Consider the following 56,279-nt stretch of genomic DNA (forward strand, 5'->3'; position numbering starts at 1 on the left):
GTCGCTCATCGTAGCCGCCCCCAGCCGCCACCCCAGCCGCCACTCCAGCTGCTACTCCGCCGTCGGCCTCCCGGCCCGTGACCGCATCCCCCAGTCCCAGAGCCGTTCACTCGGCAGGGGCAGCACCATGAACCAGTGCTCCAGAAGCGCCAGGCTCAGCAGCATGGCCACGAAGCTGCAGGCCGTCACCTCAAAGGCTTCGACGCTCAGCGACACCGCCCCATGCCAGGCCGCCACTGACAGCCCGGTCACCCCAATGACGCTGACCGGAAACCACCGATTCCCCGGCCGCTGCCGAAAGTAGCTGTGCAGATACCGGAGATGCTCCGGCAGGAACTGCTCATTCAGGTTGCGCACGCCGAAGAACACATTGAGCTTGGCGGAGAGCCGCATCAGCCACAGCACCCCGAAGGTCCAGGTGGCCACCTGATTGGGCCGTCCCCAGGTCAGCGCCAGCACCGCCAGGCCCAGCACGATCAGCGCCAGCTCGTGATAGAGGATCGCCATCACCGCATGCCCCGCCCGGCGCCAGCCGGTGGCGTCCGGTGGACAGGCATCCCGTCGCGGGCCGGTCACATAGCCGAGCAGGAACCCGATCTCCTGCCAGCCCCAGACGATCAGCGCGGCGGTGAAGGCGAGATAGGCCCCGGTCACGCGGGTGTCCGCAGCGGTCACGCCCACGCCCAGCAGGGCGATGCCCAGCAGCACCGTCGCCGCGCCCATCGTCCAGGGATGCGTCGCGCGGGGCAGTCCGTTCAGGTAGAGGATGACCCCGGTGCTGAACCACCACAGCAGCAGAACGTAAAGCGCAGGCCAGCCGTGTTGCATGGTGGGAACCCGCTTTGCTTACCAGCTCGGCGCCACCCGCATCTCGCGCGGCAGCTCATGGGACTTCACCGGCAGCAGATAGAGCCGCGCAAAACACAGCGTCGCCTGCACGGCGCACCAGCCCTGCTTCAGCCGGCCCCACACGCCGCCCTGCGCCTGGGCCCGGTCATTCGCCGCGGCAATCTCGCATAGGCGTGTCATGCCGGTGCGGAAGGCCGGCCGGTCGGTGTCCAGGCTGAGCGGGAAGACCTGGCGGGAGATCTCGGTGGTGATGTCGAAAACCTTGTAGTCGTACTCGGTCGGGTCCATGCCCAGCGCTTCGCTCAGCCAGGGCCGGGTATGGTCCCGCACATACATCGTGGCGTAGACCGCCAGCAGGAAGAAGCGAATCCACAGCCGGTTGCCGCCTCGCAGCAGGTGCGGCTGGGCGCGCATCATCAGGGCAAAGGACTCGCCGTGGCGGAACTCGTCGTTGCACCAGCGCTCGAACCATTTGAAGATCGGATGGAAACGCCGGTCCGGGTGCTGCTCCAGCTGACGGTAGATGCTGATGTAGCGCGCATAGCCGATCTTCTCCGACAGGTAGGTGGCGTAGAAGATGTACTTGGGCTTGAAGTAGGTGTAGGCCTTGGTGCGCTTGAGGCCGACCAGATCGACCTGCAGGCCGAAGTCCTTCAACGACTGGTTGATAAAGTTGGCATGCCGCGATTCGTCGCGGGTGAGGTAGCGCATCAGCTGCCGGATGTCGGGGTTGCTGACGTTCTTCGCAATCTCGTTGTAGAGCACGCAGCCGGAGTATTCGCTGGTCAGGGAGCTGACGAGGAAGTCCTGGAAGTCCCGTCGCAGCTGCGGCGACCAGGTGGCCGACAGGGCCGCCACCTCCGCCGCGAATTCGGGCGTGCGCAGGAAGTGGTCGTGATTGTTGTCGCCTTCGTACTCCGCCATCATCGCGTCCCACTCGGCGCGGATGGGGTTCATGTCGAGCCGGTCCATCGCGGCGTAGTCGGTCTTGTAGAAACGCGGCGTGAGCATCGTCTCGGCCTTGGCCAGACGGGCCGCATCTTCCGGGGTCTGAAGTTCAGCGCTGGGCGACATGAGGGTCTCCTGGTGACGGATGGGGCAGCAGGCGGACAAACACTGCCGCATTGCTGGCCCCGAAGGATTCAAGATCGATGCGTCGCTGGGTGGCCGGGTCCACCAGCGTGAGGCGGCCATCGGCACGGCCGAGCAGTTCAAAGGGCAGCTCCGGGCCCAGTCCCTGGCGCTTGCGTTCGCGCACCAGCCCGCGCATGGCGCTGCGCAGGAAGCCGTTGGTGCCGGGCGCGACCGTGTCCAGCAGCACACCGGTGCGGGCGTCCCGCACGGCGATGCTGCCGTCCGCGCCGTCTTCAAAGCGCAGCGCACGGCTTTGCTGGGTGACCGCGTCCGGACGCTGCTGGGCGCTGACACCGGCCAGACGCACGGCGGCCACGCCCAGCACGCTCACAAGCACCAGTGCACCGAGGGCCGCCAGTGGCAGGGTGGGCAACTTGCTGTGGGCAGTGCTGTCCATGATTCAGGCCGGCACGGCGCCGATGGCGCCAGGGTCGCGGGACGCCGTCTCGGGAGGCGCGGGGTCCACCGGTGCCTCCTGCCGCGTCGGATCCACCACCACCGCTCGGGCTGGCAGTGCTCGGCGCGCCGCTTCCGCGTCCTTCAAGGCCTGCGCCAGCAGAGCCGCCACGGCAGGCGCCTCGCGCAAGGCCCGCAGCATCGGCTGGGTGCGGTTGAGGTGCCACGGCCGGGCATGGGGCCACAGATGCAGATAGGCGATCCGGTCTTTGCCTGCGAGGCTCAGCACGATGTCGCCGCCGCGGCCCCGGGGGCGCCAGCCCGCGGACAGCATCTGCGCAAAGGGCAGATTGAAGGTGATGCTCAGCACCACGCCCACCCGCATCACCACGCGGCGATTGGTGAGGGTGTAGACGGTGGTGCGCGCAATCAGCCAGGCCATGCCGGTCAGCAGGGCGCCGGCCAGCAGCATCAGCGGCAGCATGCCGGCCAGGGCACTGAGGATCTGGCCGAGGCTCTGGCCGTCCGCCCAGCTCGAGCCGGCGCGCCACACCAGCAGCAGCGCGAAATAGCCCGCCACCAGATCCAGATGCATGGCCTGCCTCAGCAGCAGACGGACGTCCGGGGCGCCCTGCCACAGCACCTGCTCGCCGTCCGGCAAGGCCTCCGGCAATCCCGGCGTGGCCTCAAACTCGTGCTCGTGCGCCGGGGCCAGCAGGTTGACGAGGGGGGCGGTGGCTCTCACAGCAGCGGCTCCTGACGCTGCGGGGTGGCATAGAGCGTCCCGGCGCCGTAATAGGCCATGATCTTTTCCTCTTCCCGCAGCGTCACCTGCTCTGGCTGCCGCAGGGCCGGCACGCGCGCAAACTGGTGGCCGAGGATGGCGCGCACGCGGATGTGGCGGTCGTGCACCTTCGCAAAATTCATCGGCAGTAGCACCCGGCCCGCGCCCGGCACGTCCATCTCCAGATAGCGGAACAGCATCTCGGAGCGGTCCACCCAGAGGTCCACCACGCGGCCGCCTTCCACGCCGTCGGCGCCCAGGACCGGCAGGCCGCGCGGATCGACATCCTGCGGCGCCACACCGAAGCCCGGCGCCACCCGCAGCGGCACGATCTTGATCACGCCTTCGTAGGTGAGGTCCGCCACATCGGCCCGGTTCGCCCAGGCGCCGGGACCGACGCCGGCCAGCAGCGGATCGCCATCCGGCTGCAGCGGCGAACCGCGATAAGCCCCTTCGTGCAGCGGCGGCTGGTTGTCTCGGCGGGCGTTGGGCGCCTCCACCGTGTCGCCGTTGGCCAGCCGGAATATCTTGGGCGACGGTACCGCCGGCCAGCCCTGCACCGTGATCGACCGCGAGCGGTCCGACTCCAGCGGATACCCCTCGCGTTTGTTCTCGCGATGGAGGTAGTAAATGAGCCCGGCGAAGAAGATCCAGAACGCGTAGAGCACGAGCTGGGCCACGTCGATATAGCCCGTGATGGCACCGGTTTGCATGGAGGCCTCCTAGCCTGGAAACTCGGCCAGCCCCATACGCTGGCGGGACGGTGGGGATGCGGCCGTGCGGCGCACCAGGGGACCGATGGCGATCAGCGTGCCAAACAGCAGCGCGATCTCCAGGTGATACACAACGCTGTAGGCCACTTGCGGTTCGGACATGGCCGGCCCCAGCCAGCCGTTCGCCGCCAGGGCTTCGAAGCCGTCACGCAGGGTGCCGCCCAGGGCCACGGCCAGGCCGCCAGCGGTGGCCTGCATGGCGCCCCAGGCGCCCAGGGCCAGTCCGGCGCCGCTGCTGCTCTCCAGCCCCATGGCCACCACCAGGGTGCTGACCGCAAACAGTCCGCCGCCCAGGCCGATGAGCAGGTTGCCCAGCCGGAACAGCCAGCCGGACGCCAGCGGCGCGGCGAAGATGACCGCCGAGAAGGCAGCAATGCCGATCAACAGCCCCAGGGCGGCCAGTCGATGTGCATCCACCCCGCGCGCCAGCAGCCGTGCCGCCAGCGCAAAGGCGATGACCGACCCGAGCGCCATGCCGGCCGTCAGCAGGCTGGTGGCGGCCACAGGCAGATGGAGAATCGCACCGCCGTAGGGCTCCAGCACGATGTCCTGCATGTTGAAGGCCGCCGTGCCGAGGGCCACCGCCACCAGGAAACGCCGGGTGTGCGGCTGGGCGGCGAAGCGACGCCAGACGTCGCGGAAGGTCGGCCTGGCGGCGTCGGCGTCGCCGTTGCCGTCGCCCTGCGCCGCCGCGCGCGGCACGCTGCCGCGGGCTTCCTGCTTCCACAGCGCGATGGTGTTGAGCACCATCGTCGTCAGCGCGGCGCCCTGCACCACCGCCACGAGCCGCGTCGGGGAGAAGCTCTGCAGCAACACACTGAAGCAGACGCTGGCCGCCACCATGCCCAGCAGCAGCATCACATACATCATCGCCACCACCCGCGGACGGGTGTCCGGCCGCGCCTGGTCGGTGGCCAGCGCCAGGCCTGCCGTCTGCGTCGTCTGCATGCCGGCACCGACCAGGACAAAAGCCAGCGCCGCGGCCAGCCGCCCGGCCAGCACGCCGCCGGGCTGGGCGCTGGCCTCCGCACCGGGCTGCAGCAGGATCAGCGCAAACGGCATGACGGACAGCCCGCCAAACTGCAGCAGCGTGCCGAACCAGAGGTAGGGCACCCGTCGCCAGCCCAGCGCCGAGAGATGGGTATCGGAGCGGTGCCCCACCAGGGCGCGCAGCGGCGCAACCAGCAAGGGAAGCGCCACCATCACCGACACCGCCCAGGCCGACACCCCCAGCTCCACGATCATGACCCGGTTGAGCGTCCCCACCAGCAGCGCATAGGCCATGCCCACCGACACCTGGAACAGGGCCAGCCGCATCAGGCGGGGCCATGGCAGCTCGGTGGTGGCCACATCGGCAAAAGGCAGGAAGCTCAGGCTCAGGCGCGTCCACTTCAGCGCCAGGCGCTGGTGAAGCGTCTGCGCCTGGCGCTGGTGAAGCGTCAGCGCCTGGCGCTGAGGGCCCGTCGCGGCGGAGGGGGGGCGGGGCAGGCTCATGGTCGCACCAGCTCCAGGGCCTGGGAGGTATAGAAGCCGCTGAACACCCGCTCGGTGCGGCGCTGGTCCCAGGCCAGCAGCCGCGGATGGCTGCCGATCAGCCGGTGCAGGCGATGCTCCGCCACCGGCACGATGGCCGGCGACCGGTTGCCCCGGGGAAAGAGCTTGCCCACCGCCTTCATCATCTGCAGCGCCGGATTGCTGGGGGCGAAGGTGAACAGTACCGAATGGCGGGTGCGCTCGGCCAGATCCGCCAGCACGGCCACGGCATCGGCCGGCTCATAGTGAATCAGCGAATCCATGCCGATCACATGATCGAACTGGCCCAGCGCCGGGTCCAGCATGTCGCCGGAACGGAAGTCGATGCAGCCCCCGCCGTCAAAGCGAGGCTGGCGCTCGCGGGCCAGGTCCACCAGTGTCGGCGAGAGGTCAATGGCCAGCACCTCGGCCCCGCGCCGCGCGGCTTCCACCGCCAGCGCACCGGTGCCGCAGCCGGCATCCAGCACGCGGCGGCCGCGCAGGTCCGTCGGCAGCCAGGACAGCAGCGTGCCCCGCATCCGGTCGCGGCCGGCACGCACGCTCGCCCGCACCCGGCCCACGGGCGCATCGGAGGTCAGCCGCGCCCAGGCGTCGGCCGCGGTCCGGTCGAAGTAGGCCTCGATCTGGCCGCGTCTCTCGAGGTAGTCGGAGTGGCTCATCAGTCGAATCCCAGCAGGTCGAAGAGGTCGCGGTCCTTCATCGGGACCGCTTCAAAGGGTTCGCCGCCGGTCCAGAGCGACGCGGCCAGGCGCAGGTATTCCTGCTGCACCTTCTCCAGCTCCGGCGACGGCTCCATCTCGAACAGGGTGGACTTCTTGAGACGGCTGCGGCGGATCACGTCCAGATCCGGGAACTGCGCCGACAGCTTCAGGCCGGTGCGTTCGGTGTAGCGGTCGATCTGGTCGGTGGCGGCGCTGCGGTTGGCAATGACACCGCCCAGCCGCACCTTGTAGTTCTTCGCCTTCGCGCCGATCGCCTGCACGATGCGGTTCATCGCGAAGATGGAATCGAAGTCGTTGGCGGTCACGATCATCGCCCGGTCCGCATGCTGCAGCGGTGCGGCAAAGCCGCCGCACACCACATCGCCGAGCACGTCGAAGATGACGACGTCGGTGTCTTCCAGCAGGTGATGCTCCTTGAGCAGCTTCACCGTCTGGCCCACCACGTAGCCGCCGCAGCCCGTACCCGCAGGCGGGCCGCCGGCTTCGACGCACATGACGCCGTTATAGCCCTCGTAGACGAAGTCCTCGACCCGCAGCTCCTCCGCGTGGAAGTTGACCGTCTCCAGCACGTCGATGACGGTGGGCAGCATGCGTTTGGTCAGGGTGAAGGTCGAATCGTGTTTGGGGTCGCAGCCGATCTGCAGCACCCGCTTGCCCAGCTTGGAGAAGGCGGCCGACAGGTTGCTGGACGTCGTGCTCTTGCCGATGCCGCCCTTGCCGTAAATGGCAAAACACTTGGCGGTGCCGATCTGCACGCCGGGATCCATCTGGACCTGCACGCTGCCAGCGCCATCGGGCCGTCGCTGGCCGATGTCGCTCAGGGGAACGGTGATGGTGCTCATGCGGCGGCCTTCTCGGTGTTGTCGATGACGCCTTCGAGGCGGTCTTCCAGTTCGTCGCCGGCCTGGCGCAGGGCCTCGAGCGTGGCGGCGTCGGGTTGCCAGTAGTCGCGGTCCACGGCTTCCAGCAGGCGATGGGCGACGCGCGTGGAGGCCGTCGGATTGAGCTGGGCCAGGCGCTCGCGCATGGCCGGGTCGAGGATGAAGGTGGCGCTGAGCTGCTCATACACCCAGGGGGCGACCTGCCCGGTGGTGGCGGACCAGCCCAGGGTGTTGGTCACATGCACTTCGATCTGACGCACGCCTTCGTAGCCGTGCTCCAGCATCGCCTCGAACCACTTCGGATTGAGCATGCGGGTGCGGGTTTCCAGAGCCACCTGCTCGCTGAGGGTGCGCACCGTGCCACCCCCCAGGCCGTCGCGCGTCTGGTCACCGATGTAGACGGGCGTCTGCGCCGCGCCACTGCCTTCGCGGGCGACCTTGGCCCGGCGGATGGCGCGGCTGACGCCACCCAGTGTGTCGAAATAGGTGTCCACGGTAGTCACGCCGAGCTCGACCGAATCCAGGTTCTGATAGGCCAGTTGCACGTCCGCCAGCACGCTTTGCAGCAGCGCCGCCTGCTGCACCGGACGCCCGGTGCGGCCATAAGCAAAGCCCTTGCGGCGGCTGTAGGTCTCGGCGAGTTCATCACCGTCCTGCCAGCGGCTGTTGTCGACCAGACTGTTGATGTTGGCGCCGTACGCGCCTTCGGCATTGCCGAACACCCGCAGCGACGCCGCTTCCAGGTCGCCGCCGTTCGTGCGCTGGTAGGCCAGGGCATGCTTGCGCAGGTAGTTCTGGTCCTCCGCCTCGTCGGCGCTCGCCGCCAGGAAGGCCGCCTCGGCCAGCAGCCGGATCTGCAGCGGCAACAGGTCGCGGAAGATGCCGGAGAGGGTGATCACCACATCGATGCGCGGCCGGCCCAGCTCGGCCAGCGGAATCAGCTCGGCACCGGCCAGCCGGCCGTAGCTGTCCTGCCGCGGCCGGGCGCCCATCAGCGCCAGCGCCTGGGCGATCGGGCCCCCTTCGCTCTTGAGGTTGTCCGTGCCCCACAGGACCATCGCGATCGATTCCGGCAGCGGGAAGCCGCCCGCCTGATGGCGCTCCAGCAGACGCTGCGCCTGACGGGCGCCATCCTTCACCGCATAGGCGCTGGGCAGGCGGAACGGGTCGAAGCCATGCAGGTTGCGGCCGGTCGGCAGGATGGCGGGCGTGCGCAGCAGGTCGCCGCCGGGCGCGGGACGCAGGAATCGACCGTCCAGGGCCTGGACGATGCCATCGAGTTCGTGGTCTTCGGACATCAGACGGTCCATCTCGACCAGGCGTTCGAGCAGGGCGCGGTCGGGCAGCGGGGCGGGACCCTCGACGGGGCGGGCGGAGGAGACCGAAGCGTCCGCCGGAACACCCTGGGCCACCAGCGCTTCGACCACGCTACGGTCCAGCTTCACACCTTCCGACGCATCGGCAAAGGACATCAGCAGGTCCACCCGCTCCGCCGGGCTGGGTGCACGGCCGACCACATGCAGGCCGTGGGGGATCAGCGTGTATTCCAGTTCCAGCACCGCGTCGCCCAGGCGTGCGATGGCAGCATCCGCGTTGTCGGGGGCACCAGGGGCCCCGGACCAGGTCGGTTCCGCCTCGGCGAGATCGAGCAGGGCCGCCTGCGCCTGCAGCATCACGGCCAGTTCCGCGCGTTCCTCGATCGCTTCCGGTTCCAGGCCACGATGCCGCTCCAGCATTTCCTTCAGCTCGACCAGACCCTTGTACAAGCCCGCTTCCGTCACCGGGGGCGTCATGTAGCTGATGAGCGTGGCGGCGGCGCGTCGCTTCGCGATACTGCCTTCGGACGGATTGTTGGCGGCGTAGAGATAGAAATTGGGCAGGTCGCCAATCATCCGGTCCGGCCAGCAACGGGCCGACATGCCGGCCTGCTTGCCGGGCATGAATTCCAAAGCGCCGTGGGTACCGAAGTGCAGCACCGCATGGGCGGCAAAGTCCTCCCGCAGCCAGCGGTAGAAGGCGGAGAACGCATGCGTCGGTGCGAAGCCCTGCTCGAACAGCAGCCGCATCGGATCGCCCTCATAGCCGAAGGCGGGCTGGATGCCGACAAACACATTGCCAAAGCGCTCGCCAAGGATGTGCAGATGGCTGCCATCGGTCTGCTGCTTGCCGGGCGACGGGCCCCATTGCGCCTCGATCTCCTTGAGATGCTTCTCCCGGCGCAGATGCTCGTTCGCTGGAATGCGGTGATGCACGTTGGCCATGGCCCCGAAGCGCTGCGCATTGCCGTGGATCAGTCGCTCGCGCAGCTCGTCGACCGAGCCCGGCACTTCCACCGTATAGCCTTCGCGCTGCAGGCGCAGCAGTGTGTTGTGCAGCGATTCGAAGACCGAGAGGAAGGCCGCCGTGCCGGTCGCGCCCGCATTGGGCGGGAAATTGAAGATGACGGCGGCAACGCGCCGGCCCGCCCGCTCACTGCGGCGCAGATCCACCAGCTTGCCCACCCGGCTGGCCAGTGCATCGGCTCGTTCGATGCAGCTGTGCATGTCGTGGGCATCCACCACATTGTCGAAGCGGCAGGCATGGCTGCAACCGGTGCAGGCGATGCGGGTACCGTTGGCCCGGCCCCCAAACACCATCGCGCCGGTGGCGCCGTCCAGCTCGGGAATGGCCACCATGATGGTCGATTCCACCGGCAGCAGGCCGCGCGCGGAGCCGCCCCACTGGTCCAGGGTCTGGAACTCCACCGGATGCACCGCCAGATAGGGCACGTCCAGCGCCGCGAGCACATCCTCGGCGGCTTTGGCGTCGTTGTAGGCCGGCCCGCCGACCAGCGAAAAGCCGGTGAGGGACACCAAGGCATCGATGCGGGCGTGTCCGTGGTCATCCTGGAAGTAGGCGCTGATGGCCGGGCGCTGATCGAGACCGGTGGCAAACGCCGGGATCACCCGCAGGCCGCGCGCCTCCAGCGCAGTGATGACGCCGTTGTAGTGGTCGGCATTGCCGGCCAGCAGATACGACCGCATCAGCAGCAGGCCCACCGTGCCGCGAGCGCCGGTGGTGGCCATCAGGGGCAGCGCCTCAAGCGACGTGGCCAGCAGGCCGGTGGCGCTGGGGTGGCGCATCTGCGGGTGGTAGAGCCCCACCTCCGGATAGCTGATCGGCTGCTGCGGCCGGGCCGTGGCCCGCAGCGCCTGGCGCGGGCCCTCGGCATACCGCTCCACCAGTAGCCGCACCATGTTGGCGATGTTGTCCTGCGAGCCGGCGAGCCAGTATTGCAGGGTCAGGAAATAGGCCCGCACATCCTGGGCGGTGCCGGGGATGAAGCGCAGGATTTTGGGCAGCATGCGCAGCGTCTTCATCTGCTGCGCGCCGGCGCTGGCGCCGCGTCCCTCCTTGCCGGGGGGCTTGCCACGCAGCCGCTTGAGGAAGGCCAGGGCACCGCTGGCCGGCGCACTCATGTCGAAGCCCCCCATGCGGGTCAGCCGGGTCACTTCGGTGGCGGACATGGCGCAGACCATCGCATCGCAGTGATCCCGGCGCGCCTGGAGGTCGGCCAGCACCGGCATGAAGTGATCTTCCAGGAACAGCATCGAGGCGATCACGATGTGCGCCGAAGCGATGTCCGCCTTGCAGCGCGCCAGCGCCTCCGGCTGGTCACCCCATTCCGCCGCGGCGTGCACCGTGAGCCGCAGACCGGGCAGACTTTGCGCCAGCACGGCATGCGCGCGCTCGGCCGCGCTGGCCAGATGGCTGTCCATGGTCACGATGACCACGTTCATGGCCGGGGCCAGGCGCTCAGCTGCTGAAGTGCGCCTTGGCGTCATAGAGCGTCTCCAGCGTGATGAGCGGAAGCTGACGGCTGCGGGCGTAGGCCTCGGTATTGCGACGGGCCTTGGCGCGGACGAAGAAGGGGATCTTGCGCAGTTCCTGCTCGGCGTCCGCGGCCCACGGGGCCGTCCGGGGGGTGACTTCGATGGTGCCCCTGGCGGAGGGGACGCCGGCGGGCACGGATGCAGACGGTGCCGTGGCCATGGGGACACCCTCGGCGCCTTGCGCTGCGATTGGCGTGGCCACGGGCACCGGTATCGGCCGCGCCGCGTGACCCAGATGGGACGGCATCGCGTCCGCGTGGAATTCGAAGTCGCCGCGGAACATGCCCAGCAGATGCTCCTCCAGCCCCATCATGAGCGGATGCACCCAGGTGTCGAACAGCACGTTGGCGCCTTCGAAGCCCATTTGCGGCGCATGCCGTGCAGGGAAGTCCTGCACATGGACCGGCGCAGAGATCACCGCACACGGCACGCCCAGCCGCTTGGCCATGTGGCGCTCCATCTGGGTGCCCAGCACCAGTTCCGGTGCGGCGGCCGTGAGGGCGGCTTCCACTTCCAGGTAGTCGTCGGTGATCAGTGCTTCCAGTCCGTACTGCGCTGCGGCGGCACGGAGCTCGCGGCCGAACTCGCGGCTGTAGCTGCCCAGGCCCACCAGCTCGAAGCCGAACTCCTGCGTGGCCACCCGCGCGGCAGCGATGGCGTGGGTCGCGTCGCCGAAGACGAAGACGCGCTTGCCGGTGAGGTAGTTGGCGTCCACCGAGCGGGCGTACCAGGGCGAGCGGGAAGCGGCGCGGACCGCATCGAGCTGAAGCAGGGGGGCCGCGCTTGCTGCTGCGGCTGCGTTTGCGTTTGCTTCGGCGTCGGCGCCTGCGTGCCCGCAAACGCCTGCCAACCCACAAACCTCTTGGATGAAGTCCTCGGTCGCACGTGCACCGATGGGAATGACCGTGGTGAACGGCTGCCCCAGCTGGCGGCTGAGCCAGGCGGCGGCCGTCTGCGCCACCTCGGGATACAGCACCACGTTGAAGTCCGCATCCGCCAGCCGGGCGAGATCGCCCGGCGTCGCCTGCCAGGGCGCCACGACATTGATCTCGATGCCGAGTTGCCCCAACAGCTGGGTGATCTCCCGCAGATCATCGCGATGACGAAAGCCCAGCGCCGTCGGCCCCAACACATTGCAGCGCGGCAGCGCGCCACGCTCGCGGCGGGTGCCTGGCTTCACCACCAGCGCACGCACCAGCTGATAGAAGGTCTCGGCCGCGCCCCAGTTTTCCTTGCGTTGATACGCGGGCAGTTCCAGCGGGACGACCGGCACGGGCAGGTCCAGCGCCGCGGCGAGCCCGCCCGGATCATCCTGAATCAACTCCGCGGTGCAGGAGGCGCCCACCAGCATGGCCTGCGGACGGAAGCGGTCGTAGGCCTGCTTCACCGCGTCCTTGAACAGTTGCGCCGTGTCGCCGCCGAGGTCGCGCGCCTGGAAGGTGGTGTAGGTCACCGGCGGACGTTCCTGGCGGCGCTCGATCATCGTGAACAGCAGGTCCGCATAGGTGTCGCCTTGCGGCGCATGCAGCACGTAGTGCACCTCGCGCATGGCCGTGGCCACGCGCATCGCGCCGACATGGGGCGGTCCTTCGTAGGTCCAGAGTGTGAGCTGCATGGCGGCGTCCTCAGGCGGCCAGCCGTTGCCGGCGCAGCAGCGGGCGGGTGAACAGGGCCGCGAGGTCTGCGGCCTGGTCGAACCCGTGGATGGGGGTGAACACCAGCTCGATGGACCACTTGGTCGTCAGTCCTTCGGCTTCGAGCGGGTTGGCCAGACCCAGGCCGCAGACGACCAGATCCGGACGCGCGGCCCGGCAGCGGTCCAGCTGACGCTCCACGTCCTGCCCTTCGGAGAGGGCGGTGCCGCTGGGCAGCAGTGCCAGTTCCTCGGCCAGGTGCGAGCGATGCAGATAGGGCGTGCCGACCTCCACCAGCTGCATCCCCAGTTCACGGGACAGGAATCGCGCCAGCGGAATCTCCAGCTGCGAGTCGGGGAAGAAAAACACGCGCTGGCCGGCAAGCCGCAGTCGATGCGTTTCCAGCGCACGGCCGGCGCGCTGGCGCCACGGCTCGATGACTTCGGCGGTGCGGTCCCGGTCCAGCCCCATGGCGGCCGCACCGGCCTGGAGCCAGGCGGCGCTGCCTTCGGCACCGAGCGGGAAGGGCGCGGGCACATGGCGCGCGCCGCGCGCTTCCAGCGCACGGGCGGTGTCGCCCAGGAAGGGCTGGGCCAGCAGGAAACGCGTCTGCGGACCGATGGCCGGCAGCGTCGTGGAGCTGCGGGCGGGGAAGAAGTCCACGCGCTGCAAGCCCATCGCGTCGAACTGGCGGCGGAACTGGTCTTCCACCACATCCGCCAGCGCGCCCACAACCAGCAGTTCGGGCGCATGCCCTGCGGCCTCGGGGGGCTGTGCTGGCAGGCTGGGCACCAGGGCGGCGAGGCAGGCATCCTCTCCCTGGGTGAAGGTCGTCTCGATGCCGCTGCCGGAATAGTTGAGGACACGCACCCGCGGCGCATGACGCTGGCTCAGGCGCGCTGCGGCGCGGGAGAGGTCCAGCTTGATCACCTCGGACGGGCAGGAGCCCACCAGGAACAGCATCCGGATGTCCGGCCGGCGCTCCAGCAGGCGCTGCACCACCCGGTCCAGTTCGTCCTGGGCATCGGCCAGGCCGGCAAGGTCGCGTTCATCCAGGATGGCGGTGGCAAAACGCGGCTCCGCAAAGATCATCACCCCGGCCGCCGACTGGATCAGATGGGCGCAGGTGCGTGAGCCCACCACCAGGAAGAAGGCATCCTGCATCTTGCGATGCAGCCAGATGATGCCGGTGAGGCCGCAGAACACTTCGCGCTGGCCGCGCTCGCGCAGCACCGGCGCCTCCTGGCAGCCGCGGTCTGTCTGGATCGGAATGACCGGATTCATGGCCGGGCTCCCTGCAGCCGCGCCTGGCGCAGCTTGACGATGAACTGCAGCGCATTGACCAGATAGGCGGCATAAGCCGCCAGGGCCAGCAGCATCAGCGGCCGTCCACGGAGCCAGCCGCCGGTCCAGGCCAGCAGATAGGCGGTGTGAAGCGCCAGCACCAGCATGCTGAAGACGTCTTCCCAGAAGAAGGCGGGCGCAAACAGCCAGCGGCCGAAGACCACCTTCTCCCAGATGCAGCCGGTGATCATGATGGTGTAGAGCAGCAGCGTCTTCACCAGCACGGAGGCGGCGGCCATCGTTTCTCCGTTGCCGCTCATCAGGTAGCGCACCACCAGGCCCAGGCTGATCAGGAACACCAGGAACTGCACCGGCGCGAGCACGCCCTGAACCAGCGTCCAGCGCGTTTCGTCACGGCGCGCGCGTTCCTCAGGGGTGTAAAGCGATGGCCGGGAAAGCGTCTGCGACCTCGCGTGAGCCCCCTCCGTCGTCCCCGACCGGGACGCAGGCACCGACGGAACGGGGGTGGAGGGCAGGGGCTGCAACATGGAGCCGAATCTAGGCCTGCCCCGTTCGCGTGTCAATCCAGATTGACGTAATAAAAAATGTACATAGCGGGCGAGGGGGGGAAATACAGCTTGACGGGAGCACCGGAGAGCGGGAAAGTGCACCAAGGCAGTTCGCACATCGCCCGGATTACGGCGGTGGCAGGGCTGCTCCCGAGAAGATTCAGAGCAGAAGACCTCACCGGTTTGCAGTGGCGATTTCTGACGCTGTCCAGCGCCGAGGGTGGAAACCAATGACCTTCCACCCCAAGGGAACCTCATGCTGCCGATCCACCCCAGAGGAGACGCGTGGTGGCTGGATGGACATCGAATCGGCAGGCCAGGCGGCCGCTGCAGCGGCGCCGTGCCGGGCTGGACCCAGAACCGCAGGGCGTGGCGTGTGGCTGCGTGGATGCGTTGACGATCAACACCTTGCTGGCCGCCCGGGATCCACCGCAGATCCTGCGGCCGCAGCCGGAGCCGGCCTCATCATCGGGGTCGCTGGACGAAGCAGCGGAAGACCAACTCACCCGCCTGGTCGAGGCGGAGATCATCCCGCGGCTGATGCTGATGCACCGGGTGGACCCTCCCAGTGCCGTCCGTCCTGCCCCGGCCTTCCTTCCCACGCAGGCCCATGTGCTGCGGCTCAGCGAGCTGGCCGTGCAGGGCGACGCCGAGGCCGCACCTGCCTATGTGCGCAGCCTGGTGGCGCAGGGCGCCACGCAGGCTCAGGTGTTTGTGGATCTGCTGGCCGCCAGTGCGCGCCACATGGGTCAGCAATGGGAGGAAGACCGCTACAGCTTCTCGGAAGTCACCATCGGCTTGTGGCGTCTGCAGCGGGTGTTGCATGAGTACGCCCAGCGCGACCTGCCGATGCTGGGCGTCCACGGTCCGTCGCGCCGCTGTCTGCTGGCGGCTGAGCCGGGCACCCAGCACAGCTTTGGCCTGAGCATCGTCGCCGAGTTCTTCAGTCGGGGCGGCTGGTCGGTCGATTGTGAACCTGGCGCCGGCTGGTCCGACCTGCGGCGCCAGCTCGCCCGTGACCGTTTCGATCTATTTGGGTTGTCAATCTCGTCCAGCGAACACCTTCCAGAGATAGCGTCTGCTATTCTTGACATGAGAAGAGCCTCCGCCAACGCCCGGCTCTTTGTGATGGTCGGCGGGCCAATGGCGGCCCTGATGCCGGATCTGGCGCAACGCTGCGGAGCGGATGCCGTGGCCAGTGATGCGCAGGCTGCTGTCAGCCTCGCGGACCACTGGCTCGCGTCCCTCGTCAGGCAGGCTTGACGGCACCGTCAGGCATGCCCGATGCCGCAGCGGGACCGATGCAGCATCCGGTGCGATGGCGCACTGGCCGCTACATCCACCGTCCGGCGGCAGGTCCCTCAGCGTGAATGAGGATCCAGCAAGAGATCCCCATCGTGATTGAATCGTTCGACCGATTGTTATGAGATGGTTTTCGGGGCTCATCCTTCGGGATGAGTAATCACAGGGAAATTGATGCAGACCCACGGTACAGCGGCCCCCCACCAGCGTTTTGAGGCGCCGGAGCGCCACTTCGCGGGAACGAATGCCGACTTTCTGGCCCGGATCGTCGCGGCCGCGTCCGACGTGGCGCTGGTGGTCGACAGCCAGGGCGTGATCCGCGACGTGTCCCTCGGCACCTCGGCGGCGGCAGAGCTGTCGGAGCTGCGCCAATGGGTGGGACGCCGCTGGGTGGAAACCGTCACCATCGAAAACCGCGGCAAGGTGCAGGCGATGCTGGCCGCTGGCGCCACGCAGCCGTCCGCCACCGGGCTGGGGCCGGCGCCCATGATGCCGGAGCGTCAGGTGACGCACGCCCTGTCCGGCGGCATCGATCTGCCGGTGAGCTACAGCATCGTCCCGCTGGACGCCCAGGGCGGCGTGCTGGCGCTCGGACGCGATCTGCGCGAAGTGGCGGCGGTGCAGCAGCGCCTGGTGGATGCCCAGCAGTCGATGGAGCGGGACTACCTGCGGCTGCGCCACACTGAAGCCCGGTACCGACTGCTGTTTGAAGCGGTGGATGACGCGGTGCTGGTGCTGGACGCCAGCTCCCTCGTCGTGTTTGAACACAATGCAGCCGCCACCCAGCTACTGGGTGACGCCAGCAAGCGGCTGATCGGCCGCAGTCTGCTGGAGCTGCTCCAGGCGGACAGCCAGTCCGACGCTCAAGCCGCGCTGGCCCAGGCCCGCAGCGGCGGACGCTGTGAAGACCTGCCGGTGCATCTGCCGGGACAGGTCGGGGACTGGCACCTGAGCGCATCCGCCTTCCGCCAGGACAGCACCACCTTGCTGCTGGCCCGTCTCTCGGCTCCGCAGGGCACGGCTCCCGCCAAGGGCGCCGCGGCGGCCGGCGAAAGCTCACCTTCGCTGCTGGACGTGGTCAACACCCTGCCGGATGCCTTTGTGCTGACCGACATGCAGGGGCGGATCCTCAGCGCCAACCAGGCCTTTGGCGACATGCTGCAGTTGCCCCCCAGCGAATCGGTGCTGGGCCAGCCGCTGGACCGCTGGCTGGGTCGTACCTCGGTGGACATGAGTGTGCTGATCGGCAACCTGCGTCAGCACGGCGTGCTGCGGCTCTTCCCCACGACGCTGCGCAGCGGCTTCGGTGAGGCGAGCCCGGTGGAAGTGTCGGCGGTGGCGGTGCCGGATGGCCGTCAGGCCTGCCTGGGCTTTGCGATTCGGGATGTGGCGCGACGGCTGCCGGCGGAGTCGCGTCCCTCGCGGCAATTGCCACGCTCGGTGGAGCAGTTGACCGGGCTGGTCGGCCGGCTGCCGCTCAAGGACATCGTCGGTGAGACCACCGACCTGATCGAAAAGCTCTGCATCGAAGCCGCGCTCGAACTGACCCGTGACCATCGCGCATCGGCTGCGGAAATGCTGGGGCTGTCCCGCCAAAGCCTGTATGTGAAGCTGCGCCGTTACGGCATTCTGGGGGACACGACCCAGGACGATCCGATGTCCTCCAACTAGCACCGCAGGTAGCGCTCATTGAGCTGACACTGCTCAATGTAAATCTATATTGACAACCCGCTGCATCGGCCCAGAATAGGCCGCATGCAGCGCCCCGCCCTGTCGGCCATTGCCGAACTGCTCAAGCCGATCACCTGGTTTCCGCCCATGTGGGCCTTTGCTTGTGGGGTGGTGGCGTCGGGCCTGACGGTGGAGGGCCGCTGGCCGGTGATCGTGGCCGGAGTGCTGCTGGCGGGGCCTTTTGTCTGCGCCACCAGCCAGGCGGTGAACGACTGGTTCGACCGGGAGGTCGATGCCATCAACGAACCCCAGCGTCCCATACCCTCTGGCCGCATGCCGGGTCACTGGGGGCTGTACATCGCAGTGATCTGGACCTTGCTGTCCTTGCTGCTGGCATGGCAGATCGGCGTGGTGGGGTTTCTTGCTGCCGGCCTGGGCCTGCTGCTGGCCTGGGCCTACAGCGCGCCGCCGCTGCGCCTCAAGCGCAATGGCTGGTGGGGCAATGCGGCCTGCGGGCTTTGTTATGAAGGCCTGGCCTGGGTGACCGGCGCCGCAGTGATGGCGATGGGGCAATGGCCGGACAGCCGTTCGCTGACGCTGGCCCTGCTCTACAGCCTTGGCGCCCACGGCATCATGACGCTGAACGACTTCAAGTCCATCCCGGGGGACCGGCAGATGGGCATCCGCTCGCTGCCGGTCATGCTGGGCGCAGGCCGTGCGGCGCAGGTGGCCTGTGCAGTGATGGCCGTGCCGCAGCTGGTGGTGATTGGCCTGCTGGTCTCCTGGGGCCAGCCAGGGCATGCGCTGGCGGTGGCTGGCCTGCTGGTGGCGCAGGGACTGCTGATGCATCGATTCCTGGCGGAGCCGCTGTCGCGCGCTCGTTGGTACAGCGGCTTTGGTGTGCCGCTGTTCGTGGCCGGCATGCTGGTCAGTGCCTTTGCCTTGCGAGGGGTGATGACATGAGCGGATTCATGGGATGGCCGGGCGTGATCCGTCTGGGGCTGGTGCAGTCGGCCCTCGGCGCCATCGTGGTGCTGACCACCTCCACCCTCAACCGGGTGATGGTGGTGGAAATGGCCTTGCCGGCGCTGCTGCCCGGCCTGCTGCTGGGCTGGCATTACGTGGTGCAGGTGGCGCGGCCGCGCATGGGGCATGGAGCCGATCAGGGCCGGCGTTGCACGCCGTGGATCCTTGGGGGCATGGTCACGCTGGCGGCGGGAGGCTGGCTGGCCGCACTGGCCACAGTGTTGATGGGCCTGCATCTGGCCGGCGGCATCGCACTCGCAGTGCTGGCCTATGGGCTGATCGGGCTGGGGGTGGCGGCCAGCGGCACCTCGCTGCTGACCCTGCTGGCCAAGCGGGTGGCGCCGGAGCGTCGGGCAGCCGCGGCCACGACCGTGTGGATGCTGATGATCGTCGGCTTTGTCGTGACGGCCGGTGTGTCCGGTCGGCTGCTCGATCCGTTCTCGCCGCATCGTCTGCTGATGGTGGCGGGCGGGGTGGCGCTGTCGGCGGTGGGCGTGGCCGCGCTGGCGCTCTATCGGCTGGAGGGCCGCGGCGCCGCCGGCATGCCGATGGCGCCTTCGGTTCCCGTCCCCTTTGGTCAGGCGCTGCGCGATGCCTGGGCGGATCCGCGGGCGCGCCGGTTCACGATCTTCGTCTTCGTCTCGATGCTGACTTACAGCATGCAGGACCTGATCCTGGAGCCGTTCGCCGGTCTGGTGTTCGGCCTGACCCCGGGCGCCACCACGCAGCTCTCCGGCACCCAGCATGGCGGCGCGCTGTTGGGCATGCTGCTCGCCGCCGGGGCGGGCAGCCGCTGGGCTGGCGGGCGATGGGGCAGCCTGCGGACATGGACGGTGTGGGGCTGTGTGGCCTCCGGCCTGGCGCTGGCAGGGCTCGTCGGTGCGGGCCTGGTCGGGTCGGGACGGGTCGCGTCCGGGATCGGCGGGCAGGGCTGGCCCCTCGCCGCCAATGTGTGGGTGCTGGGCATGTGCACGGGAGCGTTTTCCATCGCCGCCATCGGTTCGATGATGGGGTTGGCTGGCGCCCACGGCCCCGGACAGGAGGGCGTGCGCATGGGCCTGTGGGGCGCGGCGCAGGCCCAGGCTTTTGCGCTGGGCGGTCTGGTGGGTACGGCGGCCAGTGACCTCGCGCGATGGCTGCTGCATTCGACCGGGCCCGCCTATGCGCTCGTGTTTCTCGCCAATGCGCTGCTGTTTCTCGTGGCGGCCTGGCTGGCGGCGCATGTGGAAGCGCGGCCAGCGTCTGCAAGGCCCGTGTTCATCGGGCATCTCCGGAGGGCACCATGAGTACGCCAAACCCGGCTTTCCACCCGGCTGCCATCGCGCCGGCTGACACGCCGGCTGACACGCCTGCAGACACGCCTGCGGATACGGCTGCGGCCACCGCTGCCCACCCGGCGATGCAGCCGGCGATGGACGCGGTCATCATCGGCGGCGGCCCGGCCGGCGCGACCGCGGCGGATGACCTTGCGCGGCAGGGCCTTCGCGTCCTGCTGCTCGACCGCGCGGGCCGCATCAAGCCCTGCGGCGGTGCGATTCCTCCGCGCCTGATCCAGGACTTCGCCATCCCCGATGAGCTGCTGGTGGCGCGCGCCACCGCCGCGCGAATGGTGTCGCCGCAATCGGTCCGGGTGGATATTCCGATCGAAGGCGGCTTCGTCGGCATGGTGGATCGCGAGCACTTCGACGAATGGCTGCGCGCCCGCGCGGCCGCCCATGGTGCCATCCGACAGATCGGACGGTTCGACCGCATCAGCCGTGATGTCGATGGGTCGTGCATCGTCCACTTCCAGACCGAACAGGGACCGCAGCAGGTGCGCGCCCGAGCGGTGATCGGGGCCGATGGCGCGCGGTCCCGAGTGGCAGAGCAGGAAGTGCCCGGCGCGGACCGGGGACGCTTTGTTTTTGCCTATCACGAGATCATCGCTGTCCCTGAGACGAAGCCCCCCGGTTATGCACCCGGCCGCTGTGAGGTGCATTACCGCGGCGGTGTTTCTCCCGACTTCTACGGTTGGGTCTTCCCGCATGGCGCCAGTGTGAGCGTCGGCACCGGCAGTGCCGACAAGGGCTTCTCCCTGCGCCGCGGCGTCATGCAGTTGCGGGACACCGCCGGCCTCACCCACGCCCGCACGCTGCGCCGCGAGGGCGCGCCGATTCCGATGAAGCCGCTACCCCGATGGGACAACGGCCGTGATGTGGTGCTGGCCGGTGATGCCGCCGGCGTCGTCGCACCCGCGTCGGGGGAGGGCATCTACTACGCGATGCTCGGTGGCCGTCTCGCGGCCGATGCTGTCGCCGAGTTGCTGCGGACCGGCCAGCCGCGCGCCCTCGCCACCGCCCGCCGGCGCTTCATGCGTGAGCATGGCCGTGTCTTCTGGGTGCTGGGGATGATGCAGCACTTCTGGTATCGCAACGACCGGCGCCGCGAACGCTTCGTCAGCATCTGCCGGGACCGTGACGTGCAGCAGCTGACCTTCGACGCCTACATGCACAAGCGCCTCGTGCGCGCCAGACCGATGGCCCATGTGCGCATCTTCCTCAAGGACATGGCCCACCTGCTGGGCCTGGCGCGTGTGTCATGACCGATGACGCGCTTTTGTTGCGACTTTGTGAGGCGGTGCTCGCCACAAGCCTGATTGAACTGCTCTGGTTTTTGACCCGCGGCCGAGCAGGGCCACCGGGGCTGGTGCCCAATCTACTCGCCGGGATCAGCCTCGCCCTGGCCCTGCGGCTGGGCCTGGGCGGTGCCGGTGTCCTCTGGGTGGCTGCCTGCCTGGTGGCCGCCGGAGTGAATCACGTTCTCGACCTTCGGGCCCGCTGGCGCCGACCGGTCGCTTCTCCACCCTTGCGTCGCCAGCGATCATGAAAGGCTCACACCATGAACAGCCGTCGCCAGTTCATCCGTCTTGTCCCTCTGGCCGGAGCCGGACTCCTGGTCGGTCCCGCCTGGTCCCAGACCATGGTGGACGAGAAGGATCCAACGGCCGTGTCCCTCGGCTATCACGCCGATGCGTCCAAGATCGACAAGGCCAAGCAGCCCAAGTATGTGCCGGGCTCGGCCTGCGGCAATTGCTCGCTGTTCCAGGGCAAGGCCGGAGCGGCCTCCGGACCCTGCCCGATTTTTGCGGGCAAGCATGTCTCCGCCAAGGGGTGGTGCTCGGCCTATGTGAAGAAGGCCTGACCGAAGCGCGCCTGATCGAAACAGGCCGGTTGGAATCCGGTCGGTTGGCATCACGCCGAGCCGGGAGCGCGCCATGAGGCTGCTGCCGGCCGACCTCCCCGAGCGCGCTGCGCTCGCGATGGAGATCCACGCCCGCCCACCGGAGCCCTTGCTGGCGCCTGGGCGGGCGAGTTATATCGCGGTGCTGGTGGATGCCGATGAGCGGGAGCGCGAACTGGCGCACCTGGGTCGCCTGTGCCGTCAGCATGCCCAACTGGGGCCAGGGGCCGATGCGGTGCATTGGAGCGGGACGCTGGGCACGCTGCGGCTGAAGTGGGAGCGGCATGGGGAGTTTTCCAGCTATACGCTGTTGATGCCGTCGGCCGGTCCGGTCCCCTTTGCGGAGACGGCTGCGGGCGAGCTGCCCTCGGGCTGGCTGGCCGGCGTTCCCGGTCTGACGGTGTACGCCGGCCATGCGGAGCTGCTCTCGCCAGCGGAAGGCCAGGAACTGGGGGACCTGCTGCGCCAGTCCTTTGGCGACCGCACGGTGGTGGGCAGCGCGCTCGGCGATGGGGCGGGTCTGGTCTACTCCGATTTCCTGATCCATGCCGATGGCTTCGGTCGGCTGTTGATGATCGACCAGGGGTTCACGCCGCTGGTGGCGGGCCGCATGCTGCAGCGGCTCTTTGAGATCGAGGCCTACCGAATGATGGCCTTGCTGGCCTTTCCGTTGGCGCGGCGACTGTCGCCTCGGTTGCTGGCCATCGAGCGGTCGCTGGCGTCGCTGGCGGACAGCATTGCGGCGGGCCCGACGGGCCCGACAGGTCCAGCGGGGCAGGCGGAGCAGGGGCGACATGCCCGCCTTGCGAGTTCGGCGACTCCAGTGACTCCTGTGAACCAGCCGGGTCGTGCACGTGAGTCTGCCAAGGACGAGCAGCTGTTGCAGGAACTGACCCGGCTCGCCGCCGAGATCGAAAGCGGCCTGGCCGCCAGCCAGTTCCGTTTCGCCGCCTGTCGCGCTTATGCCGAGCTGGTGCGCACCCGCATCGACGAACTGCGGGAGCGGCGGCTCACCGGATTGCAGACCATTGATGAATTCATGAGCCGCCGCTTCACGCCGGCGGTCGCCACCTGCGCCACTGTGTCGCGGCGGATGCACGACCTTTCCGAGCGGGTGGCGCAGGCCAGCCATCTGCTCTCCACCCGGGTCGACATCGTGCGGGAGCAGCAGAACCTGGCGCTGCTGGCGTCGATGGACCGGCGGGCCAAGCTGCAGCTGCGGCTGCAGCAGACGGTGGAAGGTCTGTCGATCGCGGCGATCGTCTATTACATGGCGGGCGTGGTCGGCTATGTGGCCAAGGGCGGACGGTCGCTCGGCCTGAAGCTGGATGTAGACCTGTTTGTCGGCTTGAGCGTGCCGCTGCTGGCACTGCTGGCCTTCAATGCGGTGCGTCGCGCGCGGCGCCACGCCAGCGAGCAGGATTTAAAGGAAGGGCATTGAGATGAGCATTCCCTATCCCTTCTCCGCCCTGGTTGGACAGGACGAGATGAAGCGCGCCATCCTGATCGCCGCCGTGGAGCCCGCCATCGGCGGGCTGCTGGTGCTCGGCGACCGGGGCACCGGCAAGTCGACGGCGGTGCGCGGCCTTGCTGCCTTGCTGCCAAAGATGCGGGCGGTGCACGGGTGCCGCTATCACTGCGATCCGGACACGGATGCGGTGTGTGAGGACTGCGCGCGCCTCAAGGCCGCGGGTCGGGTCAAAGTGGATCAGTGGCCGGTGCCGGTGGTGGATCTGCCGCTGGGTGCCAGTGAAGACCGGGTGCTCGGTGCGCTGGATCTGGAGCGGGCCTTGTCACAGGGGGTGAAGGTGTTCGAGCCGGGTTTGCTGGCGCGGGCCCATCGCGGCTTCCTCTACATCGACGAGGTGAATCTGCTGGAAGACCATCTGGTCGATCTGCTGATTGATGTGGCGGCCTCCGGCGAGAACGTCATCGAGCGGGACGGGCTGAGCCTGCGGCATCCGGCGCGGTTCGTGCTGATCGGCAGTGGCAATCCGGAAGAAGGTGAACTGCGACCGCAGTTGCAGGACCGTTTCGGGCTGTCGGTGGAGGTCGCGACCCCTCGGGAGATCGACGCGCGCGTCGAGGTGGTGCGGCGGCGCGATGCCTACGAGCGCGATCCGGCAGCCTTCGCGGCGCAATGGAGCAAGGCGGATGCGCAGGTGCGCCGGCAGATCCTGCAGGCGCGGGACCGGGTGGGCTGTCTCGCGGTGGAGGAGCCCGTGTTGCGACGAGCGGCAGAGCTGTGTGTGGCCGTTGGCAGCGACGGGTTGCGCGGAGAGCTGACGCTGATGCGTGCGGCGCGGGCCATGGCAGCGCTGGAGGCCGCGACGGAGGTCACGCTGGCGCATCTGCGTGCAGTGGCGGTGATGGCGCTGCGGCATCGGCTGCGGCGCAATCCGCTGGATGACACGGCGTCGGGTGAGCGCATCGAGCGCGCGGTGGCGGAGCTGTGGGCGTGACACGCCTCCGGCCGGCCGTGTGGCAGGCCATTCGCGTATTGGCTGTCGACCCCGCTGGCGTGGGCGGGTTGATCCTGCGAGGCTGGGCTGGGCCTGAACGCGACGCCGTGTTGCGGGCACTTCAGGCGCTGCTGCCGGCCGGGATGCCCTGGCGGCGATTGCCGGTGAATGTGGATGAGCAGCGCTTGTCCGGCGGCGTGGACCTGGGACTGAGTCTGGCCGCAGGACGACCGGTGCGGACGGCAGGTCTGCTGGCGGAGACAGCCGGCGGTGTGCTGGTGGTGCCGATGGCCGAGCGTCTGGAGACCGGGGTGGCCGCGCGCCTGGCCCTGGCGATGGACGCAGGAGGCGACACGGCAGTGAAGGCTGTCGGGCCGGCCGATGGGGACGAGCACAACGGCGGCTGCAGTCGCTCGACGGGGCGCAGCCTGGCGCTCGTCGCGCTCGATGAGGGCCAGTCGGACGATGAGGTGCTTCCATCGTCGTTGCGGGAGCGACTGGGGTTGATGGTGACCCTCTCCGGTGAAATCGCGGCCTGTGAAGCTTCCATCGACGCTCGAAGGTCAGACGTCGCAGAGGACATCGCAGCGGCGCGCAAGCGCCTTGGCCATATCCCCTTCGACAACGATGCCGTGGGCGCTTTGTGCGCCACAGCGGCTGCGCTGGGCCTGGACTCAATGCGGACGGTCTGGCAGGCATGGGCGGTGGCCCGGGCTGCCGCCGCCCTCGCGGGGCGGGATCATGTGGCCCAGGAGGATGCGGAGCTCGCAGCCCGGCTGGTGCTGGCACCTCGCGCTCGGGCGATCCCTTCCACCCCCGACGGGGAGGAGGCGAACGGCGATTCAGCGGCGTCGAACGCCGACTCGGCAGACAACGCGGGTGACGCCCATCGAGACGGTCGCAGCCCAGACGGTCCCAGCCAAGACGGGCGCTGTGAAGAGAACGGCGATGGCACGGCCGACCTCCACTCGCCTCCGCAGCAGCGGGATACGCAGTCCGCCACCGACAGCCCATCGGACACGGACGCTGCCCCCCTCACCATCGCTGTCGCTGCAGAACTCCAATCTCGAACGCTCGCAGCCGCCAAGGCCGCGATTCCCCTGGGCCTGCTGCAAAGCCTTGCCGGCGCGACACACCCATCCGGCCGCTCCCCCCACACCGGTGGCCGCAACACCGGCCGCGGCGCCGCACCCAAGCGCATCCACACCAGCGGTCGCCCCCTGGCCTCCCGGCGCGGTCCGCTCACAGACGGGCGCCGTCTGGACCTGCTCGCCACCCTGCGCGCCGCCGTCCCATGGCAGCGTCTGCGCCTTCAGGAGCGTGACCAGCAGGGCCTGCCCCCCGCAGCCACCCGCCTGCTGCTGCGGCGTGAAGACGTCCATCTCAGGCGCTACCGCCGGCCCCAGGAAACCACCACGCTGTTTGTGGTGGACGCCTCCGGCTCGCAGGCGCTGAACCGTCTCGCGGAAGCCAAGGGCGCCGTAGAGCTGCTGCTGGCCGACTGCTACGTCCGCCGTGATCGTGTGGCCTTGCTCGCCTTCCGCGGTGAGACCGCCGAGCTGCTGCTGTCACCGACACGCTCGCTCGCCCGCGCTCGCCGCGCACTGGCCAGCCTGCCGGGCGGCGGCGGCACACCGTTGGCCGCTGGCATCGAAGCGGCCTGGTTGCTGGGACGTCAGGTGCAGACGCGGGAAGGGGGCCGCGCGGTGCTGGTCTTCTTGACGGATGCGCGAGCCAATGTCGCCCTGGACGGCAGTCCGGGTCGGGAGCGGGCGGCGCAGGATGCGCTTCTCAGCGCGCGCCGGCTGCGCCTCGAGGGGCTCCAAAGCTTGCTGATCGACACCGCCTCCAGGCCGCTGCCCGCCGGCATGCTGCTGGCGCAGGCGATGGGCGCCCGCTATGTGCCGCTGCCGCATGGCCAGGCCGCACAAGTCTATGCGGCCGTGTCCGCCGCTGTGTCGCCCAAAAGCTGATCGCGCATCTCCAGCAGCAGGGCGGCGATCTGCTCCGGCGCTTCCTCATGTGCCAGGTGCCCCAGACCGCTCATGGGAATGAACCGTGCCCGCTTCATCCAACGGGCCAGTTCCAGGGAACGGACCGGCGCGGTCGTCCGGTCGCACAACCCGGCAGCGAGCCACAACGGCAGCTGCAGCGACGGCAGCCTGGCCCGCAAGGACTCCAGCCGCCAATTCGCCAGCATGTCCAGCACGCCGCGCACATGGTCCGGCTGGCTCAGCAGGTCGCGGTAGTGCGCCACACCGGAGGCATCCAGGCGGGAGCCGGTGGAGTGGATCAGGTTCCGCAGCGCCCGGGGTTGCGACGCATGGCGTGTGACCCAGTCCGGCAGGAGCGAACTGCGGGACGCCAGCCGCGCTGCCGTCGGTGCAACAAGACCCATCAGCCCCGGCAGCGGCTCCAGTGCGCCGTTGACCGCCAGTACACCGCGCAGGGAGGGCACCTGGCCGTCCAGCGCCAGCTGCACCGCCACGGCGGCGCCAGCCGAGTGGCCGGCGACCAGCGCCGGCGCCTCCTCCAGCGTGCGGAGCAGGGTCGCGATGGCCTGCGCCATCCGCGGCAGGCTCGCACACCGATCGGCAAAGGCGCTGGTCCCGCCATGGCCCGGGAGGTCCGGCACGACCAACCGGAAATGCGGAGCCAACCGCTCGACGCAGGCCCGCCAGGAGCCGAGGGACGATCCCGTGCCGTGCAGCAGGAGGAGCACGGGCGCAGGGGCGGGGTGGGTCACCGGGGAACCCACGCGTTGCACCCGCCATCGCAGGCCGGCAGCCTGCACGGTGTCAGGGGGGGCAAACTCGGGTGTCATGTCGGTTGTCAACCAAAGTGGACAAGCATAAGATAAATGCATGTTGACACCAAGCCAGGCCTCCGCAGCCGGTGACCCGACCGTCCCGCATGCCGTGATCATCGGCAGCGGCTTCGGTGGTCTGGCTGCGGCGGTGCGGCTGGGCGCCCGCGGATATCGAGTCACCGTGCTGGAGCAGCTGGATGCGCCGGGCGGACGGGGCTACGTGCACCGCCAGGACGGCTTCACCTTCGATGCCGGCCCCACCGTCATCACCGCGCCTTTCCTGTTCGAGGAACTGTGGGCCCTGTGCGGACGGCGCCTGTGCGACGACGTCGACCTTCGACCCGTCTCGCCGTTTTACCGGGTCCGCTTCCATGATGGCACGACCTTCGACTACAGCGGCGACGCCGACGCCATGCGACGCGAGGTCGCCCGCCTCGCGCCGGCGGACGTCGATGGCTACGAACGCTTCCTCCAGGCCAGCGAAGCCATCTACCGGGTCGGTTTCGAGCAGCTGGGGCATGTGTCCTTCGAACGCTGGACCGACATGGCCCGCGTACTGCCCGACCTGCTGAAGCTGGAGGGCTACCGCACCGTCTGGGGCCTCGCCTGCAAGCATGTCAAGGATGAGAAGCTGCGGGTGGTGCTGACCTTCCAGTCCCTGCTGGTGGGCGGCAATCCGTTCTCGACCACCTCGGTCTACTGTCTCATTGCGTTCCTGGAGCGGCGCTTCGGTGTGCACTTCGCCATGGGCGGCACGGGCGCGCTGGTGCGCGGTCTGGTGGATCTGATCCAGGGCCAGGGCGGCCGGGTGCGGTGCAACCAATCGGTGCAGGAGATTCTGGTGGACCGCGGTGCGGCCTGCGGCGTCCGGCTGGCGTCCGGCGAGCGGCTGATGGCCGATGTGGTGGTCTCCAACGCCGATGCCGCGTGGACCTACCGCCACCTGCTGCCCGCCGAGCACCGCCGCCGCTGGACGGACCGACGCATCGAGCGGGCGCGGTATTCCATGAGCCTGTTCGTCTGGTACTTCGGCACGCGCCGCCAGTATCCCGACGTGGCGCATCACACCATCTCGCTGGGGCCTCGCTATCGCGGCCTGCTGGACGACATCTTCACCCGCAAGCATCTGGCCGACGACTTCAGCCTCTACCTGCACCGTCCCACCGCCACGGACCCGAGCCTGGCGCCGCCGGGTTGCGACACCTTCTATGTGCTGTCTCCGGTGCCGCATCTGGAGGCGGGCGTGGACTGGCAGGCGCGGGCCGAGCCGTACCGCGCCGCGATCGAGCAGCGTCTTTCGGAGACCCTGCTCCCTGGCTTGAAGCAGGAAGTCGTCAGCTCGCTGATGCTCACACCGCAAGGCTTCGAGGACCGGCTCAGCGCCTACAAAGGCGCGGCCTTCTCACTGGAGCCGGTGCTCACCCAGAGCGCCTGGTTCCGGCCGCACAACCGCAGCGAGGAGGTGGACCGGCTCTACCTCGTCGGTGCCGGGACCCATCCGGGCGCCGGGCTGCCGGGCGTGCTGTCGTCCGCACGGGTGCTCGATGCCATCGTGCCGCATGGTCGCGACCTGCCGCGGCGCATTTCCGATCCGATCCAGGAGGGCCTGCCCCATGTCCGACCCGCATGAACTGCAGGAGGCCGACCTGGCCGTCTGCCGCGCCAGTCTTGCCTTCCATTCCAAGACCTTCCATGCGGCCTCGCTGCTGCTGCCGCCCTCGGTGCGGGCGCCGGCGACGGTGCTGTATGGCTTCTGCCGGCTGGCAGATGACACGGTGGATGTGGAGGGCGGACGGCTGCTGTCCCTGAAGCAGTTGCATCGGCGGCTGGACCAGGTGTTTGCCGGCCGGCCGCAGCCGGTCGCTGCCGACCGGGCGCTGACCGCAGTGGTGACGCGCTACGGGATCCCGCGGCGTCTGCTCGATCTGCTGCTGGAGGGCCTGGCCTGGGATGTGGAAGGCCGGGACTACGAGACGCTGGAAGATCTGCTGGACTACGCCGCCCGCGTGGCGGGCAGCGTCGGCGCGATGATGAGCCTGCTGATGGGCGCCCGCGATGCCTCCGCGCTGGCCAGGGCCTGCGACCTGGGCGTGGCGATGCAGCTCTCCAACATTGCCCGCGATGTGGGCGAGGATGCGCGCATGGGGCGGCTGTATCTGCCGCAGCAGTGGATGCGCGCCGCGGGCCTGTCGCCGAAGGACTGGCGAGCGAATCCGCATCACAGCCCGGCACTGGCCTCCGTGGTGCAGCGGCTGGTGAGTGCCGCGGACCCGCTGTATGCCCGGGCTGCGGCCGGCATCCACTGCCTGCCGCTGGGCTGCCGCCCCGGCATCAATGCGGCGCGACTGTTCTATCAGGCGGTCGGGCGGGAGGTGGAGGCGGCGGGCTGCGATGCCGTCAACCGGCGGGCCGTCGTACCGGGGCGCCGGAAGCTGCGCCTGCTGGGACGTGCGGCGCTGAGCCTGCGTCCTTCGGGACGCTTGTTGCATGAGGCCCCGCTGCGAGCCTGCGTGCCTCTGCTGGACGCCGTCCTGGGCATGGGCCCGATGACCACGCCCGCGCAGCCGGCACGAGCGGAAGCCGTCATCGAGCTGTTCACGCGGCTGGAGCAGGAGGACCGGCACCATCGCCGCGTACAGGATGAGGTCTGGCGCAGGAGTGCAGCATGACCGTTCTCGCGCTCGGACTCAACCACGGCAGCGCGCCGCTGGATCTGCGGGGTCGTTTCGCCATCCCGACCGAAGCGCTTGGCCGCAGCATTCAAGGCTTGCGAGACCATCTTTCGCAAGCCCGGCCGGAGGTGGCCATCCTGTCCACCTGCAATCGCACCGAGGTGTACGTCGGCCTGCCGGCGAGCGCATGTCCCAGGCACGCGCTGGCGCTGGCCGAACCAGCGATGGCGTGGCTGGCCGAGCGCGGCGGGACGCCGCCCGGCGAGCTGCGGCAGCACAGCTACTTTCGCGAAGGCGCGGAGGCAGCGCGGCATGCGTTCCGGGTCGCAGCGGGCCTGGACTCGATGGTGCTGGGCGAGCCGCAGATCCTGGGCCAGATGAAAACAGCCGTGCGGGAGGCTGACAGTGCCGGCGCGCTCGGCACCACGCTGCATCAGATGTTCCAGCGCAGCTTCGCGGTGGCCAAGGAGGTGCGCAGCAGGACCGAGATCGGCAGCCATGCGGTGAGCCTGGCGGCCGCCGCTGTGCGGTTGGCCCAGCAGCTGTTCGACGACCTGCCACGGCGCCGGGTGCTGTTCATCGGTGCCGGAGAAATGATCGAACTGGTGGCGACGCACTTCGCGGCGCAGAAGCCGCTGCAGATGACGGTCGCCAATCGCAGCCCGGAGCGGGCCGAAGCACTCGCGCGGCGGCTGGGTGCGGCGCAGCTGCCGCTGTCCGAGGTGCCGGACCGATTGGCGGACTTCGACATCGTCATCAGCTGCACCGCCAGCAGCCTGCCCCTGATCGGTTTGGGCGCCGTGGAGCGGGCCCTCAAGCGACGCAAGCGTCATCCGATGCTGATGCTGGACCTTGCCGTGCCGCGCGACATCGAGCCTGAGGTCGGACAGGTGGACGACGTCTACCTCTACTCGGTGGACGACCTGGCGCATCAGGTGCAGGTCAACGGCGCACGACGTCAGGCGGCGGTGGGCGAGGCAGAAGCCATCGTCAGCGCCGGGGTGGACAGCTTCGCCCAATGGCTGCAGCAGCGGTCCGCCGTACCGCTGATCCAGGCGCTGCAGACGCAGACCGAGACCTGGCGCCAGGCCGAGCTGCAGAAGGCCCGCAAGGCGCTGGCCCGTGGACAGGAGGTGGAGGCGGTGATGGAAGCGCTCTCCGCCGGATTGACCCGCAAGATGCTGCATGGGGCGCTGAGTGAGCTGCACAGCAGCGCGGGCGAGGCCCATCAGCAATGGGCGGCGTCGGTGCAGCGGCTGTTCCTGCGCAGCGGGTCATGATCGATGACCGCTTCTACGGCCTGATCGAACTGGTGCTGGTGTTCGGCCTGATCCTCGGCTGGGCGGGCTGGCAGTGGTGGGATTGGTGGCGGTGGAAGCAGCGGCACGAACGGCAGGAACGGCAGGGGCAGGAACAGGGGAAAAAGCAGAGGAAGGAACAGGAGCAGGGACCTCAGAACACCGAGTGATCGCCACGCTCCGGCAGCGGCGCCTCCCCCCGCGCCAGCGCTTCGTAAAACGCACCGAGCGTCTGACGGCCTGTGGAGGGCGTGAGCAGCGCGTCATACCGTTCGCTGACGGGGTCGAGCACCAGCATGGACTCGGTGGCGTAGTAGCGACCAATGCGGGCCAGCTCCGCCTTGGCCGCCGCGGCGGGCCAGACCCGGCCCAACACCGACAGCCCGCCGACGATGGCATCCATCATCCCGAGCGGCACCTCCCGAAATCGGGGCGTGATCCCCAGCGCCGCGAACAGCAGCTCGCCCTGATCCCTCGCAGTGAGCGCAGGCCCGGGGCCGCCAATCGGCAACAGGCGGTTCAGTCGTGACGGTTCATCGATGCAGCCGGCCAGGTAGTCTGCCAGATCGTCATCGCTGATGGGCTTGCAGGCGGTCTGCCGGCCGTCGCCGAAGACGAGGAAAGGCAAACCGCGACGCACCCGGTCCACCTGCCCGCAGAGTGACTTGAAGAACGCCGTGGGGCGCACGATGGACCAGTCCATCCCCGAGGCCTGCAGGGCGGCTTCAGCCGCGAGCTTGGCGTGCTGGAACGGCAGGCGGGGCTTTTGCAGGCACAGGGCGGACAGCAGCACCACCTGGCGGACGCCGGCCGCGCGTGCCGCATCGAATGCGGTCCGGTGGGCCGCATGATCCACCGCCCACGCGTCGGCCGGCATGCCGGTGCGGGAAGCCAGGCAGGACATCAGCACATCGAAGCGCTCCCCGCGCCAGCCGTCGTGTTGTTGTGAGCGGGCGTCGGTGACATCGCCAAAGCGCAGCTCGACACCGGGCAGTCGCTGGGCGAGCTCTGTCGCTGCCAGACGGCCGCCGACCCCGGCATGCGGGCGCACCAAGGCCACCACCGTGTGACCGTGACGTCGCAGGGCACGAGCGGTCGCCTGACCCAGCGTACCGGTGGCGCCCAGAAGAAACACCCGCGCCATCATCGGCTCCTGGCCGCCTGCACGGCGAGACTGCCTCCCCGACGCCGCGGCATGCGAAATGGCAGCAAAGCCTGAACCCAGTGCTGATCAAAGCGCTGCAGGGACAGGCTCTCATGCATGGCCAGGGCGCCGCTGTCTCCCTCCCGCAGCAACGAGCGGCAGTAGAAGGGACCGCTCTCCAGCGTCGCCAGCAGTTGCGGCGGCGCGAGTCCCAGGGTATGCCGTTCCACCCGCCAGCCGCTACGGGGCAGCGGCTGGCGCGGCGGCGGCGGCTGGACGCTCAAACGCCCATCGGTATCGATGGACAGGGCGAGCGCTTCACTCGCCCCGCAACGCGGCACCACGTCATAAAGGAGGGTGGTGCGGCCATCGTGCCGCGTGGTGCGTTGCCATTGCCAGCTGAGGAAGTCACGCGCCAGCGGTCGGCTGCCATGATTGGCGTCCAGGTAGGCTTCTCCCTGCCAGCGCCGCCGCGGGGACGCCAGATCCACTTCAACCCGGGACGCCGGCGCGATCGGCTGCCAGTGGTGCAGCCCTCCCGGGTCCAGCGCAAAGGCCCATCCCGGCATCGCGCCTGGCCGCACGGTGATGCGACCCCGGACCCGCTGCGGAAACGGGACCGTCCATTCGTCCAGATCAATCTGCAGGCTGCCGTCGGGGAGCCACTGCAAGGAGCTGGGCCCGATGGACAGGTGCAGGCCGTCGCGCGCCAAGGTTTCCTGCCCACGCTCCGTCATGGTCCACAGTCGCGAGAATCCCCCGTCGCCCGGCGCCCGCTGATACAGCGAGACATTGATCGCGCAATGCGCCTGCGCGGGTGCACCGTCATCCCCCAGGCGCCGCCGGGCCCAGGCGTAGTAGGGCGAGAACACGCTGCCGATGAAGACGATCAGCGTCAGTGCCTGCACGCTGCCATCGGGCTGCACATCGCTCAGCGCATCGACATACCACCAGGCATAACCACCGGCCGGGACCGCGAGGTCGAAACCAGGTCCTCGAGCAGCTGCGCGGCAGCCAATTGGCCCGACAGCGCCGCCATCGGCACGCCAGGCCCCGGGTGCACCGAGCCCCCCGCCAGGAACAACCCTGGCAGCGTCGTTCGGCCGGCCGGCCGATCCCGGAAACTCGCCTGCCAGCCCCGGCTGGCCGGTCCGTACAGAGCGCCCTGGCTCGCCGGGAATCGCTGCGCGAAATCCTCCGGACGGGTCCGCAGCGGCGGCCCGGACAGCGTCACCTGCAGGCCTGCCCGGCGCAGTCGTTCCCACATCTGTGTTTCGCATCGTTCGATCTCCTCGGCACTGAGGCCGCGCCCATGGGCATCGGCTGGGGCATTGACCAGACACATGAGCCGCTCGGCCCGCCTGGCGCCGCCCGGCAAGCCGGGACGCAGCCGGTGGGCCTGACCGCTGCGGTCCTGCGCGCACACATAGACGGTCGGTGACTCGGGCAGGCGCCCGGCGGCGATGGCGTCGAACTCGGCGCGATAGCCATCGGCCGGACCAAACAACACGTTGTGATGCGACAGGTCCAGCCCGCCGGTGACGGCTTCGGCATGCCAGGTCAGCGCGGACAACGATGGGGTGCCATGCCGCAGGGGTCTGGGAACATCGGGGCCCAGCAGTCCGTCGGTCAGGGCGCGTGCGTCGCCGTTGAACACCACGGCTTCGGCGGGCAGCACCTCGCCATCGGTCAGGAGCACGCCGCAGACACGGCCGTCGGACACCAGCAGCCGCTGGACCTCGCTGTGGCAGCGCAGGCGCACGCCCTGCTGCTGGCCGCACTGCACCATGACCTCCGCCAGCCGCGCCATGCCGCCTTCGATCTGCCAGACCGCCTCGCGCTCCACATGGGCCACCAGCATCAGCGTGGCGGGCGCGTCGAAGGGAGAGCTGCCGCAGTAGGTGGCATATCGGCCAAAAAGCTGTCGGAGACGGGGATCGTGGAAGTACCGGCCCAGCTCGCCCCACAGCGTTGTGAAGGGCGAGATGCGCAGCAGTTGTCGAAGCCCTGCGGGCCCCTGTTGACGAAGCACCCGCCAGGTCAAGGAGAGCGGCGTCGGCCGGCTGCTGCGCATGAAGCTGTGATCCAGCGTGTCATGCACCTGCGCGGCCCGCTGGCAGAACGCCCGGTAGCGCGCTGCTTCCCCCGGCCCGCTGAAGGCGGCGATCGCATCGACGCTCTGCGCCAGGTCGGCCAGCAGGTCCAGCCGTTCCGTCTCGCTCCAGGCGTGCCGCGCCAGCACCTCACAGCGCCGCAGGTGCAGGTGCTGGTCCAGTGAGGTGCCGAGCTGGTCGAAGATCCCGTCGAGCACCCACCGCATGGTCAGTACGGTGGGACCGCCATCCAGCTGCAGGGCGCCCAGTTCCACCGGCTGCATCTTGCCGCCCGGCGCGCCCGCACGCTCCAGCAGTTGTACGTCCATCCCCTGCCGCGCCAGCAGGGCAGCCGCCGTCATTCCGCCCATGCCGGCGCCCACCACCACCACGCGTGGCGGGTGAAGCGAAGAACGCGGACGGACACGGTTCATTGACGCGACTTCTGGTTGTGTCTATTCTGATTGACGGAATGTAATGTAATTCCGCACTGACATGCGGACATCTGGAGTAAAGGCCGCTATGCCCTATGACGACCGGATTGAACGCGCCCTGCGGGCCAGCCTGCTCCCGGCTCTCCAGCCGGGCCATCCGCCGCAACTGGCTGCGGCCATGCAGCATGCGGTGTTTCCCGGCGGCGCCCGCATCCGGCCCAAACTGACCCTGGCGGTGGCCCAGGCCTGCGGGGAGGACGATGCGGGGCTGACCGATGGTGTGGCCGCGGCGATTGAACTGCTGCATTGCGCCTCGCTCGTGCATGACGATCTGCCCTGCTTTGACGATGCGCAGACGCGGCGCGGGCGGCCGTCGGTGCATCACGCATTTGGGGAGCGGCTGGCGGTGCTGGCCGGCGATGCGCTGATCGTCGCTGCATTTGATGTGCTGGGACGCTGTGCGCGGCAGCACCTCTCCCGGCTGCCAGTGCTGCTGCGATCGGTGACCCAGGGCGTGGGCATGCCCATGGGCATCGTGGCGGGGCAGGCCTGGGAATGCGAGGCGCAGTTGTCCCTGGCGGAGTATCAGCAGGCCAAGACCGGAGCGCTCTTCGCGGCCGCCACCATGGCGGGTGCCCAGGCCGCGGGTGCCGATGGCGAGCCCTGGCGCGCACTCGGGGAGCGGCTGGGGCAGACCTATCAGGTGGCCGACGACATCCGCGATGTCGTGCTGGACGCGGAAGTGCTGGGCAAACCTCGAGGTCAGGATGAAGCCCTGGATCGGCCCAGTTATGCCCGCGCATTGGGGCTGGAGGGCGCCATGGCGGAGTTTCAGCGCCTGGTGCAGGCGACCCTGCTGACCGTGCCGGTGTGCCCTGGGGCGTCCCAGTTCCGCCAGCTCATCCGGCGGGAGGCCGAACGGTTGGTTCCGCAGCAGCTCTGTGCCCGCGTGGCGTCCACCGTCTGACGGAGCACGGCCATGGGATCGGTCTCTCCGCCGAGCGACATACAGGTGCCCCCAACGCACTGGTCCGATGGGCCGCTGGGTTGGCGCGACCGGCTGCTGGCAAGCCCGCGCTTTCGGCGTTGGGCGCAGACCTTCCCGCTGACCCGCTGGGTCGCGCGGCGGCGGGCGGCAGGCGTGTTCGATCTGGTCGCCGGCTTCGTGTATTCGCAGGTGCTGCTCGCCTGCGTGCAGCTGCGGCTGTTTGAGCTGCTGCTGGCGGAGGGGCCGCAGAGCGGCGCCGCGCTGGCCGCGCGCTGCCAGTTGCCGGTGATGTCGATGGAGCGGCTGCTGCGGGCGGCTGTCGCCCTGCAACTGCTGGAGCGCCGCCCGCAGGACCGGTATGGCCTGGGGCCGCTCGGCGCGCCACTGGCCCGGGATGAGGGGCTGGCCGCCATGGTGGAGCATCACACCGCGCTGTATCGGGATCTGGCGCAGCCGCTGCACCTGCTGCGGTGCGCCAGTGCCGGTGCCGGTGCCGATGACGGTGACGGTAAGAGTGCCACGCCCGGACGGGCGCGGGTGAGCGGGGAAGCGGCCCTCGACCCGGAACGCTCAGGGTATGCAGGGAACTCAAGGCCGCCGGACTTCGCAGGCGCAAGGCGCCCGGAGGCCCCCCACGAAGGTCTGGCGCGCTACTGGCCTTACGCCGGCACCGACCGCCCCGAAGCGCTCGCTCCAGTCCAGTTGCTCGCGTATTCAGAACTCATGGCCGCGTCTCAGCCGCTGGTGGCGGATCAGGTGCTGCAGGCGTATTCACTTCAGGATCACCGCCGACTGTTGGACGTCGGCGGGGGCACCGGTGCTTTCGCCTGCCGCGCCGCGCAGGTCGCACCCCATCTGCAGGTGCAGGTCTTCGATCTGCCTGGCGTGGCCGCGCTGGCCCGTCAGCGATTCGAGCAGGCGGGCCTCAGCGCCCGCTGCAGCGCGGAAGGCGGCGACTTCTTCCAGGATCCGCTGCCGCCCGGCGCTGACCTCGTCACCTTGCTGCGGGTGGTGCACGACCACGACGATGCCCGAATCCTGCGACTGCTTCGCGCCGTCCGGCAGGCCCTGGTTCCCGGCGGCACGCTGCTGCTGGCGGAGCCGTTCGCCGACACCCCGGGCGCCGAACGTATGGGGGACGCCTACTTCGGCATGTACCTGCTGGCCATGGGCCGGGGTGAACCCCGCTCCGAGGCGCGCCTGCGCGAACTGCTCGCCGACGCCGGCTTCATCAACGTCCGCCGGCTGCCCACCGCCTTGCCGCTGCAGGCGAGCGCCCTCCTCGCGAGAACCCCACGCTGATCCAAGTGTAAATTCAGGTTGACGTTTGGCGTTGTAAGCGTAGGATGACTTTCATGGACACCTTCCTTGCCACCCCCCGCCGGGCGTTCTCATGAACACCCAGGCCGTGGTCATCCAGCAGCCCCAGCGTCTGAGCCTGATGCCTTTGCGGCTGCCTGCGCTGCAGCAAGGCGACGTGGTGGTGGATGTGGAATTCAGCGGCATCAGCACCGGCACCGAGCGCCTGATCTGGGACGGCACCATGCCGATGTTCCCGGGCATGGGCTATCCGCTGGTGCCAGGCTATGAAGCGGTCGGCCGCGTGATGGCCGTCGGCGCGGACAGTGCCCACTGGGTGGGACAACGGGTCTTCGTGCCGGGTGCGCGCTGCTTCGGCGAAGTGCGCGGACTCTTCGGTGCTTCAGCGTCCCGCCTGGTGGTGCCGGAAGCCAAGATCGTGCCGATCGACGAGAAGCTCGGCGAAAGCGCCGTCCTGCTGGCGCTGGCGGCCACCGCCTACCACAGCGTCGCCGGCGGTGGTCAGGGCCAGCCGCATACCCCGCCCGACCTGATCGTCGGCCACGGCGTGCTGGGGCGCCTGCTGGCCCGCATGAATGTGGCCGCCGGCATCGAAGACTTCACCGTCTGGGAAACCAATCCGGTCCGCCAGGGTGGTGCCACCGGCTACCGGGTGCTGCATCCGCAGGACGACCCGCGCCGCGATTACCGCGCCATCTACGACGTGAGCGGCGATGCCAGCCTGCTGGACAGCCTGATCGGCCGGCTCGGCTTCGGCGGCGAAGTGGTGCTGGCCGGTTTTTACGCCCAGCCGCTGTCCCTCAACTTTGCACCGGCCTTCATGCGCGAAGCCCGCATCCGTGTGGCCGCCGAATGGAAGAAGCCGGACATGTGGGCGGTGAATGCCTTGCTGCATGCCGGCCGGCTGTCGCTGGACGGCCTGCTGACCCACACCGAACCGGCCGAGCGCGCCGGGTCTGCGTATGCGCAGGCCTTTGGCGATGCCGGCTGCCTCAAGATGGTCCTGGACTGGAGACATCACGCATGAACGATTCCACCGCTGTCGTGGGCCTTCGTGCCTGCGTGAAGGACGCCGCATGAGTACCTCCACCATTCCGGCGCAAGCCCCGGTGCATTTCCAGCGGCATGTGCAGTCCCTGCGGGAGGAAGCGTCGGCCGAGCCCGATGCACCCGCCACCGGGCCGGTCACCAAGACGACCCAGATCATTGCCATCTACGGCAAGGGCGGCATCGGCAAGAGCTTCACCCTGGCCAACCTCAGCTACATGATGGCCCAGCAGGGCAAGAAGGTGCTGCTGATCGGCTGTGATCCGAAGAGCGACACCACCAGCCTGCTCTTTGGCGGCAAGGCCTGCCCCACGATCATTGAGACCAGCAGCCGCAAGAAGCTGGCCGGTGAGGCCGTGGCCATCGGCGACGTCTGCTTCAAGCGGGATGGTGTCTACGCCATGGAGCTGGGCGGTCCCGAGGTGGGACGCGGCTGCGGCGGGCGCGGCATCATCCACGGCTTCGAGACGCTGGAGAAGCTCGGCTTCCACGACTGGGGCTTCGACTACGTGCTGCTCGACTTCCTCGGCGACGTCGTCTGCGGCGGCTTCGGCCTGCCGATAGCGCGGGACATGTGCCAGAAGGTCATCGTGGTGGGCAGCAACGACCTGCAGAGCCTCTACGTGGCCAACAACGTCTGCAGTGCCGTGGAGTACTTCCGCAAGCTGGGTGGCAATGTCGGTGTGGCCGGCATGGTGATCAACAAGGACGACGGCACCGGCGAGGCCGCTGCCTTCGCCCGCAATGCCGGCATCCCGGTGCTGGCCGCGATTCCGGCGCATGAGGACATCCGCCGCAAGAGCGCCAGCTACGAAATCATCGGCAAGCCGGATGGGGAATGGGGCGGGCTCTTTGCAGAGTTGGCCCAGAACGTTGCAGATGCACCGCCGCAGCGCCCCCGTCCACAGACGCAGGATGAGCTGCTGGCGCTGTTCTCCGCGGAGGTCACCGGCCGGGACTTCCAGATGGAGCCGGCCACGCTGTTCGACATGGTCGGCCGCAGCGAGATCAGCAAGCCGTCGCTGGAAGTCATCTACGACGCCGCCTGAAACCGCCCCAGGCCCACACCCCGCACCCACACGCCGCCATCATGAGCCACTGTCACGCCTCCGTTGAACGGGCCCAGGCCGAAAGCGCCGCCACGCGTGAGACGCTGGCGCGCTACGCGGCCGACTACCCGACCGCGAGCACCGGGCCGCACGACCAGCCCCAGAGCATGTGCCCGGCCTTCGGATCCTTGCGCGTGGGGCTGCGCATGCGGCGCACCGCCACCATCCTGAGCGGCTCGGCCTGCTGCGTCTACGGACTGACCTTCACCTCGCACTTCTACGGCGCCAAGCGCAGCGTGGGCTATGTGCCGTTCAACAGCGAAAGCCTGGTCACCGGCAAGCTCTTCGAGGACATCCGCGAAGCGGTGCATGCCCAGGCCGACCCGGCCCTGCTGGACGCACTGGTGGTCATCAATCTCTGCGTGCCCACCGCCAGCGGCGTACCGCTGCAACTGCTGCCGAAGGTGATCAACGGCGTGCGCATCATCGGCATCGATGTGCCCGGCTTCGGCGTGCCGACGCATGCGGAAGCCAAGGATGTGCTGGCCGGCGCCATGCTGCAGCGGGCCCGCAGCGAGGCGGAAGCCGGACCGGTGTCGGCGCCGCGCGGATGGAAAGAGCAGGGCATGGATCAGGCCCGCACGGTGAGTCTGCTCGGCGAATTGTTCCCGGCCGATCCGATGGTGATCGGCGGTCTGCTGGCGCCGCTGGGTTTGAAGGTTGGGCCGACGGTGCCCACGCGCGAGTGGCGTGAGCTCTATGCCGCACTCGATTGCAGTGTGGTGGCGGCCACCCATCCTTTCTACACCGCCTGCGTGCGGGAGCTTCAGGCGGCAGGGCGCCCGGTGGTGGGATCCGCCCCGGTGGGCGCGGAAGGCACCGCCGCATGGCTGCGCGCCATCGGCGAGGCCGCGGAAGTGCCGACCGCCCAGGTGGAAGCGGCGGTCGCTGCCGTGGTGCCCGTCATCCAGGGCGCGCTGGCGCGCTGCCCGACGACGGCCCGCGTCACCGTCAGCGGTTATGAAGGCTCCGAGCTGCTGGTGGCACGGCTGCTGATCGAAAGCGGCGCGACCGTCCCCTACGTCGGCACAGCCTGTCCGCACACGCCCTGGTCGGAACCGGACCGGGCCTGGCTGGAAGCGCATGGCTGCGAGGTGCAATACCGCGCGTCGCTGCAGCAGGACCTCAATGCCGTGAGTCGCTACCGTCCGCAACTGGCCATCGGCACCACGCCGCTGGTGCAGGCCTGCAAGGAGCGGGGACTGCCGGCGCTGTACTTCACCAACCTGATTTCCGCGCGGCCGCTGATGGGCCCCGCGGGCGCGGGTTCGCTCGCGCAGGTGATCAATGCGGCCATCGCCAACCAGTCGCGCTTCGATGCCATGCGGGACTTCTTCGGCGACGTCGGCACCGGCGACCATGCCGGCATCTGGTCCGACACGCCGGTGCTGCATCCGGGTTTCCGGGAAGACACCCGGCGTCAGGTCATCAAGGTGATGAAGCGTCGCCAGTCGGAGCAGATGCTGTGAGCTTCGTCCTCGACCACGACCGGGCCGGCGGCTATTGGGGCGCCGTGTATGTCTTCACCGCCATCAAGGGCCTGCAGGTGGTCATCGACGGGCCGGTGGGCTGCGAGAACCTGCCGGTGACCTCAGTGCTGCACTACACCGACGCCTTGCCGCCGCATGAGCTGCCGATCGTGGTGACCGGGCTGGCGGAAGAGCAGCTGGGCCGCGAAGGCACCGAGGGCAGCATGCGCCGTGCCCATGCCGCGCTGGACCCGGACCTGCCCAGCGTGGTGGTGACCGGCTCCATTGCCGAGATGATCGGCGGCGGCGTCACGCCCGAAGGCACGACCATCGCCCGGTTCCTGCCGCGCACCATTGACGAAGACCAGTGGCAATGCGCCAACCGCGCGATGTTCTGGCTCTGGACCGAATACGGCTTACGTCAGGTCCCCGCGCGCACACCCTTCGAGCAGCGGCCCGCTGGCGAGAAGCCGCGCGTCAACCTGATCGGCCCCTGCTACGGCCAGTTCAACAGCGCCAGCGACATCCACGAGATCCGCCGCCTGGTGGAAGGCATCGGTGCCGAGATCAACATGAGCTTCCCGCTGGGCAGCCATCTCGCCGATGTGCCGCAGCTGGCGCAGGCGGATGTGAACGTCTGCCTCTACCGGGAATTCGGGCAGCTGCTGTGCGAGCACCTGGACCGTCCGTGGCTGCAAGCGCCGATCGGCCTGCACAGCACCACAGCCTTCCTCCGTGAACTCGGTCGGCTGCTGCATCTGGACCCGGAGCCCTTCATCGAACGCGAGAAGCACACCACCATCAAGCCGCTGTGGGACTTGTGGCGGTCGGTGACGCAGGACTTCTTTGCCACCGCCAGCTTCGCCATCGTCGCCAGCGAGACCTACACCCGCGGCGTGCGGCATTTTCTGGAGGACGAACTGGGCCTGCCCTGCCAGTTTGCCGTGGCCCGCAAGCCGGGCGAGAAGACACAGAACGCGCAGGTGCGCGCGCTGGTGAATCAGAAGCCGCCCCTGGTCTTGTACGGCAGTTTCAACGAACGCATGTATCTCGCCGAGGCCGCCACGGCAGGGCCGATGAAGCCGATGTTCATTCCCGCTTCCTTCCCCGGCGCCATCGTGCGACGCGCCACCGGCACGCCCTTCATGGGGTATGCCGGCGCGACCTACCTGGTGCAGGAATTCTGCAACGCGCTGTTCGACGCCCTGTTCCACATCCTGCCGCTGGGCACTGAGCTGGACCGCATCGACCCCACGCCCGCCCGCGCCCTGGCCGAGCTGCCGTGGAGTGACGACGCCCGCGCCCTGCTGGAAGAGCTGCTCGAGGCCCAGCCGTTGCTGGTGCGCATCTCCGCGGCCAAGCGGCTGCGGGAAGAGGCGGAGGCCGCTGCGCGTGCGCGCCAGGCGGCCACGGTGGATGTCGAGGACCTGGAGCGCCAGTCCCGGCAGCTGGCCGCCGCGGCGCTGGGAGCGGTGGCATGAACACAAGGCTTGCCGTGGGCCTGTTGCCCTGGAAGTCCCTGCCGCGCGGGAGCTGCGCGGTGCGGGTCGCGAGGCCCATCTGAGGAGTGATCGATATGGCTGAAAACAGATCAGGCTCGTTATCCGGGCTGACTGAAACGGAAGCCCGGGAGTTCCACGGCATCTTCATGACCAGCTTCATCGGCTTCACGGCAATCGCCGTGGTGGCCCATGTGCTGGTGTGGATGTGGCGTCCGTGGCTGTAAGCCCGGGCTGAGTACGCACTGAAAGAGAGGTCCGCCATGGCGCAGATCACGAACCTTCCAGCGGGCAGTCCTGCCTTGCCGGAGACCAGGACCGACGAGGGCGTGTTCCTCGTGAGCTTCATCTTCGTGCTCCTGATCGCGCTGGCCGCGCAGGTGCTGTTTCTGGACTGGCGCACGTGGTTGCCCGGGGCGGAGGGCGAGAAATCGCTGATCAAGGGTGTTCGGACAGGGGTCTATACCTTCATGTCCCACCTCAATTAGGAGATCCAAGCATGTGGAAGATCTGGTTGTTATTCGACCCGCGCAGAGCGCTGGTCGCGCTGTTCGCCTTCTTGTTCGTCCTGGCGCTGGTGATTCACTTCATCCTGCTCAGCACCAACAAGTACAACTGGCTCGACGGTCCGAACACCAAGCCGGTGGTTCAGAACTCGGCGATGCCGGCAGCGGCGCCAGCGCAGAAGTAGTCCTCGCGTCCGCGCTGCTGACGGTGCGGGGCAGCGCCTCGCACCGTCTTTTGCGACTGCACAGGGCCCCGGCGTCTGGCGGGCGGCCCTCTACCTGAGGTGGCAAACATGGCCATGCTGAACTTCGAGAGGAAGTACCGCGTCCGCGGCGGAACCTTGCTGGGAGGCGATCTGTTCGACTTCTGGGTGGGGCCGTTCTACGTCGGCTTCTTTGGTGTCACCACGATGTTCTTCACCCTCGTGGGCACGGCGCTGATCGTCTGGGGCGCGTCCCAGGGCGGCACCTGGAACCTCTGGCGGATCAGCATTGCGCCCCCCGACCTCAAATACGGCCTGGGCATGGCGCCGCTGATGGAAGGCGGGCTGTGGCAGCTCATCACCGTCTGCGCCATCGGGGCGTTTGTGTCCTGGATGCTGCGAGAGGTGGAGATCTGCCGAAAACTCGGCATGGGCTATCACGTGCCCTTTGCTTTCGGGGTGGCCATCTTTGCGTATGTGACGCTGGTGGTGATCCGCCCGGTGCTGCTGGGCGCCTGGGGGCATGGCTTCCCCTACGGCATCATCAGCCACCTGGACTGGGTGTCCAACACCGGCTACCAGTACCTGCACTTCCACTACAACCCGGCGCACATGCTGGCGGTGAGCTTCTTCTTCGCCACCACCTTCGCGCTGAGTCTGCACGGGGCCCTGATCCTGTCGGCGACCAATCCGGCGCCTGGCGAAGTGGTCAAGACCGCCGAGCATGAGAACACCTTTTTCCGCGACGCCATTGGCTACTCCATCGGCACGCTGGGCATTCACCGGCTGGGCCTGTTCCTGGCGCTGTCGGCCGGTTTCTGGAGCGCGGTGTGCATCGTGATCAGCGGGCCGTTCTGGACCCGCGGCTGGCCGGAATGGTGGAGCTGGTGGCTCAACCTGCCGGTCTGGAAGTGATGTGATGTGGTGTCCCTACGTCCGGCGTTGCCGGCCCCTTGACCTCTGTGGTCGGACCGCGCGGGAAACGCGGCCGACCGAGGAGTTCCGACATGGCTGAATATCAGAACCTCTTCACCAGCGTGCAGGTGACTGCGCCGTCGTACCCCGGCGTGCCGCTGGGGCGGGACGACTATCAGCGCGTCGGGGGCAGCGCGCATGTGCACTGGCTGGGCCGGCTGGGGGACGCCCAGATCGGGCCCATCTACCTGGGCTGGCTGGGGCTGTGTTCGCTGATCTGCGGCTTCATCGCGATCGAGATCATCGGGCTGAACATGTTCGCCTCGGTGGGCTGGGATCCGGTGCAGTTCGTGCGGCAGTTGCCGTGGCTGGCGCTGGAGCCACCGCCGCCCGGCTATGGGCTGCATCTGCCGCCCTTGAACCAGGGCGGATGGTGGCTGCTGGCGGGGCTGTTCCTCACCACCTCGATCCTGCTGTGGTGGGTGCGCATGTACCGCCGCGCCCGCAAGCTGGGCATGGGCACACATGTGGCTTGGGCCTTCGCGGCGGCCATCTGGCTTTATCTGGTGCTGGGGATCATCCGGCCGGTGCTCATGGGCAGCTTCGGGGAGGCGGTGCCCTTCGGGATCTTTCCGCATCTGGACTGGACGGCGGCGTTTTCGCTGCGGTATGGGAACCTGTTCTACAACCCGTTCCACATGCTCAGCATCGTGTTCCTGTATGGCAGCACGCTGCTGTTTGCGATGCACGGCGCCACCATCCTGGCGGTGAGCCGCTTCGGCGGTGAGCGGGAGATCGAGCAGATCACCGACCGCGGCACGGCCAGCGAGCGCGCAGCACTGTTCTGGCGCTGGACCATGGGCTTCAATGCCACGATGGAATCGATCCACCGCTGGGCCTGGTGGTTTGCGGTGCTGTGCCCGCTGACCGGCGGCATCGGCATCCTGCTGACCGGCACCGTGGTGGACAACTGGTACCTGTGGGGCCTGAAGCATGGCATTGCGCCGATGTATCCCGCGGTGTTCCCACCGGTCGCGGATCCGTCGCTGATCGTGCCGGGGGTGCAGCCATGAGTGCGGCGCATCGCCGTGGTGACCGGGGCGCGCGGCTGGCTGCACGACCGGCGCAGGCCGAAGACCAGGCCGGGGCCCGATCGCCGACACGCTGGCGCCAGCAGGTGGGCCACCGCCTGTGGTCGGCCCTGTGCGAGACCGGCGCCACCGTCGCCTTGCAGCACGGCATCACGATGGTGATGTCGCCGACCGTCACCAAAAGCCCGGCGCGCCGGGCAGGGGAGGCAGCATGACGCAGACTCACGCATTCCGGCGGGGCCCTGCGCGGGCGCTGATGCTGGTGTCCACCCTGGTCCTAGGCCTGCTGGCCGGCTGCGAACGGCCGCCGGTGGAGACGGTGCAGCGCGGCTATCGCGGCACCGGCATGGAGCAGGTCTACAACCCGCGCATCCTGGCCGAGCAGGCACCGAACAACGAGGCGCCCGCGCCGCTGGAGGCTGCGTCGCCGGACGGGCCGAAGGCGGGGCAGATCTATCAGAACGTGAAGGTGCTGGGGCATCTCAGCGTCGGTGAGTTCAACCGCACGATGGCGGCGATGACCGCCTGGGTCGCGCCCAAGCAGGGCTGCGTGCACTGCCACAACGTGCAGAACTTCGCGGACGACTCTCTCTATCCCAAGCTGGTCGCGCGGCGCATGCTGCAGATGACGCAGGCCATCAATGCCGACTGGCAGCGCCATGTGGGCAAGGTCGGGGTCACCTGCTACACCTGCCACCGCGGGGAGCCGGTGCCAAAAGAGGTCTGGTTCCAGCCGCTGACGCCCAAGGGTACCAACACCTTCGCGGGCAACAAGGCGGGTCAGAACATGCCGGCGCCGAGCGTCGGTCTGGCGTCGCTGCCCTACGACCCGTTCACGCCCTTCCTGCTGGAGAGCGACAACATCCGGGTCGCCGGAACCCAGGCGCTGCCGGCGGGCAATCGCTCGTCCATCAAGCAGGCGGAATGGACCTACGGGCTGATGATGCACATGTCCAAGTCGCTGGGGGTGAATTGCACGCAGTGCCATAACACCCGCTCGCTCGGCTCGTGGGAGAACAGCTCGCCGCCGCGCGTCACCGCCTGGTATGGCATCCGCATGGTGCGGCAGCTGAATGTCGAATATCTCGTGCCGCTGACCCAGACCTTCCCCGCGACCCGTCTGGGGCCGATGGGCGACGTGGCCAAGGTCAACTGCGCCACCTGTCACCAGGGCGCGCACAAGCCGCTCTATGGCGCGGAGATGGCCAAATTCCATCCCGAGCTATTGACCAAGTCGCCGCTCGCGCCGGCGGCCGCGTCCAGCCCGGCGTCCGATCCGGCCATGGTGACCGCGGAAGATCTGCAGATGCTGCGGGCGCTGACGCCCGAAGGTGCCAAGCCCGGCGCACCGGGCTGACGATCCACGCTTCGGCCGGTGCTCGTCCGTCGAAGAGGCGGGCGGCCGGCCGGGTGCGCGGTTGGGGAGGGTTGCCATCAGAGCGGCCCGGTACAGGATGAATCGCCACAAGCCCCGACGCCGTCTTGTGCGGCGTCGGCCCCTCATCCCATCGACCTGGAGCCGTGACGGTGACCAGCCCCTCCGAACCCGACCTCAGTGCGTTCGCCTCGCTGGCGCATGAGCTGGCGATCACGCTCGCGCGTGTGGTGGGTGACCTCGCCATCGTGGTGGATGCCCAGGGCGTGATCCTGGCGGTGGAGGAGGGCGCTTCGGTGCCGGTGGCGGGCTGCGCGTCCTGGGTGGGACGCCGGTGGGCCGACACGGTGTGTGCGGGCAGCCAGGCCAAGCTCAGTGCGTTGCTGGCGGATGTGGACCGGTCCGGTGCGGTGACGCATGGACGGGAGCTGATGCATCCGTTGCCGCAGGGCGGGCAGGTGCCGGTGGCATGGTCGGCGATCCGGCTGGGGCCGCTCGGGCCTGTGCTGGCGGTGGGTCGCGACCTCGGTGCCGTGACGGCGATGCAGCAGCGCTTCGTGGAAGTGCAGCAGGAGATGGAGCGCCACTACTGGCGGTATCGGCAGGTGCAGAGCCGGTACAAGCAGCTCCATCAAGTGGCACACGATGCGGTGATGGTGCTGGACGCGGCCAGCCTGATGGTGCTGCAGGCGAATGAAGCCTGCGCGGAGGTCACGGGGCGGACGCTGGCGGAGATGCTGCATCAGCCGTTGACGGATGGTCTGGCCGAAGGGCTGCGGAGCGATGTGCTGGAGCTGCTGGTGGCGGTGCGCAGCGGTGGAAGAGCAGTGGCAAGGCGCGGTTTGGGCGGGGACGCTGGGAAGCTATGGGAGATGGCGGCGGCGCCGCTGTCGGTGGAGGGGCGGCGGCAGTTGCTGATGCGGGTGAGGGAGGGCGGTGTGGAGCGGGAGGCCGATGAGGCGGTGGCGCTTTCGCGGATGGCGAGCTTTGTGGAGTCCACGGCGGATGCATTGGTGATCACCAAAGCGGATGGCACGGTGCGTCTGGCCGGGCCTGCGTTCATGGCGTTGGCGGGACAGACCGATGAAGGGACGCTGCGGAGTCGGACGCTGGCGGAATGGGTGGGAGCAGGCGACGGTACCTGGGAAGCGCTGATGGCGCAGGTCAGGCGGGTGGGGATGGTGTCGGGGCAGCCGATGACGGCCGTCGGTGCCGCTGGTGCCGGCGGTGAGCGGCGGCGCGTGGTTGTGTCTGCGGCCTTGCTGGCGGAGGCGGAGCCGGCGGGGATCGGCTGGGTGATTCAGCCGGGTGATTCCGCTGGGTGATGCGGCCGGTTGATGCGGCCGGTTGATGAGGCTGGGTGAGGCGACTGGATGATGCGAATGAAGAACTGATCGAGAGATCGAGCGCGGCAGGGGGCGAGTGATCGACTCGCCCAGGGATCCAGTCCGGGAGCGGGCGGCGTTCGCATCCGCTGGCCGGAGTCGCTGAGAGGTGCCGTTAAAATCGCGCGCTGGGTGCTGCAGGGAATCCTCCCTGAGCAGGTTGACGCGAATGGCAGGGGCGCCTCGCGGGTCTTTTTCTGCCTGCTTCCCTGCACTGATGAACCCCACCACCATCCAGCTGGTGGGCGCCGCACTCTTTGCGGTCGCCCTGATCCACACCTTCTCCACCAAATTCTTCGAGCGCCTGGCGCATTCGCAGCCGCGTCATGCGGGTCTGTGGCACCTGCTGGGTGAGGTGGAAATCGTCTTTGGCTTCTGGGCCATGGTGCTGATGCTGTTCATGTTCGGCATCGAAGGCAAGGCCAGCGCCACCCACTACCTCGACACCCGCAATTTCACCGAGCCGATGTTCGTCTTCGCCATCATGGTGATCGCGGGGACACGGCCGATCCTGCAACTGGCGGGCTCCATGGTGCGTCTGGCCGCGAGCTTCACGCCGCTGCCGCGGGGCATGGCGATGTATTTCATGGTGCTGGCGCTGGTGCCGCTGCTGGGGTCGTTCATCACCGAGCCGGCCGCGATGACGCTGGCGGCGCTCATGCTGCGCGACACGCTGTTCTCCCAGCCGGTGAGCCGCAAGCTGATGTACACGACGGTGGGCGTGCTGTTTGTCAACGTGTCCATCGGCGGAACGCTGACGCCGTTTGCTGCGCCGCCGGTGTTGATGGTGGCCAGCGCCTGGGGTTGGGATGTGAGCTACATGCTGACGCACTTCGGATGGAAGGCGGCGGTGGCGGTGAGTGTGAATGCGGCGTCGGCGGCGTTGCTGTTCCGGAAGGAATTGGGGCACATGGGGCGGGAGCCGGGGGATGCCGCTGGTGCTGGTGCGCCGGAGGGGCGATCGGCGAAGGTGCCGATGAGCATCATCGTTGTGCAGTTGCTGTTCCTGGTCGGCGTCGTAGTGTTCGCCCACCACCCTGCGGTGTTCATGGGGCTGTTCCTGTTCTTCATGGGCTTTGCGACGGCCTACAGCGCGCACCACGACCGGCTGATCCTGCGTGAGGCCCTGCTGGTGGCGTTCTTCCTCGCCGGGCTGGTGGTGCTGGGCGGGCAGCAGCAGTGGTGGCTGCAGCCAGTGCTGTTGGCGATGGATGCTGATGCGGTGTACTTCGGCGCGACCGCGCTGACGGCGATCACCGATAACGCGGCGCTGACTTACCTCGGCTCACTGGTGCCGGGGTTGAGTGAGGAATTTAAGCTGGCGCTGGTCGCCGGTGCGGTGACGGGCGGCGGTTTGACGGTGATTGCGAATGCGCCGAATCCGGCCGGGGTGGCGATCCTGCGCGGGCGGTTTGAGGATCAGACGGTCAATCCGCTGGGGCTGCTGGTGGCGGCGTTGCCGCCGACGCTGGTGGCGGTGCTGGCGTTTCGGGTGTTGTGAGGCAATGATCTGGAATATCGCCTCTGGGAGATATGTTGCAGATATCACTTTTGGGCGATAAATTGCAAATATCGCCCTTGGGCGATAAGATGAGGCATGGACTATCCAGTCGTGCTGGCCAGCCAGCTTCAGCCCTACCTCCGATCGCTCAGGAAAGCGCAAGGCCTCACCCAGGCCCAGCTTGCGCAGCGACTGGGCATTGGACAGTCACGAGTCGCTGATATCGAAGCAAAACCCGGGGTCATCAGCGTTGAGCAACTGCTCCACATCCTTTCGGTCCTCAATGCGGGACTGCTCATTCGGCACACCCCCGGCGACGTCAGTCCGGACGCAACTCCCAAGCTGACCCAGGACGCCACAAAGTCCGCCAACTCCGAATCGGACGGCGGGGCTGGCAGCCTGCCGCAAGGGCAGTGGTAAACACGTCAGATTCAGGAAAGCACGATGCCTAGCGGAGATAACGAGCTATGGGTTTGGATGAACGGGGAACTCGTCGGCGTCTGGCATCGTGGGCGCAACAACACCCATCGGTTTGTGTATGAATCGACCTGGCTGACGTCACCGCGAACGCGCCCCTTGTCCCTGTCCATGCCGATGACGCCTGGTCGGACAACAAGCGGGGATGTCGTGGCCCACTACTTCGACAACCTGCTCCCTGACGATATTGAGATCCGGCGACGGGTGGCCAATCGCTTCCGGACGAGTTCCGTGGAGGCGTTTGACCTCCTGCAAGCGATTGGACGAGACTGTGTTGGCGCGGTCCAACTCATGCCCGCCGGCGTCGAACCGACCGGGTTCGATCGGATTGATGCTCAGCCGATGACCGAGCGCGATGTGGAGGCGCACCTGCGTGGCGTTGTCAGCACGCCTGGGCTTGGGGGCCCCGAAGACCTCGCTGACTTCCGGATCTCCATTGCAGGTGCACAGGAAAAGACCGCCTTGCTGCGCCTAGAGAATCAGTGGTGCAAACCGCTCGGCGCGACTCCGACCACCCACATCCTCAAGCTTCCGTTGGGCCTTGTGGGTGGCCGTCGTCTGGACCTGACGCATTCGGTCGAGAATGAATGGCTATGCGCCCAGTTGCTGCGTGCTTTGGGCCTCCCCGTTGCTTCTGCTGAGATGGTGCGCTTCGGGGACCAGCGAGCACTGGCCGTGGAGCGCTTCGACCGGGCGTGGGCCACAACGGCCCAAGGTGAGCGCTGGATCGCACGCATTCCTCAGGAGGACTTCTGCCAGACCTTGGGTTTGCCATCCTCCGCGAAATATGAGAGCGATGGCGGCCCGAGCATGACTCAGTTCACCCAGGTGCTCCGACGGAGTCAAAATGCAAAAGAAGATGTGTCGCGGTTTCTGCGCGCGCAACTGGCGTTTTGGCTGCTTGCTGCCACGGATGGGCATGCGAAGAACTTCTCGCTCTTCCTGCTGCCGAACGCGCAATACCGAATGACGCCTCTGTACGACGTCCTTTCAGTCTGGCCTGTCGTGGGGAAAGGTCCCAATCAAGTGGCTTGGCCAAGAGCCAAACTGGCGATGGCGCTGCGTGGGAAGAATGCCCATTACCAACTCAATTCAATCCAGGTGCGGCATTGGCATGCGGGTGCGATTCAGTCGGGGGTTGAGGGCGTGTGGGAGGACATGTGCGCCATGATGGAACGTGTGGAGGCGGCCATTGATGCCGTTCAGGCTCTACTCCCTGAAGACTTCCCGAAGAAGGTTTCAGAGAAGGTTTTCAGGGGGATGGAGGCGCAGCACAAACACTGGGTGCAGGGGCTTGCGCTGCTGGCATGACAACGCGCGCTGAGCAAAGTTGAGAAGCGCAAGAAGATTGTCCAGATAGCGCTTATCAAGAAGGCAAGAGCGTTGGCATGGCAGCATTGAAGGCCAATCGGCGCCTCAAGCTGGACTTTCGATAAAAGCCTTCAACTCGGCGACCCCGATCCACCGTTTGTGGACGTGCATTGCGCGATGGATCAAGCGATGACAAGTGGCACAAAGTAGGGCTAGATCAGTTAAGCGAGTGCCGCCGGATGTCGATTCAGCAAGCGGAGTGACGTGGTGGGCTTCAAACCCAGCAAGCGCCAGTTCTAAGTTCGACGCCTTCGGACCGGCGCCACAGCAATCACAGTGCAACGTGCCGGTTTGCTGACGCTCGTCCAGTAGAAGACCACGCACCTTGCGGTTGCGCTCGCGTGTGCGATGTAAGGCCGTCAGCACACGCCCCTCAGCGAATACCTCGTCATCATCGATCGCGGCCACGTTCATCTCATCGGCTTCGCCGCGCTCAACTGCTGCCCCGATGGCGTCGACGAGGCGTTGCACGAGCTCCGGTCTCTCTCCAAATTCCTGCCAGATCGCCTTATCGAGCGCCGACACATTGCCTAGCCCTCGCCCTGTAGCGACCTGCCGGATGTTCTGCAATTTGAAGGCAACGCCGTCCGGATTTCTGAAGCTATCCCGCTTTGCGGCTCCTTGATGGACCGGGAGTGCTCGCAGTCGTTGGGACAAGGCGATGACCTCGGAGTCATTCGATCCAGGCACTTGGCCGCGGAGGCGTTGATACAGATTGAGCGCGAGCAATGTCTCGTCCCGAGTCCACTTGGGATTCCCATGCCCTTGAGTGACTGCCATTGCGCCCCCCGCGCCTTTACGTTTGATCTGCGTCAAGCGTACCACCAGCAATTGAGGGCCTCCCCGCCCCCTGAACCAGTCAGCCACCCAAGTGAAATTCGTTGTTGGACCTGGTTCAGCACACTCGTGCGTAACCCATGGCCCAACAAACCATTTCTTGCTAGAGGGGACGAGCGTGCTGCTCCGTCTGCGCAGGGAAGCTTGGGGAGATGACGGGCAGTTCTCGCCACATCCCCGTCCAGCAAACCGCCGATCGTGTAGTCACCTTGCCCTTGCGGTAGCCGGTAGGCAACATGACTTAGGTCCAAGGGAATGCTCAGGCGGTGCCGTTAGACTGAGGCAGCGCCCAGGGAAGGGTGGCTTTGGTTGACGGTTGCCGGTGCGTGGTCGGCACGCGTCGCTGAAGCGTCAACCCCGCATCCAACGAGGTTGTTATGTGTCTTTTCGTCACCCCGGGCCCCTTGGGAACCGATGCGCGCCGCAGCAGTTTCGCGTCTGTGTTTGAGAGGGATCCGCACCGGCGCATGCTGTCCGAACCGGATGAGTGGGGCACACCAATGCAACTGCGCCTGCAAACTTCGGCGCGTATTGAACACGCCACCACGGCGACCACTGCCGCTGCCGCTCTGGAGCCGCCGCGAACGCAGGTGGACGGGAAACGGCGCATGACCCCCGGCGAAATCGAGATGAGCCGCCTGATGTTCAAAGACGCGCTCGACTACAGCCAGGTGTGGGTGCACCGGGAAGAGTTCCTGCCCTTCGGCCTGCAGCCGGACGACTGCGCTATGACGCCCAATGGCGAGATGTACTTCAACCCCGACAGGTTCAAGGAAGACTTCTCCAAAGAACCGGCCGGTCAGAAGTGGTGGTTCATGCATGAGATGACGCATGTGTGGCAGCATCAACTCGGCTATTGGGTGATGTTGCGCGGCGCGATCCGCATCGGGCTCTCTTACGAATATGAGTTGAAGACCGGCCGGAAACTCAGCGACTACAACATGGAGGCGCAGGGCAACATCCTGGCGGACTACTTCGTGTTGAAGCATCTCAATGAGCCCGGCGAATCCGCCCAGCCCAACCACATCAAGGACATTCCGCTCTATGAAGAGGTCCTCAGTGAGTTCCTCAAGGACCCGGCCAATCGTGAAAACCTTCCGTAAGACCGCGCTCGTCCTTGGAGTGGCCGTTACCGCGATGTCGCCTTGCTGGGCGCTGTCCGGCATGGGGACTGCAGAGGTCACGCTGCTGGAAGATGGTCGCCCGTGTTTTGCAGTGCCGGCGAAGAACGCGAAGCGCGATCCGGCGGCCCGCATTCAAGGGCTGTCCGTCATCGATGATGCCGACCCGTCAGGGCGCAAGATGTGGACGGCGAAGCTGTGGGAGATGGACGGCGGCGGCGTTCCGGTGTCCTCCGTGTCCTGCATTGCTTATGGCCAGGCGTTTGATGGGATCGGGGCGAGTCCGGCCATCGAGTTGTCGGAGACCCGCGCTTATTACGTCAGCCTCAATGTGCGGCCGTCTGATCGTTCAGATCCGACCCGCGGCTATTACGCGAAGTTCTGTCTGCTGGGCCGCGGGGCTGAGCGGCGGGTCAAGCTGATTTCCGAGAGTTCGGCGGATTGGTACACGAAGAAGTGTGAGTGAAGCGGCACAGAAAGTGTGCGGTGACCGCCGCAGAGGCTTGACGGTTAGGACGCATGGCGGGTGGACCAGGTGGATGGCGTTCTTTGGAGTGTTGGGGTGACCGACATCGCGCGGTTTGATGGCAGCGCGTGTGAGAGGGTGTCCGCTCAGTGCGTGTTCAATGTGGCCTAAACACGGCGCTGCCGGACTGGTTGAGCGTCGTAAGCGCCCTTGGGGTTGAAGCCTGGTAGAGCAGGGGCCCCCATTCATAGCGGCAACATCGAGAGCTTCAATGGCAAGTTCTACGACAAGTGCTTAAGCGAGCACTGGTTTGTGAACTTGCCGCGGGCCGGCCCGAAGAATGCGGCTCGGCGGCAGGGCTGTAAGCGTCCGGCGATCCCATCTTGAGAACCGTCGGCCGGCCGCCGACGATGGTGTCCACCAAGAACCTAAGTGGACACCATGGAAGACGCTAAGCGCGCTACGCGCCGACACCACGACGACGACCTGAAGCGACAAGTTCTGGAGGAGTGCGGCAAGCCGGGTGCATCAGTCGCACGCATCGCGCTGGCCCACGGCCTCAATGCCAACCTCGTGCATCGCTGGCGGCGTCTCGCGCAGACGGAAGCGACTGCTCGGACGGTCGCTGCGACCTTCATGCCTCTGGAGCTTGAACGGCCGACGCGGGCAGACATCCGCATTGAACTGCAACGCGGCCCGGTGAGCGTCGTCGTGAATTGGCCGGCCTCGGCGATGAGCGACTGCGCTACCTGGCTGCGCGAGATCCTGCGTTGATCCGCATCGACGCGATCTGGCTCTGCGTAGAGCCGCTGGACATGCGCGTAGGCACGGAGGCCGCTCTCACCCGCGTCGTGAACGTCTTCGGATCAGCCCGACCGCACCACGCCTACCTCTTCGCGAACCGCCGTGCAAACCGCATGAAGGCCATCGTGCACGACGGCATCGGCGTCTGGCTCGCGGCCCGGCGCCTGAATGCGGGCAAGTTCGCTTGGCCGCGCGATGCTGCGCCCACGATGGCCCTCACGCGAGCGCAGCTCGATGCCCTGGTACTGGGCCTGCCCTGGAAGGGCGTCGGCGAGGCCGGAGTCATCACGACGCTGTAGCGCCATTGGCATTGCTGCCGATGCGTAGCGACCTCGGGTGCGGCACGATACCTCCCCGTGAACGCACCCGAAGACCTCTCCTCGCTGAGCAACGCGCAGTTGCAGGAGGTCGTGCACCAGATGCGCGCCGAGTTGCTGTTCAAGCAGACAACCATCGAGAAGCTTACGCACGAGAACGCCATCATCAAGCGGCTGAAGTTCGCGGCGAAGTCTGAGGCCTTCACGGCCGAACAACGCAGCCTGCTTGACGAGACTTGCGACGAAGACCTGGCTGCACTGGCACGCGAGATCGAGCAAGCTCAGCCCAAGAAGGCCGTGGGCGAGAAGCGGCAACCCAAGCGCGCGCCGCTGCCTGCGCACCTGCCGCGACGCGAGATTCGCCATGAGCCGGCCAGCACGACATGCAAGTGCGGCTGCGCGATGAAACGCATCGGCGAAGACGTCAGTGAGAAACTCGACTACGTGCCCGGCGTCTTCACCGTCGAGCGCCACATCCGCGGCAAGTGGGTGTGCGCCGAGTGCGAGACGCTGGTGCAGGAACCCGTGGCCCCGCACATTATCGACAAGGGCATCCCGACCTCGCGGTTACTTGCGCAAGTGCTGGTCGCAAAATTCCTCGACCACCTGCCGCTGTACCGACAAGAGGCGGTCTTTGAACGCGCCGGCCTGGCCATCGCGCGCTCGACGCTCGCGCAATGGGTAGGCGAATGCGGCGTGCAACTGCAGCCGCTTGTGGACGCGCTAACCGCCGAGTTGCTGGAGGCACCGGTGCTGCACGCCGACGAGACGCCGGTGCCGATGCTCAAGCCCGGCAAGGGCAAGACGCACCGGGCCTACATGTGGAGCTGGTGCACCACGCAGTTCCACAGCATCAAAGCCGTCGTCTTCGACTTCGCCGAGACGCGCGGCGGGCAGAACGCGCGCGACTTCCTGCGCCTGGGCACCGATGCGGGCTGGAAGGGTAGCCTGGTGGTGGACGACTTCAGCGGCTACAAGGCCTGCTTCGAGCTGGGCGTGACCGAGGTGGGCTGCATGGCCCACGCGCGCAGGAAATTCCACGAACTCTGGGCCAACCACCAGAGCAAGGTGGGCGAGCAGGCGCTGAAGTTCTTCCAGGCGCTGTACGACGTCGAGCGCGATGGCGCGAGCCTCGACATCGAGGCGCGAAAGGCGATGCGGCAGGAGAAGGCGAAACCGGTGGCCGATGCGCTCAAGCAATGGCTCGACGAGCAGCGGCAGAAGGTGCCGGACGGCTCAGCGACGGCCAAGGCGATCGACTACAGCCGACGACGATGGGCGGCGCTGGCGCGCTACCTCGATGACGGGGAACTGCCCATCGACAACAATTGGGTCGAAAACCAGATCCGGCCGATTGCACTTGGGCGCTCGAACTGGCTGTTTGTTGGGAGCCTGCGCGCAGGCAAACGGGCCGCGGCGGCAATGAGCCTACTGCACTCGGCCCGCATCAACGGGCATGACCCCTACGCGTACCTGTGCGACGTGCTGGAGCGGTTGCCGCTGCAGCCGGCGAGCCGAATATGCGAGCTGCTGCCGCACCGTTGGCAGGCGCGAAGACCGACCACTTCCACTGCGGGGACGGCGGCGTAACATCGCCCCAATGAGCCAGGAAATTGATCTCCAAGAGCACGTTCGCGCAGTGCTTGACATCGGCGGTAGTCTTTGGGGCACCGCTTCGTTACTCATTCCTCTCGCTGCCAAACACGCACCGGAATCGTTCATGCACCTTGTGCCTGAGGACGTACAACTGGTGATGCGTGAGGACTGCGCAAATCCGCCAGACAGCATCGACGGAATCTTCATCTTCGAGAGCTCGAACTACAGACTGTCCTTCTTCGAGGGACTGACGGAAGAAGAGGTGGCTCAGAAGATCGAATGTGAGCGCCGAGCAAGGAAGCAAGAGCGGCTCACCGGCAT

General features: G+C 67.8%; 55 protein-coding genes (1 of these 55 only partly in view). 38 read left to right on the forward strand and 17 right to left on the reverse strand.

Annotated features, from left to right (window positions below; all coding sequences use genetic code 11):
* Window positions 1–51: 51 nt before the first annotated feature.
* From puhE to bchF, 12 genes are read right to left on the reverse strand one after another with little or no spacing between them, the layout of a single operon-like run.
* Window positions 52–828: a putative photosynthetic complex assembly protein PuhE gene (gene puhE / locus FHS28_RS15625; RefSeq protein ID WP_088452087.1), complete on the reverse strand. Its 777-nt coding sequence runs from the start codon at window positions 826–828 to the stop codon at window positions 52–54.
* A gap of 18 nt (window positions 829–846) precedes the next feature.
* Window positions 847–1,923: a magnesium-protoporphyrin IX monomethyl ester (oxidative) cyclase gene (acsF, locus tag FHS28_RS15630; protein WP_088452089.1), complete on the reverse strand. Its 1,077-nt coding sequence runs from the start codon at window positions 1,921–1,923 to the stop codon at window positions 847–849.
* Entirely contained in the window at window positions 1,907–2,380 is a 474-nt protein-coding gene (puhC, locus tag FHS28_RS15635; RefSeq protein WP_184294981.1) for a photosynthetic complex assembly protein PuhC, read from the reverse strand. The genes acsF and puhC overlap by 17 nt, the downstream gene beginning before the upstream one ends.
* Window positions 2,381–2,383: 3 nt before the next feature.
* Window positions 2,384–3,124, reverse strand: a complete 741-nt coding sequence (gene puhB / locus FHS28_RS24465; RefSeq protein WP_088452093.1) for a photosynthetic complex putative assembly protein PuhB — start codon at window positions 3,122–3,124, stop codon at window positions 2,384–2,386.
* The gene (puhA, locus tag FHS28_RS15645; protein WP_088452095.1) at window positions 3,121–3,876 is read right to left on the reverse strand and encodes a photosynthetic reaction center subunit H; all 756 of its coding nucleotides are present in this window, start codon (window positions 3,874–3,876) and stop codon (window positions 3,121–3,123) included. Before puhA ends, puhB begins: the two co-directional genes overlap by 4 nt.
* Window positions 3,877–3,885: 9 nt before the next feature.
* A complete protein-coding gene (locus FHS28_RS15650; RefSeq protein WP_088452097.1) occupies window positions 3,886–5,430 on the reverse strand; it encodes a BCD family MFS transporter in 1,545 nt (514 codons plus the stop codon).
* A complete protein-coding gene (bchM, locus tag FHS28_RS15655) occupies window positions 5,427–6,128 on the reverse strand; it encodes a magnesium protoporphyrin IX methyltransferase (RefSeq protein WP_088452099.1) in 702 nt (233 codons plus the stop codon). Before bchM ends, FHS28_RS15650 begins: the two co-directional genes overlap by 4 nt.
* Complete coding sequence (gene bchL, locus FHS28_RS15660; protein WP_088452101.1) at window positions 6,128–7,033, reverse strand: ferredoxin:protochlorophyllide reductase (ATP-dependent) iron-sulfur ATP-binding protein; 906 nt, start codon at window positions 7,031–7,033, stop codon at window positions 6,128–6,130. Before bchL ends, bchM begins: the two co-directional genes overlap by 1 nt.
* Window positions 7,030–10,851, reverse strand: coding sequence for a magnesium chelatase subunit H (locus FHS28_RS15665; RefSeq protein ID WP_246410161.1), 3,822 nt, complete (start codon window positions 10,849–10,851; stop codon window positions 7,030–7,032). Before FHS28_RS15665 ends, bchL begins: the two co-directional genes overlap by 4 nt.
* Before the next feature lie 16 nt (window positions 10,852–10,867).
* A complete protein-coding gene (gene bchB / locus FHS28_RS15670; RefSeq protein ID WP_088452105.1) occupies window positions 10,868–12,559 on the reverse strand; it encodes a ferredoxin:protochlorophyllide reductase (ATP-dependent) subunit B in 1,692 nt (563 codons plus the stop codon).
* 10 nt (window positions 12,560–12,569) lie between these two features.
* Entirely contained in the window at window positions 12,570–13,862 is a 1,293-nt protein-coding gene (locus FHS28_RS15675; protein ID WP_088452107.1) for a ferredoxin:protochlorophyllide reductase (ATP-dependent) subunit N, read from the reverse strand.
* Window positions 13,859–14,410 carry a 2-vinyl bacteriochlorophyllide hydratase gene (gene bchF, locus FHS28_RS15680; protein WP_088452109.1) on the reverse strand — a complete coding sequence of 184 codons (552 nt, stop codon included), beginning with the start codon at window positions 14,408–14,410 and terminating at the stop codon, window positions 13,859–13,861. Before bchF ends, FHS28_RS15675 begins: the two co-directional genes overlap by 4 nt.
* A gap of 405 nt (window positions 14,411–14,815) precedes the next feature.
* Here bchF and FHS28_RS15685 point away from each other — a divergent pair, with 405 nt between their 5' ends.
* The 10 genes from FHS28_RS15685 to FHS28_RS15730 all read left to right on the forward strand — a co-directional run bounded on the left by FHS28_RS15685 (window position 14,816) and on the right by FHS28_RS15730 (window position 26,084).
* On the forward strand, window positions 14,816–15,694 hold the full coding sequence (locus tag FHS28_RS15685; RefSeq protein WP_184294984.1) for a cobalamin B12-binding domain-containing protein: 879 nt from the start codon (window positions 14,816–14,818) through the stop codon (window positions 15,692–15,694).
* Window positions 15,695–15,907: 213 nt separating this feature from the next.
* On the forward strand, window positions 15,908–17,404 hold the full coding sequence (gene ppsR, locus FHS28_RS15690) for a transcriptional regulator PpsR (RefSeq protein ID WP_088452113.1): 1,497 nt from the start codon (window positions 15,908–15,910) through the stop codon (window positions 17,402–17,404).
* A gap of 84 nt (window positions 17,405–17,488) precedes the next feature.
* Window positions 17,489–18,367: a chlorophyll synthase ChlG gene (chlG, locus tag FHS28_RS15695; RefSeq protein ID WP_088452115.1), complete on the forward strand. Its 879-nt coding sequence runs from the start codon at window positions 17,489–17,491 to the stop codon at window positions 18,365–18,367.
* Window positions 18,364–19,716: a BCD family MFS transporter gene (locus tag FHS28_RS15700; RefSeq protein ID WP_088452117.1), complete on the forward strand. Its 1,353-nt coding sequence runs from the start codon at window positions 18,364–18,366 to the stop codon at window positions 19,714–19,716. The genes chlG and FHS28_RS15700 overlap by 4 nt, the downstream gene beginning before the upstream one ends.
* Window positions 19,713–21,011 (forward strand): geranylgeranyl diphosphate reductase, encoded by a 1,299-nt coding sequence (locus FHS28_RS15705; RefSeq protein WP_246410162.1) that lies wholly within the window; start codon window positions 19,713–19,715, stop codon window positions 21,009–21,011. Before FHS28_RS15700 ends, FHS28_RS15705 begins: the two co-directional genes overlap by 4 nt.
* Complete coding sequence (locus tag FHS28_RS15710; RefSeq protein ID WP_246410163.1) at window positions 21,008–21,295, forward strand: hypothetical protein; 288 nt, start codon at window positions 21,008–21,010, stop codon at window positions 21,293–21,295. The genes FHS28_RS15705 and FHS28_RS15710 overlap by 4 nt, the downstream gene beginning before the upstream one ends.
* A 12-nt stretch (window positions 21,296–21,307) precedes the next feature.
* Complete coding sequence (locus FHS28_RS15715) at window positions 21,308–21,610, forward strand: high-potential iron-sulfur protein (protein WP_088452121.1); 303 nt, start codon at window positions 21,308–21,310, stop codon at window positions 21,608–21,610.
* A 73-nt stretch (window positions 21,611–21,683) separates the two neighbouring features.
* A complete protein-coding gene (locus FHS28_RS15720) occupies window positions 21,684–23,090 on the forward strand; it encodes a DUF3422 family protein (protein WP_088452123.1) in 1,407 nt (468 codons plus the stop codon).
* Between the two features lies 1 nt (window position 23,091).
* On the forward strand, window positions 23,092–24,111 hold the full coding sequence (bchI, locus tag FHS28_RS15725) for a magnesium chelatase ATPase subunit I (protein ID WP_088452125.1): 1,020 nt from the start codon (window positions 23,092–23,094) through the stop codon (window positions 24,109–24,111).
* Window positions 24,112–24,170: 59 nt separating this feature from the next.
* Window positions 24,171–26,084, forward strand: coding sequence for a magnesium chelatase subunit D (locus FHS28_RS15730; protein WP_310736799.1), 1,914 nt, complete (start codon window positions 24,171–24,173; stop codon window positions 26,082–26,084).
* On the opposite strand, the gene bchO is transcribed toward FHS28_RS15730, so the two are convergent.
* Window positions 26,045–26,935, reverse strand: a complete 891-nt coding sequence (gene bchO / locus FHS28_RS15735; protein ID WP_184294987.1) for an alpha/beta fold hydrolase BchO — start codon at window positions 26,933–26,935, stop codon at window positions 26,045–26,047. The two genes, FHS28_RS15730 and bchO, sit on opposite strands and share 40 nt — an antisense overlap.
* 40 nt (window positions 26,936–26,975) lie before the next feature.
* Between bchO and FHS28_RS15740 the strand changes: the two genes are divergently transcribed.
* The 4 genes from FHS28_RS15740 to FHS28_RS15755 are packed head-to-tail and all read left to right on the forward strand — an operon-like array spanning window position 26,976 to window position 31,060.
* Window positions 26,976–28,550: a phytoene desaturase gene (locus FHS28_RS15740; RefSeq protein WP_088452129.1), complete on the forward strand. Its 1,575-nt coding sequence runs from the start codon at window positions 26,976–26,978 to the stop codon at window positions 28,548–28,550.
* Entirely contained in the window at window positions 28,534–29,589 is a 1,056-nt protein-coding gene (locus FHS28_RS15745) for a phytoene/squalene synthase family protein (protein ID WP_088452131.1), read from the forward strand. The genes FHS28_RS15740 and FHS28_RS15745 overlap by 17 nt, the downstream gene beginning before the upstream one ends.
* Window positions 29,586–30,872, forward strand: a complete 1,287-nt coding sequence (gene hemA / locus FHS28_RS15750; protein ID WP_088452133.1) for a glutamyl-tRNA reductase — start codon at window positions 29,586–29,588, stop codon at window positions 30,870–30,872. Before FHS28_RS15745 ends, hemA begins: the two co-directional genes overlap by 4 nt.
* A complete protein-coding gene (locus FHS28_RS15755; protein ID WP_088452135.1) occupies window positions 30,869–31,060 on the forward strand; it encodes a hypothetical protein in 192 nt (63 codons plus the stop codon). Before hemA ends, FHS28_RS15755 begins: the two co-directional genes overlap by 4 nt.
* Here FHS28_RS15755 and FHS28_RS15760 read toward each other — a convergent pair.
* The 3 genes from FHS28_RS15760 to crtD are packed head-to-tail and all read right to left on the reverse strand — an operon-like array spanning window position 31,045 to window position 34,561.
* Window positions 31,045–32,034 (reverse strand): NAD(P)H-binding protein, encoded by a 990-nt coding sequence (locus tag FHS28_RS15760; protein ID WP_246410164.1) that lies wholly within the window; start codon window positions 32,032–32,034, stop codon window positions 31,045–31,047. The two genes, FHS28_RS15755 and FHS28_RS15760, sit on opposite strands and share 16 nt — an antisense overlap.
* Window positions 32,034–32,942 carry a carotenoid 1,2-hydratase family protein gene (locus FHS28_RS15765; RefSeq protein ID WP_221193996.1) on the reverse strand — a complete coding sequence of 303 codons (909 nt, stop codon included), beginning with the start codon at window positions 32,940–32,942 and terminating at the stop codon, window positions 32,034–32,036. Before FHS28_RS15765 ends, FHS28_RS15760 begins: the two co-directional genes overlap by 1 nt.
* Window positions 32,943–32,965: 23 nt before the next feature.
* Entirely contained in the window at window positions 32,966–34,561 is a 1,596-nt protein-coding gene (gene crtD / locus FHS28_RS15770; RefSeq protein WP_088452139.1) for a 1-hydroxycarotenoid 3,4-desaturase CrtD, read from the reverse strand.
* Window positions 34,562–34,649: 88 nt separating this feature from the next.
* Between crtD and FHS28_RS15775 the strand changes: the two genes are divergently transcribed.
* From FHS28_RS15775 to FHS28_RS15855, 17 genes are all read left to right on the forward strand, one after another.
* On the forward strand, window positions 34,650–35,528 hold the full coding sequence (locus FHS28_RS15775) for a polyprenyl synthetase family protein (RefSeq protein ID WP_088452141.1): 879 nt from the start codon (window positions 34,650–34,652) through the stop codon (window positions 35,526–35,528).
* 12 nt (window positions 35,529–35,540) lie between these two features.
* On the forward strand, window positions 35,541–36,851 hold the full coding sequence (locus tag FHS28_RS15780; RefSeq protein ID WP_221193998.1) for a methyltransferase: 1,311 nt from the start codon (window positions 35,541–35,543) through the stop codon (window positions 36,849–36,851).
* A 91-nt stretch (window positions 36,852–36,942) separates the two neighbouring features.
* Window positions 36,943–37,896, forward strand: a complete 954-nt coding sequence (gene bchC, locus FHS28_RS15785) for a chlorophyll synthesis pathway protein BchC (RefSeq protein ID WP_088452143.1) — start codon at window positions 36,943–36,945, stop codon at window positions 37,894–37,896.
* Window positions 37,897–37,945: 49 nt separating this feature from the next.
* On the forward strand, window positions 37,946–38,965 hold the full coding sequence (locus FHS28_RS15790; protein WP_088452145.1) for a chlorophyllide a reductase iron protein subunit X: 1,020 nt from the start codon (window positions 37,946–37,948) through the stop codon (window positions 38,963–38,965).
* 41 nt (window positions 38,966–39,006) lie between these two features.
* Window positions 39,007–40,494 (forward strand): chlorophyllide a reductase subunit Y, encoded by a 1,488-nt coding sequence (gene bchY, locus FHS28_RS15795; RefSeq protein ID WP_088452147.1) that lies wholly within the window; start codon window positions 39,007–39,009, stop codon window positions 40,492–40,494.
* Window positions 40,491–41,975: a chlorophyllide a reductase subunit Z gene (gene bchZ, locus FHS28_RS15800; RefSeq protein ID WP_088452149.1), complete on the forward strand. Its 1,485-nt coding sequence runs from the start codon at window positions 40,491–40,493 to the stop codon at window positions 41,973–41,975. Before bchY ends, bchZ begins: the two co-directional genes overlap by 4 nt.
* A gap of 95 nt (window positions 41,976–42,070) precedes the next feature.
* Window positions 42,071–42,220 (forward strand): light-harvesting antenna LH1, beta subunit, encoded by a 150-nt coding sequence (pufB, locus tag FHS28_RS15805; protein ID WP_088452151.1) that lies wholly within the window; start codon window positions 42,071–42,073, stop codon window positions 42,218–42,220.
* Between the two features lie 36 nt (window positions 42,221–42,256).
* Window positions 42,257–42,481 carry a hypothetical protein gene (locus tag FHS28_RS15810; protein ID WP_088452153.1) on the forward strand — a complete coding sequence of 75 codons (225 nt, stop codon included), beginning with the start codon at window positions 42,257–42,259 and terminating at the stop codon, window positions 42,479–42,481.
* 11 nt (window positions 42,482–42,492) lie between these two features.
* On the forward strand, window positions 42,493–42,684 hold the full coding sequence (gene pufA / locus FHS28_RS15815; RefSeq protein ID WP_088452155.1) for a light-harvesting antenna LH1, alpha subunit: 192 nt from the start codon (window positions 42,493–42,495) through the stop codon (window positions 42,682–42,684).
* Between the two features lie 108 nt (window positions 42,685–42,792).
* The gene (pufL, locus tag FHS28_RS15820) at window positions 42,793–43,617 is read left to right on the forward strand and encodes a photosynthetic reaction center subunit L (RefSeq protein WP_088452157.1); all 825 of its coding nucleotides are present in this window, start codon (window positions 42,793–42,795) and stop codon (window positions 43,615–43,617) included.
* Between the two features lie 92 nt (window positions 43,618–43,709).
* A complete protein-coding gene (gene pufM / locus FHS28_RS15825; RefSeq protein WP_088452159.1) occupies window positions 43,710–44,690 on the forward strand; it encodes a photosynthetic reaction center subunit M in 981 nt (326 codons plus the stop codon).
* Window positions 44,687–44,923, forward strand: a complete 237-nt coding sequence (locus tag FHS28_RS15830) for a hypothetical protein (RefSeq protein WP_088452161.1) — start codon at window positions 44,687–44,689, stop codon at window positions 44,921–44,923. Before pufM ends, FHS28_RS15830 begins: the two co-directional genes overlap by 4 nt.
* On the forward strand, window positions 44,920–46,065 hold the full coding sequence (gene pufC, locus FHS28_RS15835; RefSeq protein WP_088452163.1) for a photosynthetic reaction center cytochrome PufC: 1,146 nt from the start codon (window positions 44,920–44,922) through the stop codon (window positions 46,063–46,065). Before FHS28_RS15830 ends, pufC begins: the two co-directional genes overlap by 4 nt.
* Before the next feature lie 170 nt (window positions 46,066–46,235).
* Window positions 46,236–47,408: a PAS domain-containing protein gene (locus tag FHS28_RS24665; RefSeq protein ID WP_184294990.1), complete on the forward strand. Its 1,173-nt coding sequence runs from the start codon at window positions 46,236–46,238 to the stop codon at window positions 47,406–47,408.
* A gap of 277 nt (window positions 47,409–47,685) precedes the next feature.
* Entirely contained in the window at window positions 47,686–48,969 is a 1,284-nt protein-coding gene (locus FHS28_RS15845; RefSeq protein ID WP_088452167.1) for a putative Na+/H+ antiporter, read from the forward strand.
* 96 nt (window positions 48,970–49,065) lie between these two features.
* Complete coding sequence (locus tag FHS28_RS15850) at window positions 49,066–49,389, forward strand: helix-turn-helix domain-containing protein (protein WP_088452169.1); 324 nt, start codon at window positions 49,066–49,068, stop codon at window positions 49,387–49,389.
* 57 nt (window positions 49,390–49,446) lie between these two features.
* Window positions 49,447–50,757, forward strand: a complete 1,311-nt coding sequence (locus FHS28_RS15855) for a type II toxin-antitoxin system HipA family toxin (protein WP_088452382.1) — start codon at window positions 49,447–49,449, stop codon at window positions 50,755–50,757.
* 105 nt (window positions 50,758–50,862) lie between these two features.
* On the opposite strand, the gene FHS28_RS15860 is transcribed toward FHS28_RS15855, so the two are convergent.
* A complete protein-coding gene (locus FHS28_RS15860) occupies window positions 50,863–51,633 on the reverse strand; it encodes an HNH endonuclease (protein ID WP_221194000.1) in 771 nt (256 codons plus the stop codon).
* Window positions 51,634–52,121: 488 nt separating this feature from the next.
* Here FHS28_RS15860 and FHS28_RS15865 point away from each other — a divergent pair, with 488 nt between their 5' ends.
* From FHS28_RS15865 to FHS28_RS15895, 7 genes are all read left to right on the forward strand, one after another.
* A complete protein-coding gene (locus tag FHS28_RS15865) occupies window positions 52,122–52,757 on the forward strand; it encodes a Rhs element Vgr protein (RefSeq protein WP_246410165.1) in 636 nt (211 codons plus the stop codon).
* A complete protein-coding gene (locus tag FHS28_RS15870; protein ID WP_184294993.1) occupies window positions 52,741–53,241 on the forward strand; it encodes a hypothetical protein in 501 nt (166 codons plus the stop codon). Before FHS28_RS15865 ends, FHS28_RS15870 begins: the two co-directional genes overlap by 17 nt.
* Window positions 53,242–53,457: 216 nt before the next feature.
* A complete protein-coding gene (locus FHS28_RS24255; RefSeq protein ID WP_375140768.1) occupies window positions 53,458–53,628 on the forward strand; it encodes an integrase core domain-containing protein in 171 nt (56 codons plus the stop codon).
* A gap of 54 nt (window positions 53,629–53,682) precedes the next feature.
* Window positions 53,683–54,015 carry an IS66-like element accessory protein TnpA gene (gene tnpA, locus FHS28_RS15880; RefSeq protein ID WP_088452177.1) on the forward strand — a complete coding sequence of 111 codons (333 nt, stop codon included), beginning with the start codon at window positions 53,683–53,685 and terminating at the stop codon, window positions 54,013–54,015.
* Window positions 54,012–54,344 (forward strand): IS66 family insertion sequence element accessory protein TnpB, encoded by a 333-nt coding sequence (gene tnpB, locus FHS28_RS15885; protein WP_088452179.1) that lies wholly within the window; start codon window positions 54,012–54,014, stop codon window positions 54,342–54,344. The genes tnpA and tnpB overlap by 4 nt, the downstream gene beginning before the upstream one ends.
* A gap of 120 nt (window positions 54,345–54,464) precedes the next feature.
* Window positions 54,465–55,952, forward strand: a complete 1,488-nt coding sequence (tnpC, locus tag FHS28_RS15890; RefSeq protein ID WP_246410229.1) for an IS66 family transposase — start codon at window positions 54,465–54,467, stop codon at window positions 55,950–55,952.
* A 10-nt stretch (window positions 55,953–55,962) separates the two neighbouring features.
* Window positions 55,963–56,279: the 5' portion of a hypothetical protein gene (locus tag FHS28_RS15895; RefSeq protein ID WP_088452183.1), read on the forward strand. It continues 52 nt past the right edge of the window; 317 of the gene's 369 nt are visible here — the first part of the coding sequence; the start codon lies at window positions 55,963–55,965; its stop codon lies beyond the right edge, outside the window.

The sequence above is a fragment of the Roseateles terrae genome (genome assembly GCF_014192155.1).
Lineage (GTDB): Bacteria > Pseudomonadota > Gammaproteobacteria > Burkholderiales > Burkholderiaceae_C > Roseateles > Roseateles terrae.

Coding starts and splice junctions, on each gene's coding strand:
- puhE (WP_088452087.1), bottom strand. CDS start 828: ATGCAACACGGCTGGCCTGCGCTTTACGTTCTGCTGCTGTGGTGGTTC.
- acsF (WP_088452089.1), bottom strand. CDS start 1,923: ATGTCGCCCAGCGCTGAACTTCAGACCCCGGAAGATGCGGCCCGTCTG.
- puhC (WP_184294981.1), bottom strand. CDS start 2,380: ATGGACAGCACTGCCCACAGCAAGTTGCCCACCCTGCCACTGGCGGCC.
- puhA (WP_088452095.1), bottom strand. CDS start 3,876: ATGCAAACCGGTGCCATCACGGGCTATATCGACGTGGCCCAGCTCGTG.
- FHS28_RS15650 (WP_088452097.1), bottom strand. CDS start 5,430: ATGAGCCTGCCCCGCCCCCCCTCCGCCGCGACGGGCCCTCAGCGCCAG.
- bchM (WP_088452099.1), bottom strand. CDS start 6,128: ATGAGCCACTCCGACTACCTCGAGAGACGCGGCCAGATCGAGGCCTAC.
- bchL (WP_088452101.1), bottom strand. CDS start 7,033: ATGAGCACCATCACCGTTCCCCTGAGCGACATCGGCCAGCGACGGCCC.
- FHS28_RS15665 (WP_246410161.1), bottom strand. CDS start 10,851: ATGAACGTGGTCATCGTGACCATGGACAGCCATCTGGCCAGCGCGGCC.
- bchB (WP_088452105.1), bottom strand. CDS start 12,559: ATGCAGCTCACACTCTGGACCTACGAAGGACCGCCCCATGTCGGCGCG.
- FHS28_RS15675 (WP_088452107.1), bottom strand. CDS start 13,862: ATGAATCCGGTCATTCCGATCCAGACAGACCGCGGCTGCCAGGAGGCG.
- bchF (WP_088452109.1), bottom strand. CDS start 14,410: ATGTTGCAGCCCCTGCCCTCCACCCCCGTTCCGTCGGTGCCTGCGTCC.
- ppsR (WP_088452113.1), top strand. CDS start 15,908: ATGCAGACCCACGGTACAGCGGCCCCCCACCAGCGTTTTGAGGCGCCG.
- chlG (WP_088452115.1), top strand. CDS start 17,489: ATGCAGCGCCCCGCCCTGTCGGCCATTGCCGAACTGCTCAAGCCGATC.
- FHS28_RS15700 (WP_088452117.1), top strand. CDS start 18,364: ATGAGCGGATTCATGGGATGGCCGGGCGTGATCCGTCTGGGGCTGGTG.
- FHS28_RS15705 (WP_246410162.1), top strand. CDS start 19,713: ATGAGTACGCCAAACCCGGCTTTCCACCCGGCTGCCATCGCGCCGGCT.
- FHS28_RS15710 (WP_246410163.1), top strand. CDS start 21,008: ATGACCGATGACGCGCTTTTGTTGCGACTTTGTGAGGCGGTGCTCGCC.
- FHS28_RS15715 (WP_088452121.1), top strand. CDS start 21,308: ATGAACAGCCGTCGCCAGTTCATCCGTCTTGTCCCTCTGGCCGGAGCC.
- FHS28_RS15720 (WP_088452123.1), top strand. CDS start 21,684: ATGAGGCTGCTGCCGGCCGACCTCCCCGAGCGCGCTGCGCTCGCGATG.
- bchI (WP_088452125.1), top strand. CDS start 23,092: ATGAGCATTCCCTATCCCTTCTCCGCCCTGGTTGGACAGGACGAGATG.
- bchO (WP_184294987.1), bottom strand. CDS start 26,935: ATGACACCCGAGTTTGCCCCCCCTGACACCGTGCAGGCTGCCGGCCTG.
- FHS28_RS15740 (WP_088452129.1), top strand. CDS start 26,976: ATGTTGACACCAAGCCAGGCCTCCGCAGCCGGTGACCCGACCGTCCCG.
- FHS28_RS15745 (WP_088452131.1), top strand. CDS start 28,534: ATGTCCGACCCGCATGAACTGCAGGAGGCCGACCTGGCCGTCTGCCGC.
- hemA (WP_088452133.1), top strand. CDS start 29,586: ATGACCGTTCTCGCGCTCGGACTCAACCACGGCAGCGCGCCGCTGGAT.
- FHS28_RS15755 (WP_088452135.1), top strand. CDS start 30,869: ATGATCGATGACCGCTTCTACGGCCTGATCGAACTGGTGCTGGTGTTC.
- FHS28_RS15760 (WP_246410164.1), bottom strand. CDS start 32,034: ATGGCGCGGGTGTTTCTTCTGGGCGCCACCGGTACGCTGGGTCAGGCG.
- crtD (WP_088452139.1), bottom strand. CDS start 34,561: ATGAACCGTGTCCGTCCGCGTTCTTCGCTTCACCCGCCACGCGTGGTG.
- FHS28_RS15775 (WP_088452141.1), top strand. CDS start 34,650: ATGCCCTATGACGACCGGATTGAACGCGCCCTGCGGGCCAGCCTGCTC.
- FHS28_RS15780 (WP_221193998.1), top strand. CDS start 35,541: ATGGGATCGGTCTCTCCGCCGAGCGACATACAGGTGCCCCCAACGCAC.
- bchC (WP_088452143.1), top strand. CDS start 36,943: ATGAACACCCAGGCCGTGGTCATCCAGCAGCCCCAGCGTCTGAGCCTG.
- FHS28_RS15790 (WP_088452145.1), top strand. CDS start 37,946: ATGAGTACCTCCACCATTCCGGCGCAAGCCCCGGTGCATTTCCAGCGG.
- bchY (WP_088452147.1), top strand. CDS start 39,007: ATGAGCCACTGTCACGCCTCCGTTGAACGGGCCCAGGCCGAAAGCGCC.
- pufB (WP_088452151.1), top strand. CDS start 42,071: ATGGCTGAAAACAGATCAGGCTCGTTATCCGGGCTGACTGAAACGGAA.
- FHS28_RS15810 (WP_088452153.1), top strand. CDS start 42,257: ATGGCGCAGATCACGAACCTTCCAGCGGGCAGTCCTGCCTTGCCGGAG.
- pufA (WP_088452155.1), top strand. CDS start 42,493: ATGTGGAAGATCTGGTTGTTATTCGACCCGCGCAGAGCGCTGGTCGCG.
- pufL (WP_088452157.1), top strand. CDS start 42,793: ATGGCCATGCTGAACTTCGAGAGGAAGTACCGCGTCCGCGGCGGAACC.
- pufM (WP_088452159.1), top strand. CDS start 43,710: ATGGCTGAATATCAGAACCTCTTCACCAGCGTGCAGGTGACTGCGCCG.
- FHS28_RS15830 (WP_088452161.1), top strand. CDS start 44,687: ATGAGTGCGGCGCATCGCCGTGGTGACCGGGGCGCGCGGCTGGCTGCA.
- pufC (WP_088452163.1), top strand. CDS start 44,920: ATGACGCAGACTCACGCATTCCGGCGGGGCCCTGCGCGGGCGCTGATG.
- FHS28_RS15845 (WP_088452167.1), top strand. CDS start 47,686: ATGAACCCCACCACCATCCAGCTGGTGGGCGCCGCACTCTTTGCGGTC.
- FHS28_RS15850 (WP_088452169.1), top strand. CDS start 49,066: ATGGACTATCCAGTCGTGCTGGCCAGCCAGCTTCAGCCCTACCTCCGA.
- FHS28_RS15855 (WP_088452382.1), top strand. CDS start 49,447: ATGAACGGGGAACTCGTCGGCGTCTGGCATCGTGGGCGCAACAACACC.
- FHS28_RS15865 (WP_246410165.1), top strand. CDS start 52,122: ATGCTGTCCGAACCGGATGAGTGGGGCACACCAATGCAACTGCGCCTG.
- tnpA (WP_088452177.1), top strand. CDS start 53,683: ATGGAAGACGCTAAGCGCGCTACGCGCCGACACCACGACGACGACCTG.
- tnpC (WP_246410229.1), top strand. CDS start 54,465: ATGCGCGCCGAGTTGCTGTTCAAGCAGACAACCATCGAGAAGCTTACG.